54 protein-coding genes and 2 pseudogenes (1 of these 56 only partly in view) are annotated in these 56,556 nt (G+C 54.2%); 36 read left to right on the plus strand and 20 right to left on the minus strand.

The annotated features are described in order from the left end of the window. The first annotated feature begins 251 nt into the window (after nt 1-251). The 4 genes and pseudogenes from ACMV5I_RS11355 to ACMV5I_RS11370 all read left to right on the plus strand — a co-directional run bounded on the left by ACMV5I_RS11355 (nt 252) and on the right by ACMV5I_RS11370 (nt 3,783). Nucleotides 252-1,292, plus strand: coding sequence for an ABC transporter substrate-binding protein (locus tag ACMV5I_RS11355; protein WP_414824387.1), 1,041 nt, complete (start codon nt 252-254; stop codon nt 1,290-1,292). Further along, nucleotides 1,289-2,287, plus strand: a pseudogene (locus ACMV5I_RS11360) (FecCD family ABC transporter permease). The gene ACMV5I_RS11355 and the pseudogene ACMV5I_RS11360 overlap by 4 nt, the downstream one beginning before the upstream one ends. Continuing rightward, nucleotides 2,280-3,059, plus strand: a complete 780-nt coding sequence (locus tag ACMV5I_RS11365; RefSeq protein WP_261461386.1) for an ABC transporter ATP-binding protein — start codon at nt 2,280-2,282, stop codon at nt 3,057-3,059. The pseudogene ACMV5I_RS11360 and the gene ACMV5I_RS11365 overlap by 8 nt, the downstream one beginning before the upstream one ends. Beyond that, a complete protein-coding gene (locus ACMV5I_RS11370) occupies nt 3,052-3,783 on the plus strand; it encodes a substrate-binding domain-containing protein (protein WP_414824388.1) in 732 nt (243 codons plus the stop codon). The genes ACMV5I_RS11365 and ACMV5I_RS11370 overlap by 8 nt, the downstream gene beginning before the upstream one ends. Before the next feature lie 121 nt (nt 3,784-3,904). Here the strand turns inward: ACMV5I_RS11370 and ACMV5I_RS11375 are convergent, their stop codons facing one another. The 5 genes from ACMV5I_RS11375 to ACMV5I_RS11395 all read right to left on the minus strand — a co-directional run bounded on the left by ACMV5I_RS11375 (nt 3,905) and on the right by ACMV5I_RS11395 (nt 8,122). After that, complete coding sequence (locus ACMV5I_RS11375) at nt 3,905-4,210, minus strand: hypothetical protein (protein ID WP_024485358.1); 306 nt, start codon at nt 4,208-4,210, stop codon at nt 3,905-3,907. Next, the gene (locus ACMV5I_RS11380) at nt 4,207-4,842 is read right to left on the minus strand and encodes a division plane positioning ATPase MipZ (RefSeq protein ID WP_024485357.1); all 636 of its coding nucleotides are present in this window, start codon (nt 4,840-4,842) and stop codon (nt 4,207-4,209) included. Before ACMV5I_RS11380 ends, ACMV5I_RS11375 begins: the two co-directional genes overlap by 4 nt. Before the next feature lie 734 nt (nt 4,843-5,576). Further along, nucleotides 5,577-5,918, minus strand: a complete 342-nt coding sequence (yajD, locus tag ACMV5I_RS11385; RefSeq protein ID WP_021180444.1) for an HNH nuclease YajD — start codon at nt 5,916-5,918, stop codon at nt 5,577-5,579. Nucleotides 5,919-5,982: 64 nt separating this feature from the next. After that, complete coding sequence (locus ACMV5I_RS11390) at nt 5,983-6,876, minus strand: LysR family transcriptional regulator (RefSeq protein WP_121606271.1); 894 nt, start codon at nt 6,874-6,876, stop codon at nt 5,983-5,985. A gap of 61 nt (nt 6,877-6,937) precedes the next feature. Further along, nucleotides 6,938-8,122 (minus strand): MFS transporter, encoded by a 1,185-nt coding sequence (locus ACMV5I_RS11395; protein WP_024485354.1) that lies wholly within the window; start codon nt 8,120-8,122, stop codon nt 6,938-6,940. Between the two features lie 550 nt (nt 8,123-8,672). On the opposite strand from ACMV5I_RS11395, the gene ACMV5I_RS11400 reads away from it, so the two are divergent. Both ACMV5I_RS11400 and ACMV5I_RS11405 read left to right on the plus strand, forming a co-directional pair. Further along, nucleotides 8,673-9,950 carry a PTS ascorbate transporter subunit IIC gene (locus ACMV5I_RS11400; protein WP_024485353.1) on the plus strand — a complete coding sequence of 426 codons (1,278 nt, stop codon included), beginning with the start codon at nt 8,673-8,675 and terminating at the stop codon, nt 9,948-9,950. Between the two features lie 301 nt (nt 9,951-10,251). After that, complete coding sequence (locus tag ACMV5I_RS11405; protein ID WP_121606272.1) at nt 10,252-10,845, plus strand: LysE family translocator; 594 nt, start codon at nt 10,252-10,254, stop codon at nt 10,843-10,845. On the opposite strand, the gene ACMV5I_RS11410 is transcribed toward ACMV5I_RS11405, so the two are convergent. Next, nucleotides 10,821-11,636: an AraC family transcriptional regulator gene (locus tag ACMV5I_RS11410; RefSeq protein WP_414824389.1), complete on the minus strand. Its 816-nt coding sequence runs from the start codon at nt 11,634-11,636 to the stop codon at nt 10,821-10,823. The two genes, ACMV5I_RS11405 and ACMV5I_RS11410, sit on opposite strands and share 25 nt — an antisense overlap. A gap of 78 nt (nt 11,637-11,714) precedes the next feature. Here ACMV5I_RS11410 and ACMV5I_RS11415 point away from each other — a divergent pair, with 78 nt between their 5' ends. Then, nucleotides 11,715-12,179, plus strand: a complete 465-nt coding sequence (locus ACMV5I_RS11415; RefSeq protein WP_414824390.1) for a methyltransferase family protein — start codon at nt 11,715-11,717, stop codon at nt 12,177-12,179. A 354-nt stretch (nt 12,180-12,533) separates the two neighbouring features. Here ACMV5I_RS11415 and ACMV5I_RS11420 read toward each other — a convergent pair whose 3' ends face one another. Both ACMV5I_RS11420 and amyA read right to left on the minus strand, forming a co-directional pair. Continuing rightward, nucleotides 12,534-13,385, minus strand: coding sequence for a PA4780 family RIO1-like protein kinase (locus ACMV5I_RS11420; RefSeq protein ID WP_414824391.1), 852 nt, complete (start codon nt 13,383-13,385; stop codon nt 12,534-12,536). Between the two features lie 123 nt (nt 13,386-13,508). Continuing rightward, nucleotides 13,509-14,999: an alpha-amylase gene (gene amyA / locus ACMV5I_RS11425; RefSeq protein WP_414824392.1), complete on the minus strand. Its 1,491-nt coding sequence runs from the start codon at nt 14,997-14,999 to the stop codon at nt 13,509-13,511. Nucleotides 15,000-15,246: 247 nt separating this feature from the next. Between amyA and ACMV5I_RS11430 the strand changes: the two genes are divergently transcribed. Then, a complete protein-coding gene (locus ACMV5I_RS11430; RefSeq protein ID WP_046808110.1) occupies nt 15,247-16,545 on the plus strand; it encodes an SLC13 family permease in 1,299 nt (432 codons plus the stop codon). A 106-nt stretch (nt 16,546-16,651) separates the two neighbouring features. On the opposite strand, the gene bhsA is transcribed toward ACMV5I_RS11430, so the two are convergent. Next, a complete protein-coding gene (gene bhsA, locus ACMV5I_RS11435) occupies nt 16,652-16,909 on the minus strand; it encodes a multiple stress resistance protein BhsA (RefSeq protein WP_024485340.1) in 258 nt (85 codons plus the stop codon). 433 nt (nt 16,910-17,342) lie between these two features. Here bhsA and ACMV5I_RS11440 point away from each other — a divergent pair, with 433 nt between their 5' ends. Next, entirely contained in the window at nt 17,343-17,990 is a 648-nt protein-coding gene (locus ACMV5I_RS11440; RefSeq protein ID WP_202809564.1) for a TetR/AcrR family transcriptional regulator, read from the plus strand. Nucleotides 17,991-18,069: 79 nt separating this feature from the next. On the opposite strand, the gene ACMV5I_RS11445 is transcribed toward ACMV5I_RS11440, so the two are convergent. Continuing rightward, on the minus strand, nt 18,070-18,510 hold the full coding sequence (locus ACMV5I_RS11445; RefSeq protein ID WP_121606276.1) for an acetyltransferase: 441 nt from the start codon (nt 18,508-18,510) through the stop codon (nt 18,070-18,072). A gap of 107 nt (nt 18,511-18,617) precedes the next feature. On the opposite strand from ACMV5I_RS11445, the gene ACMV5I_RS11450 reads away from it, so the two are divergent. The 7 genes from ACMV5I_RS11450 to ACMV5I_RS11480 all read left to right on the plus strand — a co-directional run bounded on the left by ACMV5I_RS11450 (nt 18,618) and on the right by ACMV5I_RS11480 (nt 26,807). Next, a complete protein-coding gene (locus tag ACMV5I_RS11450) occupies nt 18,618-19,502 on the plus strand; it encodes an oxygenase MpaB family protein (protein ID WP_414824393.1) in 885 nt (294 codons plus the stop codon). Nucleotides 19,503-19,628: 126 nt separating this feature from the next. Continuing rightward, nucleotides 19,629-20,732 carry a suppressor of fused domain protein gene (locus tag ACMV5I_RS11455; protein ID WP_414824394.1) on the plus strand — a complete coding sequence of 368 codons (1,104 nt, stop codon included), beginning with the start codon at nt 19,629-19,631 and terminating at the stop codon, nt 20,730-20,732. 159 nt (nt 20,733-20,891) lie between these two features. Beyond that, on the plus strand, nt 20,892-21,650 hold the full coding sequence (locus ACMV5I_RS11460; RefSeq protein WP_121606279.1) for an IclR family transcriptional regulator: 759 nt from the start codon (nt 20,892-20,894) through the stop codon (nt 21,648-21,650). 168 nt (nt 21,651-21,818) lie between these two features. Continuing rightward, nucleotides 21,819-22,712: a dihydrodipicolinate synthase family protein gene (locus tag ACMV5I_RS11465; RefSeq protein WP_414824395.1), complete on the plus strand. Its 894-nt coding sequence runs from the start codon at nt 21,819-21,821 to the stop codon at nt 22,710-22,712. Between the two features lie 17 nt (nt 22,713-22,729). Beyond that, nucleotides 22,730-24,250, plus strand: a complete 1,521-nt coding sequence (locus ACMV5I_RS11470; protein ID WP_414824397.1) for a UxaA family hydrolase — start codon at nt 22,730-22,732, stop codon at nt 24,248-24,250. 96 nt (nt 24,251-24,346) lie between these two features. Next, a complete protein-coding gene (locus ACMV5I_RS11475; protein ID WP_414824398.1) occupies nt 24,347-25,654 on the plus strand; it encodes an MFS transporter in 1,308 nt (435 codons plus the stop codon). Between the two features lie 58 nt (nt 25,655-25,712). Continuing rightward, nucleotides 25,713-26,807, plus strand: coding sequence for a glycerol dehydrogenase (locus ACMV5I_RS11480; RefSeq protein WP_284121022.1), 1,095 nt, complete (start codon nt 25,713-25,715; stop codon nt 26,805-26,807). A gap of 69 nt (nt 26,808-26,876) precedes the next feature. On the opposite strand, the gene ACMV5I_RS11485 is transcribed toward ACMV5I_RS11480, so the two are convergent. Further along, nucleotides 26,877-28,241, minus strand: coding sequence for a polysaccharide lyase family 1 protein (locus ACMV5I_RS11485; protein WP_260512809.1), 1,365 nt, complete (start codon nt 28,239-28,241; stop codon nt 26,877-26,879). A 324-nt stretch (nt 28,242-28,565) separates the two neighbouring features. Between ACMV5I_RS11485 and ACMV5I_RS11490 the strand changes: the two genes are divergently transcribed. Continuing rightward, on the plus strand, nt 28,566-29,093 hold the full coding sequence (locus ACMV5I_RS11490) for a cysteine hydrolase family protein (RefSeq protein WP_414824399.1): 528 nt from the start codon (nt 28,566-28,568) through the stop codon (nt 29,091-29,093). Nucleotides 29,094-29,297: 204 nt separating this feature from the next. After that, a complete protein-coding gene (gene trpS / locus ACMV5I_RS11495; RefSeq protein WP_046808111.1) occupies nt 29,298-30,305 on the plus strand; it encodes a tryptophan--tRNA ligase in 1,008 nt (335 codons plus the stop codon). A 36-nt stretch (nt 30,306-30,341) separates the two neighbouring features. Here the strand turns inward: trpS and ACMV5I_RS11500 are convergent, their stop codons facing one another. Next, nucleotides 30,342-31,700, minus strand: a complete 1,359-nt coding sequence (locus tag ACMV5I_RS11500; protein ID WP_202670803.1) for an MFS transporter — start codon at nt 31,698-31,700, stop codon at nt 30,342-30,344. Nucleotides 31,701-31,910: 210 nt separating this feature from the next. Next, nucleotides 31,911-32,816 (minus strand): GntR family transcriptional regulator, encoded by a 906-nt coding sequence (locus tag ACMV5I_RS11505; RefSeq protein WP_024485333.1) that lies wholly within the window; start codon nt 32,814-32,816, stop codon nt 31,911-31,913. A 149-nt stretch (nt 32,817-32,965) separates the two neighbouring features. Between ACMV5I_RS11505 and ACMV5I_RS11510 the strand changes: the two genes are divergently transcribed. The 8 genes from ACMV5I_RS11510 to ACMV5I_RS11545 all read left to right on the plus strand — a co-directional run bounded on the left by ACMV5I_RS11510 (nt 32,966) and on the right by ACMV5I_RS11545 (nt 41,118). Continuing rightward, nucleotides 32,966-33,991 (plus strand): zinc-binding alcohol dehydrogenase family protein, encoded by a 1,026-nt coding sequence (locus ACMV5I_RS11510; RefSeq protein ID WP_121606287.1) that lies wholly within the window; start codon nt 32,966-32,968, stop codon nt 33,989-33,991. Between the two features lie 70 nt (nt 33,992-34,061). Beyond that, nucleotides 34,062-35,519, plus strand: coding sequence for a tagaturonate reductase (locus ACMV5I_RS11515; RefSeq protein ID WP_414824400.1), 1,458 nt, complete (start codon nt 34,062-34,064; stop codon nt 35,517-35,519). A 146-nt stretch (nt 35,520-35,665) separates the two neighbouring features. Further along, the gene (gene phnC, locus ACMV5I_RS11520; RefSeq protein ID WP_021805168.1) at nt 35,666-36,499 is read left to right on the plus strand and encodes a phosphonate ABC transporter ATP-binding protein; all 834 of its coding nucleotides are present in this window, start codon (nt 35,666-35,668) and stop codon (nt 36,497-36,499) included. A 37-nt stretch (nt 36,500-36,536) separates the two neighbouring features. Continuing rightward, the gene (gene phnD / locus ACMV5I_RS11525) at nt 36,537-37,469 is read left to right on the plus strand and encodes a phosphonate ABC transporter substrate-binding protein (protein WP_261155980.1); all 933 of its coding nucleotides are present in this window, start codon (nt 36,537-36,539) and stop codon (nt 37,467-37,469) included. A 228-nt stretch (nt 37,470-37,697) separates the two neighbouring features. Then, nucleotides 37,698-38,561 carry a phosphonate ABC transporter, permease protein PhnE gene (gene phnE / locus ACMV5I_RS11530; RefSeq protein WP_024486430.1) on the plus strand — a complete coding sequence of 288 codons (864 nt, stop codon included), beginning with the start codon at nt 37,698-37,700 and terminating at the stop codon, nt 38,559-38,561. Further along, entirely contained in the window at nt 38,561-39,448 is an 888-nt protein-coding gene (gene phnE, locus ACMV5I_RS11535) for a phosphonate ABC transporter, permease protein PhnE (RefSeq protein ID WP_414824401.1), read from the plus strand. The genes phnE (ACMV5I_RS11530) and phnE (ACMV5I_RS11535) overlap by 1 nt, the downstream gene beginning before the upstream one ends. A 130-nt stretch (nt 39,449-39,578) precedes the next feature. Further along, a complete protein-coding gene (locus ACMV5I_RS11540) occupies nt 39,579-40,043 on the plus strand; it encodes a DUF1456 family protein (RefSeq protein WP_021180467.1) in 465 nt (154 codons plus the stop codon). A gap of 136 nt (nt 40,044-40,179) precedes the next feature. Continuing rightward, nucleotides 40,180-41,118, plus strand: a complete 939-nt coding sequence (locus ACMV5I_RS11545) for a cation diffusion facilitator family transporter (RefSeq protein ID WP_161711831.1) — start codon at nt 40,180-40,182, stop codon at nt 41,116-41,118. On the opposite strand, the gene ACMV5I_RS11550 is transcribed toward ACMV5I_RS11545, so the two are convergent. Together ACMV5I_RS11550 and sseA are read right to left on the minus strand one after the other, a co-directional pair. Then, entirely contained in the window at nt 41,113-41,625 is a 513-nt protein-coding gene (locus ACMV5I_RS11550; RefSeq protein ID WP_414824402.1) for an N-acetyltransferase family protein, read from the minus strand. The two genes, ACMV5I_RS11545 and ACMV5I_RS11550, sit on opposite strands and share 6 nt — an antisense overlap. A gap of 13 nt (nt 41,626-41,638) precedes the next feature. Next, nucleotides 41,639-42,499 carry a 3-mercaptopyruvate sulfurtransferase gene (gene sseA / locus ACMV5I_RS11555; RefSeq protein WP_414824403.1) on the minus strand — a complete coding sequence of 287 codons (861 nt, stop codon included), beginning with the start codon at nt 42,497-42,499 and terminating at the stop codon, nt 41,639-41,641. A 94-nt stretch (nt 42,500-42,593) separates the two neighbouring features. Between sseA and ACMV5I_RS11560 the strand changes: the two genes are divergently transcribed. Continuing rightward, on the plus strand, nt 42,594-43,016 hold the full coding sequence (locus tag ACMV5I_RS11560; protein WP_174334824.1) for an NUDIX hydrolase: 423 nt from the start codon (nt 42,594-42,596) through the stop codon (nt 43,014-43,016). Here the strand turns inward: ACMV5I_RS11560 and ACMV5I_RS11565 are convergent. Next, a pseudogene (locus ACMV5I_RS11565) lies at nt 42,987-43,499 on the minus strand (DUF523 domain-containing protein). The gene ACMV5I_RS11560 and the pseudogene ACMV5I_RS11565 sit on opposite strands and share 30 nt — an antisense overlap. 256 nt (nt 43,500-43,755) lie before the next feature. On the opposite strand from ACMV5I_RS11565, the gene ACMV5I_RS11570 reads away from it, so the two are divergent. Next, entirely contained in the window at nt 43,756-44,886 is a 1,131-nt protein-coding gene (locus ACMV5I_RS11570; protein ID WP_414824404.1) for a Gfo/Idh/MocA family protein, read from the plus strand. Nucleotides 44,887-45,010: 124 nt separating this feature from the next. Here ACMV5I_RS11570 and ACMV5I_RS11575 read toward each other — a convergent pair whose 3' ends face one another. The 3 genes from ACMV5I_RS11575 to ACMV5I_RS11585 all read right to left on the minus strand — a co-directional run bounded on the left by ACMV5I_RS11575 (nt 45,011) and on the right by ACMV5I_RS11585 (nt 48,159). Then, nucleotides 45,011-46,882: an amidohydrolase gene (locus ACMV5I_RS11575; RefSeq protein WP_414824405.1), complete on the minus strand. Its 1,872-nt coding sequence runs from the start codon at nt 46,880-46,882 to the stop codon at nt 45,011-45,013. 11 nt (nt 46,883-46,893) lie between these two features. Continuing rightward, on the minus strand, nt 46,894-47,439 hold the full coding sequence (locus tag ACMV5I_RS11580) for an antibiotic biosynthesis monooxygenase (protein ID WP_414824406.1): 546 nt from the start codon (nt 47,437-47,439) through the stop codon (nt 46,894-46,896). Between the two features lie 75 nt (nt 47,440-47,514). Continuing rightward, on the minus strand, nt 47,515-48,159 hold the full coding sequence (locus tag ACMV5I_RS11585) for a hydrolase (protein WP_121606297.1): 645 nt from the start codon (nt 48,157-48,159) through the stop codon (nt 47,515-47,517). A gap of 139 nt (nt 48,160-48,298) precedes the next feature. Here ACMV5I_RS11585 and ACMV5I_RS11590 point away from each other — a divergent pair, with 139 nt between their 5' ends. The 7 genes from ACMV5I_RS11590 to ACMV5I_RS11620 all read left to right on the plus strand — a co-directional run bounded on the left by ACMV5I_RS11590 (nt 48,299) and on the right by ACMV5I_RS11620 (nt 55,427). Further along, entirely contained in the window at nt 48,299-49,192 is an 894-nt protein-coding gene (locus ACMV5I_RS11590) for a LysR substrate-binding domain-containing protein (protein ID WP_121606298.1), read from the plus strand. A gap of 162 nt (nt 49,193-49,354) precedes the next feature. Then, entirely contained in the window at nt 49,355-50,386 is a 1,032-nt protein-coding gene (locus ACMV5I_RS11595; protein ID WP_202712391.1) for a fatty acid desaturase, read from the plus strand. Nucleotides 50,387-50,415: 29 nt separating this feature from the next. Further along, complete coding sequence (locus tag ACMV5I_RS11600; protein WP_024486419.1) at nt 50,416-51,345, plus strand: ABC transporter substrate-binding protein; 930 nt, start codon at nt 50,416-50,418, stop codon at nt 51,343-51,345. Between the two features lie 440 nt (nt 51,346-51,785). After that, a complete protein-coding gene (locus ACMV5I_RS11605) occupies nt 51,786-52,940 on the plus strand; it encodes an ABC transporter permease (protein WP_414824442.1) in 1,155 nt (384 codons plus the stop codon). After that, on the plus strand, nt 52,937-53,872 hold the full coding sequence (locus tag ACMV5I_RS11610) for an ABC transporter ATP-binding protein (RefSeq protein ID WP_024485894.1): 936 nt from the start codon (nt 52,937-52,939) through the stop codon (nt 53,870-53,872). The genes ACMV5I_RS11605 and ACMV5I_RS11610 overlap by 4 nt, the downstream gene beginning before the upstream one ends. Further along, nucleotides 53,869-54,639, plus strand: a complete 771-nt coding sequence (locus tag ACMV5I_RS11615) for an ABC transporter permease (RefSeq protein ID WP_414824407.1) — start codon at nt 53,869-53,871, stop codon at nt 54,637-54,639. The genes ACMV5I_RS11610 and ACMV5I_RS11615 overlap by 4 nt, the downstream gene beginning before the upstream one ends. Nucleotides 54,640-54,644: 5 nt before the next feature. Continuing rightward, on the plus strand, nt 54,645-55,427 hold the full coding sequence (locus tag ACMV5I_RS11620; protein WP_414824408.1) for a phosphate/phosphite/phosphonate ABC transporter substrate-binding protein: 783 nt from the start codon (nt 54,645-54,647) through the stop codon (nt 55,425-55,427). Between the two features lie 6 nt (nt 55,428-55,433). Here the strand turns inward: ACMV5I_RS11620 and ACMV5I_RS11625 are convergent, their stop codons facing one another. Continuing rightward, nucleotides 55,434-55,610 carry a hypothetical protein gene (locus tag ACMV5I_RS11625; protein WP_164721870.1) on the minus strand — a complete coding sequence of 59 codons (177 nt, stop codon included), beginning with the start codon at nt 55,608-55,610 and terminating at the stop codon, nt 55,434-55,436. A gap of 231 nt (nt 55,611-55,841) precedes the next feature. On the opposite strand from ACMV5I_RS11625, the gene ACMV5I_RS11630 reads away from it, so the two are divergent. After that, a protein-coding gene (locus tag ACMV5I_RS11630) for an Rpn family recombination-promoting nuclease/putative transposase (RefSeq protein ID WP_414824409.1) crosses the window boundary here: on the plus strand, nt 55,842-56,556 show its 5' portion. It continues 203 nt past the right edge of the window; 715 of the gene's 918 nt are visible here — the first part of the coding sequence; its start codon is at nt 55,842-55,844; its stop codon lies beyond the right edge, outside the window.

Below are 56,556 nucleotides of genomic sequence, written 5' to 3' on the forward strand. Positions count from 1 at the left end.
ACAGCCGGGGCACAATCTCTCCCACGGGCTCATAGGCACTAGGGTTAGGGGGAGCTCACCGGCTATCTCCCGATGATCAGTCGGGGATCTTCTCCGCTAAGGCGGAGAAGATCAAGACATAAGGGTTAGGGTGAGGGGCACATTTCCCCCGTTTATACCTCCTTTCAACGCGTTGTTTGATCCGGCAGATTGTTTCATTGTGGCTATCGCTATATCATTTTGTATATAACGATGGTCCACCGGAAACTCCCATGTTCAAACGCCTATTACTGCTTGCCATTCTCTTCTCATCCGCCGCTTTGGCGGATCGCCAGGTCACCGATCAACTCAACCGCACCGTGACGCTGCCGGACAACATTACCCGAGCCGTGGTGCTACAACATCAGACATTAAACTTGCTGGTACAGCTAGACGCCATGCCGCAGGTGGTTGGCGTGCTCAGCAGTTTGCAGAAACAGCTCGGGCCGAACTATTTACGGCTGGCTCCCAGCCTGGCCAAGATGCCCATGCCGGGCGATCTTACGGCGGTCAATATTGAAAGCCTGCTGGCTCTGCACCCGCAGGTAGTGTTTGTGGCCAACTATGCCCCGGCGGATATGATCGCCCAGATCGAGCAGGCAGGTATTCCGGTGGTGGCAATCTCGCTGCGCCGCGAACCGGCGGCTCAGGCTGGGAAAATCAATCCGGTACTAGAAAATGAAGATCAGGCCTATAACCTCGGCCTGCAGGATGGCATTCGCCTGATTGGCAAGGTGATGGGCCGCGAGGTGCAGGCGGATGCGATGGTGAAAGATGTTTTCCAACAGCGCGCGTTGGTGGCCAAGCGTCTGCAGGATATCCCAGAGGATCAACGGGTGCGGGTCTATATGGCCAGCCCGGATCTCACTACTTACGGTTCGGGTAAATACACCAGCCTGATGATGCAACATGCCGGTGCCGTGAACGTCGCGGCCAAAGACATTCAGGGTTTCAAGCAGGTTTCCATCGAAGACGTGCTGAAGTGGAACCCGGCGGTGATCTTTGTGCAGGAACGTTATCCCGACGTGGTGCAGCAGATCCTCACCTCGCCACAGTGGCAGCCGATCGAGGCGGTGAAACACAAACGGGTTTACCTGATGCCGGAATATGCCAAAGCCTGGGGCTACCCAATGCCGGAAGCATTGGCGCTTGGGGAATTGTGGATGGCAAAAACGCTCTACCCACAGCGTTTCACCGATGTTGATCTGCAACAGCACGTAGACACCTACTACCAACGCTATTACCGCGCCAGTTGCTGCCAGAGCGGCAAATGAAACTGGGGTTGTTGCTCCTGCTCACGGCCTGCTGCGCATTGCTCTCCCTGGGTTTTGGCCGCTATCCGGTTACGGCTGGTCATAGCCTGATGATTTTGTTGGAACCGATTATAGGCCAGCATGCAGATATCACGGAGATCGAACGGCAGGTGATCCTCGGCGTGCGTGTGCCACGCGTGCTGTTGGCGATGGGGGCGGGCTCGGCTTTGGCGCTGTGTGGGGCGGCCTAGCAAGGGGTCTTTCGTAACCCGTTGGTCGATCCACATATTATTGGAGTTTCTTCTGGAGCTGCTTTTGGCGGCACCTTGGCGATCCTGCTTGGCCTGCCGGTATTGATGCTGTTGCTGAGTGCCTTCGTCTTTGGCATGTTGGCGCTGTTGCTGATTTTTGCCATCACCAGCGCCGTTGCCCGGCGCAATATTCTTTCTTTGGTGCTGGCCGGGGTGATCCTCAGCGGCTTCTTTTCTGCCTGCGTCAGCCTGGTGCAGTATCTGGCCGATAGCGAAGAGAAGCTGCCCAGCATCGTGTTCTGGCTGCTAGGCAGCTTTGCGACGGCGGATAGCCATAAGTTGCTGATGTTGTTCCTGCCGCTACTGCTGGCCGGTGGCCTGTTATTGGCACTGCGTTGGCGTATTAACCTGCTTTCTTTGGGAGATGAGGATGCGGCTGCGTTAGGGATTAACGTTGAACGTACTCGCTGGTTGATCCTGACGCTGTGTGCGGTGATTGTGGCGGCACAGGTGGCAGTCAGCGGCAGTATTGGCTGGGTGGGGTTGCTGATCCCGCATCTGGCCCGCCTGCTGGTGGGGCCGGACCATCGGCGTTTATTACCTGCAGCTATGTGCCTTGGGGCGCTATATATGGTGCTGATCGACGATTTGGCGCGCACCTTAAGCAGCAGTGAAATTCCTCTTGGTATTCTCACCGCTCTGATCGGCGCTCCTTTGTTTGCCTTGCTGCTACGGCGTGCGCAGGTAAGGGGCTGGAATGGTTGAAACGCTGCTACAGGTCAGCAACCTGAGCTTTGGCTGGCCAGGACAACCCAAGTTGTTCCAACAGCTTGATTTGCAGTTACAGCGGGGGGAAGTGCTGGCGGTGCTTGGCCCCAACGGGCGTGGCAAAAGCACCTTGATGCAACTCTTGTTGGGCACTTTGCCGTTACAGCAAGGGAGCGTTGTCGCCCATTGCGGATTAGGGTTTGTGCCGCAGTATTTCACGCCGCCCTTTGCCTACAAGGTGCTGGATATTGTGTTGATGGGCCGGGCTCGGCATGTCGGGCTGTTTCGTGCCCCTTCGGCTGAGGATCATCAGTTAGCCAAACAGGCCCTTTATTCGCTGGATATGCTGGCATTTGCCGATCGTGAGTTTGGCAGCCTTTCCGGCGGGCAGCGCCAATTGGTGCTGATAGCCCGGGCGTTGGCAATGGCCTGTGAAGTGCTGATCCTCGATGAGCCAACCTCGGCACTGGATTTGCACCATCAGGACCGGGTGCTGACCCTGATCGACCAACTGGCGCGTGACCGGCAGATGGCGGTGATATTCTCGACTCACCAACCTAATCATGCTCATGCCGTGGCAGACCGCGCACTCTTGCTGGGGGCAGAAGGGCTGCATCAGTTGGGATGTTGCCAACAGGTGCTGACGGCAGACAATCTTTCGCCGTTGTTCCATTTGCCGATTGAACGGGTATCCATTCCCTTTGCTGGCAGCCAGTTGGAAACGTTGGTGCCCATCTTCCACAGCCAGCGGGAGCGCAATCGTGAATAACATGACTCTTTATGCCGCAGGCAGTTTGCGGCTGGCGTTCACTCCGCTGTTGGTGGCGTTTGAGCAGGAGAGCGGTCACCGGGTCGAGGCCTCTTTTGGCCCGGCAGGGATGCTGCGGGAACGGATTGAGCAGAGGGAAAGGCCTCAGGTGTTTGCCTCTGCCAATCTCGAACATCCACAGCGGCTGGTGGCACTCGATTTTGCGCAGGCGGTACAGCCGTTTACCCGCAATCGCCTATGCGCCACGGTGCGTAATATCCCGGAGTTAACCCAACCGGATTTGCTGACGTTGCTGTGTGACCCACAATGGCGTGTCGGCACCTCAACGCCGCTAGCCGATCCTTCCGGTGACTATGCGCAACAGTTGTTCGATCGCCTGGAGCGGTTATTGCCGGGGCAGGGGAGCGCATTGCGAAGCCGGGCAGTGGCGCTGGTGGGGGGGCCAGACTCTGCGCCAATACCAACAGGCCGGTTAGCGGCTGAGTATCTGATTGCAGAAAGTCAGGCGGATATTTTTCTGGGTTATGCCAGCTATGCAGATGCGCTAGCTGTTTGCCCGCAGGTAAAAGTACGAATGTTACCTGCCGCCCTCGACTTCAAAGTGACCTATGGCCTGTGTCTATTGGATGAAGGTTGTACGGTTGCAGAAGAGTTGGTGGCCTTTATTCTGGGTGTTAGAGGGCAGAGGATTTTACAGCGCATGGGCATGCTGGCGTTAGACTAATGCTTTACTATCAACAACATTAAGTTACTAGCTTAATGGTTTATCGGTTTGGTAACTTGTTTGTTAAGCTTGCCAGCTTACTTGTTTGTTAACTTGTTAAGCTGGCAAGTTGTTGAGTTGCTCAGATCTTCTTTAGCAGGGCCAGCAATTGCGCCTCGCTCTTGTCGGCCAACGTGTCGATGGCTAACTTGATCACATCGGAACGGGTGATGCGCACGATGCCGTTACGCGCTGCATGGCCGATCACTTCGTCGATCATCTCCACATGGTTATCCGTCAGGCTGACGGACAGCGCTTTATAAACGCGCTTACGGCCCTGGGGCTTTTCGGCAACTGCGGCAGGAGCAGGAACAATCAATGTATGTGAAGTGGCGCTGTTGATAAATTCATCTTCCGACATGCGGTGGGTTGGCGTACGTTTTTTCACAGGATCACCTCTGTTACCAGGCTTTCGATTTCGTGCTGCGCTTTTTCATTGTGCGCTTCATGCACGGTTAGCGCTTCGCCCCAGGCATCGCGATAAATTTTGCGATCACACAGGCGGTTGTTCACCAACTTCAGTTCCGGGTATTCACTCAGCACTTCGGCCGCTTCGTTGGCTTCGTTAATGAAGATATTGGTTGGGCACAGGTTGAGCACAATGTGGCCTTTTACCTTTTCATTGTATTCCTGGGCGGTGGAGAACATCTCGGACAGGTAGCCGATAGTATCCAGGTCCATCTGCGAAGGGCGCAACGGCGAGATAAACAGATCGGCGGCCAGCAGCCCGGAGCGTAATTCTGCGCTGTCGCGGCCAGCGGTATCGACAATCACATAATCGTAGTGACGGTTCAGTTCCAGCAGGGTTTCTTTAATCTTGCCTGAGGCAGCCACCACCGGGATCTGCGGAAGCCCTTCGACATTTTGACGGTCATTGAACCAGGTCATGATGGATTTCTGGTCGTCGGCATCGACGATAATGGCCGTTTTCTTCTGCTGCAGGATCAGATATCCGGCGATGTTTACCGCCATGGTCGATTTGCCGACGCCGCCTTTCTGCGAACCAATCAAAACAATCATGTAGCCATCTCTCAAGTTGCCAAGCGGATAACTTATCAATTAACTAACTTAATAAGTTAATGCGCTTGCTAGGTTGGTAATTAAATGAGTTAACAAGTGCGTATGACGACAATATGCCCCATCAGCAGCGGCTTGCCAAGTAGTGAAAGTCTTAACTTGTGGGTTTATTTGTTTGGCAACTTACTAACTTGATAAGTTTTTATTGAAGAGGAAGGCAGCCAGGATTGGTGGTAAAGCAGCTCACCGGGCGCAGCATGCGGCGCCCCTACGGCATAGATTGCGGCTCGGTTGAGGTGTGCTCGTGGATTCTGATAGGTGTTGGGTTTGGCTAAGTTAATAGCTTATCAGGTTGTTATCTTACGAGAGGGTTAAAGTCTGAAGGCTGGTAAAACCGCATGTGTAGACATTCTTTCACCGGGGTCACTATGTAGGGGCAGCTGCATGCTGCGCCCCTACGGCATAGATTGCGGCTTGGTTGAGGTGTGTTCGTGGATGCTGATAGGTGTTGGGTTTGGCTAAGTTAATAGCTTATCAGGTTGTTATCTTACGAGAGGGTTAAAGGCTGAAGGCTGGTAAAACCGCATGTGTAGATATTCTTTCACCGGGGTCACTATGTAGGGGCGCTGCATGCTGCGCCCGTCCGGATAATCAATGGTTGGCCAGAGATCGCAGTTCCCCCTCCACCCCCAATTATTGACCCCTACAGGCGCTCCTACTCATGGTGATCTGCGGTCTTATTTTTTCATCATGTTTTTCAGATTGGCGAAGGGGTTATGTGTGGCTAACCCTACGTCTTTCTGTGCATCTTCACCGGCGACCACCGTGGAGCCATACTGATCGGCTTCGGTGTATTTGGAGTGTTCATGATCGTGGCAGTACAGGCACAGCATTTCCCAGTTGCTACCGTCTTCCGGGTTGTTGCTGTGGTCATGATCGATGTGATGCACCGTTAGTTCACGCAGATTGGAGTAAACAAATTCGCGTGAACAGCGCCCGCAGACCCACGGGAAGATTTTCAGTGCTTTTTCGCGGTAACCGGTTTCCAGTCTCGCGTAGTTTTTTGGAATGTATGCCATGTGGGCACCTATTGGATCAGAATAATATTACGCTCAATATTACCACAAACCGCACGCAGACAGGCTAGTGGAATCGTTCTACCGCCCAGTCGATAAAGACCCGCAGTTTGGCACTGAGATGGCGGTTTGAAGGGTAAACTACATACATCTGTTCATCTGGCGGTTGCCAGTTATCCAACAGGCTGATCAGTTCGCCGTTGTCCAGATGCGGCTGTGCCATAAAACGCGGTATTTGAATGATGCCCAAGCCCGCCAATCCCGAGGCAAGATGGGCATTACTTTCATTAACGCTAACCTGGTAGCGGTGCTGGATATCGATGGTTTTGCCCTGATCGACAAATTGCAGCGGCTGAATGCGATCGTTCAGTGCGTGGCGATAGTGCGCCAACGGGTATCCCTGCTCCAGATCGCAAGGGTGCTGCGGAGTGCCGTGGCGGGCTAGGTAGGCTGGCGTTGCGCAGGTCGCCCATTGCAAGGCAAACAACCGCCGGGCGATCAGGCTGGAGTCAGCTAAAGGGCCGCTGCGGATCACGCAGTCTGCGCTGTCGTTGATTAAATCGATGTTGCGATCGCCCACGCCAAGGTCGATCTGGATCTGGGGGTAGCGGGCGATAAACTCAGGTAGTGCAGGTAACAGCACCAACCGTGCGGTGGAGCCTCCGGCATCAATGCGTAACACGCCCTGTGGTGCGGATTGCGATTCGGTCATACAGCCTTCCATCTGCTCCAACTCCGCCAGCCATTTTACCGTGCGGCGGTAATAACATTCGCCCTCTGAAGTGACCGAAACGCTGCGGGTGGTGCGTTGGAACAGCTTGGTTTGCAGGTGGTTTTCCAGGCTCTGGATCAGTTTGGTGACGGTGGCTTTTGGCATACGCAGCGAATCGGCGGCACGAGTAAAGCCGCCGGTTTCCACCACGCGATTAAACACGCGAATAGCTAGCAGATGGTGATCCATAGCGCTCTCAATAATGTGCCCCGGCAATTTTCCGGGGCATGTTTCTCTAGGGGAATAATGATTATGGCTGCTTAACGCTAATCATGCCGCTACGTAATGACCAACCAAACACCAGCATGGCGGAAAGGATCAGGGCCCCACCGAACAGCATTGCGCTGCTGACGCCTTGCCAATCAACCACTTCCCCGCCGAGCAATGCGCCAGAGGCTAGAGCAATCTGGATCACGCTCACCAATAAGGCTTGCCCGGCTTCTGGTGCCTGGGGTACCGCTGCAAACATCCAGTTGGTGGCACAGACTGGCACCGCGCCAAATGCTAGCCCCCAAACCAACACCATCAGGGTGGCACCAGGGATCCCGCTGAGGAAAGGGGAAACAATCAGAATGCTGGCCAGCATGGCGGTGATCAGGATAAAGGTGGCGCGCAGGCTATGTTCCGCCAACCGCTCACCCAGGAAAGTGCCAAGCAGGCCGATAGCGCCATAGGCAAGCAGTTGCAGCGAAATCGCTGAAGGGCTAAGGACAAACACCTGCTGCAACAGTGGGCGCAGGTAGGTATAGGCGGCAAAGTGCCCGACAAACAGCAACACGATGGCGATTAACCCAATACGAGCCATTGGCAGGCGCAGCGGTGATAGTAGATCGCTCGGGGTCACCGGGCGGCTTGCTGGCACCGACGTCAGCAGACGCATTTGTGCCAGCAGCACGATACCCGCTAATACTGAGCTGCCAAAGAAGGCCGCACGCCAGCCGAACAGATCGCCGATCAATGCTCCTGCGGGTACGCCACAGACGGCACCGACCGATATGCCGCTCAGGATCAGCGCGGTCGCCCGGCCTTGGCTAGCAACCGGCACCAGATGGCGACCATAGTTGGCAGCGAAAGACCAGAATCCCCCGACGCAGACGCCCAACAGCACACGGCCAAGCAGCATCATCGGGAAGTTCACCGCCAGCGCGGAAACCAGGTTGGAAATAATCAGCAGCGCGGACAGGCCCAGCATCAGCAACCGCCGATCGAGTCGCCCAGAGAGCAGACTTAGGACCGGTGCGGCCACGGCGGCAACCACGCCGGGGATGGTGACCATCAGGCCAGCTTTACCGGTGCTGACGTCCAGGGAAGGGGCGATGTTGGTGAGTAGCCCGATGGGCAGGAACTCGGTGGTGACCATGACAAAACAGGCGACCGTCAGCGAGAAGATCGCCAGCCACGGTGATGATGCAGGTTTATCTTTATTATTCAACATAGTAGCACTCATCTCAGGTGAATATGCACGTCGTACGACAGCTGTACGAGTGATCGGGATCACAATTTACGCAGTGATGAGCGGTGAATAAATCCATCTGCGGTGGTTACACTGTTTCTACAGGGGAATAATCACTTGGATCACCGGTTGGCGCGGGTTGGCGGGGTGAAGAAGGTAAAAAGACATTTTTGCATAAGCTTATGCCTCAAGTAGCTAAACCGCTGGTCTGCTCGCCAGTTAGACGCATCATGGTCAACGTTTTCACAAGGCGCCTCATCGGGTAAAACTAAAAATGAAAAGGTGTTTTACATAAATAAAACAATGTTTCATTTTTCGTGATTGAGATCTCGAATCAATCACGTACCGGGAGTAAAACAAAATCCAGCATGGTATCAATGTGCCCATCGAAGGCACATTGCTCCCTTCACCTTTCAAGCTAGAGCACCGTAGGCCAGGGCGCGTTTTGCCCTAGCAAACTGCGGCTTGGGATCTATTGGGTAACAAGAAATCTGTCCTTCCTGCATAAATAATGTAAATAATGAGGGATATCGTGGACATATTGCTTAGTTTGGTAAAAACACCATCGGTGATCATTGCGATCGTCGCTTTCCTGGGGCTGATTTTTCAACGAGCACCGATTTCAAGGATTATCACCGGGACATTGCTCTCCTTCATCGGTTTTACCATGATCAAGGTCGGTGGCAGCATTCTGATGAAAGTGCTGACCGCATTTAGTTCGCTGTTTTCTAACGCATTTAACATTGTTGGTGTGGTGCCGAGCAACGAAGCTATTATGGCGGCGACCATTGATAAGCTGGGGGCGACAGCGGCGGTGATCCTGCTGTTCTCGATGGTGCTGAATATTTTGCTAGCGCGTTTTACCCGCTTTAAAAATATCTATCTTTCCCTGCACCTGGTGCTGTTTATGGCCTTTGCGCTGACGGCGGTGCTGGCCGAGCTGGGCTACAGCCATGTTGCTATCGTGACTATCGCTTCAATCTTCATTGGTTGTTATATGGCAATATCACCGTATATATTGAGCAAGTTCAGCCGAGATATTATCGGTTCTAACGATTACGCTATTTCCCATGCGGCGATCTCCTCCTATATTATTGGTTCTTATATGGGGAAATGGTTCGGTAATAAAAAGCACGATACCGAACATGTGGTGATCAGCAACAAGTTTGACTTTATCCGTGAGCCTAACGTCGCTACGCTGCTAACGATGTTAATCCTGCTGGTCATCTCCAGCATCTTCGCCACACAACCGCAGGTTAAGGACGCCATGGCCATGGTTTATGGTGCCGGGGCTGCGGATAAAAACGTACTGATCTTTGTACTCGAACAATCGGCGATTTTCGCTTGCGGCCTGTATATGGCCAAGGCTGGCGTTAACATGTTTACCGCAGAGATCGTGCCGGCGTTCAAAGGGTTTGCCAAAGTGTTTGCCCCAGGTGCAGTGCCTGCGGTGGATGTGATGGTGCTGTTTACCAAGGCGCCCAATGCCACCCTGATCGGCTTCCTGGTCAGTTTCCTGGTGGAACTGGTCTGTATCCTGATTTTCCCGTTTATCGGTTTGCCGATTATTGTACCCGGCATTATGGCCAGCTTTATTACCGGTGGCGCAGCGGCGATATTCGGTAACGCGACCGGTGGGTTCCGTGGGGCTATCATTGCCAGTACCATCAACGGCCTGCTGTTGTGCGTGTTCCCTGCGTTGACGCTGCATCTGTTCGCTGGCCTGGGTGCCAATGGTGTGACCTTTGCCGACCCTGACTTCACCATTTCGTCGCTGCTGATCAACACCGTGTTTGGTTGGTTTAAGTAATATTTCACCGTCAGCGGCGGTCGCTCCTCATCAACTCTGCTCTCTTCACTTAGCCGCCCCTTCGGGGGGGGGCTTCTGTTGACCCTCATAACGTTATTCTTAAGGCGGAAACATTAAGCGCATCGCTTGGAAAAGGCCGTTAAGGTTAAATAGGCGAGTGATTTGTTGTTAAGTTCCCATGCTATGAGTCTGGTTAATGATTGCGATGATTCTAAAAGCGCAGCAGGGTAATTTCCTTCAATACTCCCCCGTGGTAACCCGGCACGCTGGCACCTGTAATTTTCTTCTACAGGTGCTGACTATGACGCTTTACCTTTCTATGGCCGCTTTTGCGTTGGCCTCTTCTATTACCCCTGGTCCGGTAAACATCGTGGCACTTAGCTGTGGAGCTCAGTTTGGCTTTACGACCAGCCTGCGGCATGTGACCGGTGCGACCTTGGGTTTCACGTTATTGCTGGTGTCGGTTGGCTTGGGAATGCATGAAGTGCTTACCTTATGGCCGGGGCTGACCACCGTGATCCTTTGGGCCGGCGTGGCCTTTCTGCTCTATATGGCCTATCAGCTTGCAGCGGATGACGGGAAACTCAGCCAAGGTAATCGGCAACAAACGCCTTCTTATTGGTATGGTGCCTTGTTGCAATTGCTGAACCCTAAGGCTTGGCTGGCTTCTGTTGCCAGTATGGGAGCCTTTGTCGGTGATGGGGAGATGCATCTGCTGTGGCAATTTGCTGCACTCTACTTTGTGATTTGCTACCTGTCGATAGCCTGTTGGGCCTACGCTGGGGCGATGCTTAGCGGCCTGTTGCAGCGGGCGCACAATCTGCGGCGCTTTAACCGTTTGATGGCGCTGCTGCTGGCGTTCAGCGCCTGTTACTTGCTGGCCGAAGGGATCTGATACTGGCCGGGGGTGGCTGCCAGCAACTGCTTGAAGGTGCGCTGAAAGTGCGCCTGATCGGCAAAACCGCTTTCGTTGGCGGCAGCAGCAATGGAGAAGCCCTGTTTCAGTAGCCGCTGGCCGTGCTGCACGCGCTGATTGACCAGGTAGGCATGAGGCGTCATGCCGTAGCGCTTCTTGAAAGCGCGGATCAGATAAGAAGGGGAGAGGGCCGACGCTTGGCAGATCGCCTCCAACGTCAGCGACTGGGTACAATGAGCACGGATAAACGCCGCAGCCATTTCCAATTTAGGGGTCATATCCTGCTGTAAAACCGGAGACTCGCCAAGTAACTGCGGCAGGTTACTGAAGTAATCCACCAGGGCGATCTGCTTTTCCAGATGGCAACAGAGTGGATCGGTCAGTACCCCATACAGCTGATTCAGGCCGCTAAACAGCGCCTTATCCTGGCTGATAATCTGCTTGAATGGCACAAAGCCGCTGCTAGGGTCCTGCTGTAGCGTTGCCAACCAGTGCTGGTCGATATAAAACATGGTATAGGCCCAACGCTGGTCACCAATGGGGTTGCAGCCGTGCGCCTGCTGCGGGTTGATGATCACCACGTCACCGGTTTTAACCTGTAGGTGCTGGTCGCTGTTAACATAGGTGCTGGTGCCAGCGGTGATGGTACCAATACAGAAGAACTCGTGGCTATGCAGCGCATAACAGAGCTTGCGGCCATCTTCGACGTGGCGGGCCTCAACGAACGGCAGGCGTTCATCACGCCAGAACTGTGGGGCATATTGGCTCATCGTCTCTTCTTTGGTGTTGTTACAGGGAGAGCTTGTTATAGCGCAAATAGTATTGCGTGGTCGAGAGGGAGCAGGAAAATGGTAGCGTGGTTGCAGCGGTTGGTTTTGCCGCCGGTGGTGATGGCAGTTTGTGCTGCGGGGATGACGGCAACCCGCTGGCTAGCCGAGGAGGGCTGGCAAGATAACCGGGTTATGCTCTGGACTGCTGGCGCATTAGTGGTGGCTTCCGTGCTAATTATGTTTAGTGCCAGTTATGCTTTTCACCGGGCTGGCACCACGTTGCATCCACAAAAATTTCAGCGGGTCAGCGCGTTGCTGGTTAACGGCGTTTTCCGTTTCAGCCGTAATCCGGTGTATCTGGGGCAGGTCCTGCTGTTGGCGGCTTGGGGACTGTTGCTGGGAGGTATCGGCGTCTGGTTATGGTGGGGGTTATTTTTTGCCTATCTGGATCGCGTGCAGATCCCGTGTGAAGAGACGTTCCTACGAGCCAACTTTGGGCAAGACTACAATGCGTTTTGCATTCGGGTTAGGCGTTGGCTTTGAGTAGTTATTTCAGCCCGCAGTTTGTCTGTGCCCCTCACCCCAACCCTCTCCCACAGGGAGAGGGAGCTGATTCGGCGTTGTCGTCAGGTACCGCGAACCAGCTATTTCACTGCAACAGAGAGCTGATTTAGTGCCGTGATTAGGTAAATTTCTATACTGATAGCGAACTCGAACGGTCCCCTTTCCCATATGGAGAGGGAGCTGGAATGGTGTCCTAATCAGGGGCCGTGATCAATAAAAGAGAGCTGACTCAGTACGGTGGCCAGATAGATTTCTGCAATCAAAATCGAACTCGATCGGTCCCCTCTCCCTGTGGGAGAGGGTTAGGGTGAGGGGTCATTTTGATGCTGAAAATCAATCTTCTTCTTCGTTACGAGCCATCAGTTGCCGCTGGTGCTCATCACTGGCCGCCTGGATCTCCTCCAGCACCGAGTCAACGTCGGCCCGCTTGCTGGTTTCAACAAACTTACCGGTCAACTCCGTCTCCGGCGTCAGGTTGCCTTCCTGGTACAGCGCCCAAATCTCTTTGGCATACTTGCTGCCCAGCAGCTGCGGCGCATACTGGCCGTAGTAGTGAGTCATATTGTTGATATCGCGTTCAAACATGCTTTTGGCATGGTTGTTGGCGGCGGCATCTACCACCTGCGGCAAATCGATAATCACCGGCCCGTCTTTATCCATCAGCACGTTGAACTCTGACAGATCGCCGTGAACCAGCCCAACACAGAGCATGCGCACGGCATAGTTCATCATCAAGGCGTGATCGTTCAACGCCTGTTCCGGCGTTAACGTGACGTCGCTCAGGCGTGGGGCTACCAGACCTTCTTCATCGGTGATCAGCTCCATCAGCAAAACACCGTCTAGGCAGATATCCGGCTGTGGCACACGCACGCCGGCCTTGGCCAGCAGGTATAGCGCGTCCACTTCGGTATTTTGCCAGGCCTCTTCCTGCTGTTGGCAGCCAAATTTGGAGCCTTTACTCATGGCGCGTGCGTCGCGGCTATTGCGCACTTTGCGGCCTTCCTGGTAGTTCACGGCCTGCTTGAAGTTGCGTTTATCGGCTTCTTTGTACACTTTGGCGCAGCGGATCTCTTTACCGCAACGCACGATAAATACGTCGGCTTCTTTGCCACTTTTCAAACGGCGGATGACGTCGTCGATTAAACCATCATCTACCAATGGCTGGAGTCGTTTTGGAATTTTCATGCAGCCTTGTACCCTATTTAGGCTCCGCTGTGAATATTTGCTTATGGTCTTAATGAAAAATCGGACCAAAAAGGCAAAAATGGGTTTTGCCGCCGGGGTGGTACATTGCCTCCCCGGAGGACCTTACTCTGCTTCGGCCATGACCCAGACGCTAACGCTGCCGCCGTTGACCGGGAAGGCGGCGCTACCGTGCTCATCCGTCATGATATCGTCCTCGCGGTTGCCGAGGAAGTCACGCCAGGATTTATGCGCAAAATTTTCGCCCAGCGCGACGGTTTTACTGCTTTCGGCCCCGTTGGTCATCACCACCACGCAACCCGGTTGCTCGGCAGTGCCACTGCGGCTGAAGGCGATGCAGTGGGGATCGTCAAAATAGTCTTGTTGTTCGCCGTTAGCAAAGCGTTGACGCGCCTGGATCAGTTTCTCCAGTTCGGCAATCACCGGCATGTCAATCTGGTATTGCTGGCCGTCATCGCCCTGATCGCTATAACTGGCACCGTACAGATCTGGGTAAAACAGGCAAGGAACGCCTTGTTCACGCAGCAGGATCAGGGCGTAGGCCAGCGGTTTGAACCAGGGTTCGACCGGCGCTTCGAGCGATTGCAACGGCTGAGTGTCATGGTTTGCCACCAGAGTTACCGCATGGGCAGGGTCGACGGCGACCAGCGTATCGGTAAACAGCTGCGACATATCGTAACCATCGCCCTGTTTTGACGCCAGATGGAATTTCAGCTGTAGCGGCACGTCGAACAGCATCACCTTACCATCGACCAATGCTAAATACTGTTGTAATGCCGCCAGATCGTGTGACCAGTATTCGGCCACGATAAACAGATCGCGCTGTGCCGCATCGCGCACGTGATCTGCCCAGTCTTTAAAGAACCAGGCAGGGATATGTTTGGTGGCATCCAACCGGAACCCGTCGCAAGGCAGGATTTCCATCAACCAGCGTGCCCAGTATTTTAGCTCCTCGACGACGGCCTGGTTACGAAACTCCACGTTGGCGCCCATCAAATAGTCAAAGTTGCCGTTTTCGTCGTCAACCTGATCGTTCCAACCCTCATCACCGTAGTCATTGGCAATTTTGAAGATGCCTTTGTCATCCGGTTGCTCGATATAATCGACGCCGCTAAAGCAGGTATAGTCCCAGATAAATTTGGAATAGGCCCCTTGCCGCCCTGGGAAGGTAAAGCGAGTGTAGGCCAGCGCGTCGATGCCAACCTCTGCGATATCGTTACGGTTATCTTCATCAACCTTATAGACGTGCACCTGCTCTTTTTCATCGGCGCCGATCTTGTGGTTGAACACCACGTCATAGATCACTCGGATCTGGTTTTCGCGCAGGCTATTAACGGCCTGCGTCAACGCCTCTTTGTCGCCGTATTTGGTGGCGCGGGTGCCTTTTTGATCAAACTCCCCCAGATCGAACAGATCGTAGCTGTCATACCCCACCGAATAGCCACCAGCAGCCCCTTTATAGGCTGGTGGCAGCCATAGATCGGTTACTCCTAGCTCGGCCAGGGCGGGGGCACGTTCGGTGACCTCCTGCCATAGCTTGCCGCCATCCGGGTAGTACCAATGGAAAAACTGTAACAGCGTGGTCTTTTTCGTCATCAGTCAGTACCCCGGTTCGTCAGTAAACGTGTGCCAAATGCTCGGCCCCTCTAAGCATGGGCCACTTTTGGCAAAAGGGAAAATAGCTGGCGCTAGCCTGCAAGCAGAGTAGCCTCTTGGCGCGGGGAGAGTATGGCCGATTTGGCCGCCGCCCGTGAACTGTGAGCCGTTTCACCGTTCGGGCGTTTCCGTTATGTGAAGATATAACCAGTTGATAACAAAAAACTAACGATGACAGGGAGAAGGGATGATGGATTACCCGATGGGCGTTTCCGCGCTGGTGACTTTGGTGGTGATCGCCTTATGGGCAACGTCGCGTTTGCCGGAGTATCTGGTTGCGCTGCTGTTTTTTGCTGCGGTGATGGTGTTACAGCTAGCGCCGACGGCAGTGGTGTTTTCCGGGTTTGCCTCATCGGCATTCTGGCTGGTATTGAGCGGCTTTGTGCTGGGGACGGCCATTCGTTCTACGGGGCTGGCCGATCGGCTGGCCAACCGTATTCTGCCGCTACTGGCTGGCTCCTGGCCACGATTGGTGGGCGGAGTAGTGGCCATCAGCTATGCGCTGGCCTTTGTCATGCCGTCGAATATGGGGCGTATTACCCTGCTGATGCCGATCATCATGGCGTTAGCCGAACGTGCCGGGTTGGCGGAAGGCTCGCGTGGCCGCTATGGCCTGGCGTTGGCGGTAGGGTTTGGTACCTTCCAACTTTCCGCCAGCATTTTGCCTGCCAACGTACCTAATCTGGTGATGAGCGGGGCGGCAGAAAGCGCCTATGGCATTCACTTCACCTACCTGTCTTATCTGCTGCTGCATGCGCCGATCCTGGGGCTGGCAAAAGGCGCGTTGCTGACGTTATGCATCTGCTGGCTGTTCCGCGCCAAACCGCAGCCGGTGGAAAAAACCTCCGAGCAGAGTGCACTTAGCGTAGCGGAATGGCGGTTGATCGCGCTGTTACTGATCACGGTGCTGTTGTGGATCACCGATAGCTGGCACGGTATTGCTCCCGCCTGGGTAGGGCTGGCTGCCGCCTGCGTTTGCCTGTTGCCGCGTATTGGTTTCCTGACGGGGGAGCAGTTTGCAGCCGGTGTCAACATCCGCACCTGTCTCTATGTGGCGGGGATCCTTGGGTTGACGGCTTTGGTGAGCCACTCCGGGTTGGGGGATTGGTTAGGCAGTGCGTTGCTGAACGTCATACCGCAAACACAGGATCGGCCATTTACCGCTTTTGGCCTGTTGATCGGTATTACGACGCTGTTGAATTTTGTTGTGACGGCCAATGGCGTACCCGCGCTGTTCACGCCGCTGGCGCAGGTTCTGTCAGAGGGGAGTGGCTTGCCGCTAACCACGGTATTGATGACGCAGGTGATTGGCTATGCCACGCCGCTGCTGCCGTATCAGGCATCACCGATTGTGGTGGCAATGGGGATGGGGAAAGTTCCGCCGCGTGAAGGACTGAAACTGTGTCTGCTGCTGGCCCTGTTAACCTTTGGGCTGTTGGTACCGTTGGATTATCTGTGGTTCGGGCTATTGGGCTGGTTTGGCTAACGAGCAAAAGGCGGCACCACGGCCGCCTGATACTGCAAACATTATCCCACCGGCTCAAAACGTAGGGGCGCTGCATGCTGCGCCCTTCCGGCCGACGAGTTTATGATTAGTTATAGATAATCGCGGTGCCGTGCAGTTTGTTGCTGCCGGTGGTTGCGATGATCTGGAAGGATTTGGCACCGGCTGCATCCGCTTTAGCCGCCAGTTTATTTTCCAGCGATGTCAGGTCAGAAGCGCCACTCACGGTGATCACGCCTGATTGTTGCAGATCGGTGGGTTGGCTGCTGACCAACTCTGCGGCGAAGCTACCGAAAGATACAGAAGCTAGTGCGATGGCGGCGACGGTCATTTTCAGGTTTTTCATGATTTGGTTTCCTATCTCTACATGAGCAATAAAAGTGTTGGTGTTATCCCGTTTAATTACTTAACGGTCGATAACTTAATGGTAGGCTCCTGCCTGAACGATTGCAAATGTTTTTTTAGTGGTCGTTAATTAATTCGTGCTATCCCGCTCAAGCCTCGGGCCGATGGGGAAGGGATGTTAAGAGAGGGTTTTAAATTAACTTGTTGTTATTTAATCTATATTCTAATATTTACTCGTATTTGTCGCCACCTTGTAGCAAGACGCAACCCAGATTGAACGCCGTTTTTGCCCGGCAGGGGGCGTCATTGGCCACATTGCTTACCGATCGCTATTTAAAAGTTGCTCGCTTATCATCGGCGGCGTACTATTTTTTGTACCGATCGATAATTTAATGATTGTGCCCGCGTTGGGCCACCGGGAAAGTGAGGGGTCTATGAGTATCAATAATGAAGACGCATGCGCGAAGAAATCACGCGGCAGGCCGAAGCAGTTTGATCGCGATCAGGCCGTTGAGCAGGCGCTTGAGCTGTTCTGGCGCCATGGCTATGATTCCACCTCGTTGGCCGATCTGGTGGAAGCGACCGGGGCTAAAGCGCCTACGCTGTATGCGGAGTTTGGTAACAAAGAGGGGCTGTTTCGCGCCGCGGTTGAGCGCTATCTGAGCCGCTATGTAGAATGTTACAACCGCCTGCTGGCACGAGAGTTACCGATCGCCGACATCGTCGAAGCCTATTTGCGCACCTCGGCAGAGGTGTTCACCGATCCGGAAAACCCTAGCGGTTGTTTTATGGTTTGTGCCAATGCCGCCTTGTCCGACTCTTCAAACGATCTGGCCGAGATGCTGCGCAACAAGCATTTTGCGCAGGAAACCAGCCTGAAAGCCTGCTTTGACCGTAAGGTGCAGCAAGGGGAGTTGCTGGCTCGTACCGATACCGCGTTGTTGGCGAAATACATTATTTGCCTGATTGAAGGGATGTCCGCCCAGGCGCGTGAAGGGGCCAGCCGTGAAGATCTGCTGCGGTTGCTGGATACCACCATGATGGTGTGGCCGCGTTTGAGCCAGGTGGGCAACAAAGTTTGATCGGGGCTGTTGAAAGCCCAACAGGCTGAAAACAAGGGGCGCAGCATGCGGCGCCCCTACGTTCGGACATGTGTGATTGCTAGCCATTAAGCATCATATGCAGTAATGGGAAAGGCTTGCCTTGGCCATCCAGCTCGCTGCGGCCCGTCACCACAAAACCGTAATGCTGATAAAACGCCAATGCCTGCGGATTCTGCTCGTTGACGTCAAGCAGCAGTTCCTGATGCATGGACTCAACCTCGGCCAGCAGGGCCTTGCCAATACCTTCGCCACGCCGATCGGCATCAATAAACAGCATTTCCACTTTGTTGCCATCCAGGCCAATAAAACCACATAGCTGCCCTGCAGCATCTTCGGCCACCCAGACGCTGACCGCCGGGAGATAGTCGTTGAGGATCAGCGGATACAGGCGCGCAATATCCTCTTCGGCCAGGAAGTGATGGGTGGCGCGCACCGAACGCTGCCAGATTTCTACTAGCTGCACGTTATCCGCAGCTACACGCGTTCTTATCGTTATCATCGACATTCTCAATCTATTGTCATTGTTCGTTAAGCTATCCACATAGCGAGTTGAGCAGTCTCAGCCCCTCACTATGATAAACTGCGCCATAGGCCGTGGACAGGGGGATGGAAGTGATACGCGCAGCGATAGAGAAACAGGTGCTCAGCCTGACCGGGCTGGCACTCGGCGGGATTGATTTTGAAAATCCGGCTGGCGATCCGGGGCTGTTTGGCCCGCAGTCGGTCACCTGGCAAGTGCACGGTGACTTCACCTCCATGCTTTGCGGCGGCGTCAGTGCGCTGCTGTTGCAGATGTTGCACCCGTTGGCTTTGGCGGGCGTGTGGGATCATTCCAACTTCCGCGAGGATATGCTGGGCCGCCTGCGTCGTACCAGCCAGTTTATCTCTGTCACCACGTTTGGCCCCAGTGCAGAGGCGCAACGCCTGATCGACAAAGTCAAAGCCATCCATTTACAGGTCAACGGCACCGATAATAACGGCCAGCCTTATGCCGCCAGCGATCCGCATCTGCTCACCTGGGTCCATGTTGCCGAAAGCAGTCGTTTCCTGGCCTCGCACCTGCGTTACCGCAATCCGCATCTGTCCCTTGTTCAACAGGATACCTATTACCGTGAAGCGGCTCTCGTCGCGGAAGCTTTGGGCGCGCGCGATGTTCCAAAATCCTGTGCAGCGGTTGACGATTATCTGCAACAGATGCGCCCGCAGTTGGTTTGCGATGAACGCACGCTGGAAGTGGCGCGCATTCTGCTGGCTGCCCCGGCTCCCAGCGCGCTGGCCCGGCCGTTCGGCGCATTGGTGATGCAGGCAGGGATCGATCTGTTGCCGGACTGGGCGCAGCAACAGTTGGAATTTACCTCTGGAGCGGCCCGGCGGCGGTGCGTGCGTATTGGCGTTGGCGGCGTTGGGCGGGTGCTGCGCGCTTCAGTACGCAATGGCTCCTACCATCGGGCGATGCGGCGCATGAATAAGAGCGCATCAGCGCAATGTTAGGCAGCGCGGCCACTTTTGAGACTATTGCCCGTGATCCCGATTGACGATGCGTTCTACACTGGCCCAGAGAAATATTCTATTTTTAGCGTACAGCCTATTTGTGCGCCAGCAACCCCTTGAGGTGATATGAACGAGTCAAACGTACTTGCTGAAGTGAATAACGAGAATCAAACGCTGGTCGCGGTGGTTCAGCAAGATAGCCGGGCCGCCTATTTTTATATCTACCCAACGGAAGAGTACAGTGAACGTTTTCAGGTACGTGCCTGTTGGCTGCGCAACCTGGCTACGGCTCCGCAGCAGGAAGATCGCGCCGCTATGGAAGCCGGTCTTCCCCCAATGTTGGCGGCCGAGTATTGCCGTAATCTGGAAGGCGAAGCGCCATTGGATCCCGCTGGGCTGATGGTGATCTGGACGGAAAGCGACGACGGGGCCGCCCTGTGGTATCACGGGCAACTGCTAGCAGTGATCCCCGGCTGGAGTTTATACATCGATCACTCGGTCTGCTATTCGGCAAGCTGCATCAAAGAGAATCCATTAGCCTATCCGCTGGGCTCCGCATCCACCAATACGCAATATGCGCTGGCGGAAAATACCCGGCAGTTCTGGCGTAGCTGGCAGCGGGAAGAGGGTAATCCCTGGCCAAAAATGCAGAGCGATTACCAGGCACAGTACGAACAACACTTTGGCCCTTCGGTGAAGTATTACGCTATCGATCAGGGCAAATGGCCGCCGATGGCCATCACCCAGCATGAGCGCGACGGGGTTTACTATTTCCTGACCATGGGGGCCAGCATCCGGCCAATGCCGTGGGTCGAGATTCTGTTCAACGACGATGCCGCCAGGTTCCGCCGGATGGAGATGGCAATCGCCATCGATGGGCAGTATATGACCGAAGAGAATGCGGTGCAGATGGCCAGCGCGTTAGCGGGATTTGCCCATGTGCCTTGGGCGAACATCACCTGGTTTGGCGAAGGGCATACTCTGGCGTCGGCGGTGGCTCCGCTGGGCTATGAAGGCTATGTACTCTCTTCGTCATTTTATCCCTACAGTGAGCACTTGGTATTGCCTAAACAATACGGTGATACGGTGAATATTTTCTGGGCCAGCCCGGTGTTTGCCACCGAACGGGAATTGGCTCAGGCCACGCCCAACGGTGGTCACGATTTGGTAACAAGGCTGCGTGAACAGGGTATCGATCATATCTTCCGCCCGCGTCAGCCATTATGTTAACCGAGTAAACCAGTAAGAAAGTGAGGAGTCAGTGTTTATGCCTCACTTTCTGTACGGGAGGCTAATGCGATATTGGACATTTAATGAATACTTATCCTGCTAAAAACGTTACCATTACCGCTGATCTTTCATGAAGTTCTCTTGCAAACTGACAATCGAATGAAGACGATAACGACACCAGTCCCGGCTCTTGATAAAGCAATTCGCGTCTGTAATTTTTTGGCTGAAAAAGGGAATGCGACCTTCAGCCAAATCTATCTGGGGGTAGATTTGCCCAAAAGCAGTACCTCCACGTTGCTAAATGCAATGGTGGCTCATGGAATGCTGCGCCAGGAACGGGATAAATACTCATTGGGCTTGTTGTTGTTTGAACTGGGCAATAAGGCTATCCAACACTTTGATATCAAAACCGTTGCAACTCCGTTGTTGGCAGAGCTGCGTGACAGCACCAATCTAACCTGCCACCTGGGTGTTCTTGAAGGTGGTGCAGCCATCTACCTGCTTAAAATGGAAAGCCCGCAGGCTGTTGTGGTGCGCAGCTGGGAAGGGAAACGGTTATCTCTATACAGTTCCGGATTGGGAAAGGTGCTATTGGCCTGGCAGGCAGAGCAAGAGATCGACGATTTGTTGCCAGAAAGCGAACCTTTCACTGCCTATACGGAAAAAACCATCACCAGACGAGCCATCTACAAACAACAATTGGCTGAAATTCGTCAGCGTGGCTGGGCTTGTGATGATGAGGAGGATTGCATCGGCGTGCGCTGTATTTCCGCTCCGGTGCGTAATGCTCAGGGGGACGTTATCGCTGCAATCAGCGTTTCTGGGGTGCTTTTCCAACTTCCCGAAGAAAAATGGCAAGAGATTGCCAATCAGGTGCAACATACCTGTTCCCTCCTGAGTACTTTGATCAAAGCCTGAGCCAGGTAATACCCTGGCCTGCCCCCACCTAATCTTGTAGTAATGCGATAAATCAGAGAACGATCACAGTTCACTCTTTGAGCGGATTGACTCAATGCCTCATTTCGCGCATCATTTTCTTTATTCGGAACATGAGTTCCATATATAGAACAAGGTGAGGTAGCAACGGTGAATAGATTCAGAGGTGTATTTCCCCCGGTTCCTACTGTGGTGGATGAAAACGGTAAGCTTGATAGAAAGGGCATGGGGATGCTGCTTGATCATGTCATTGCTGCCGGTGCTCAAGGCGTATTGATCCTCGGTAGTGGAGGCGAGTTTTGCCATCTGTCACATGAAACACGTCTTGAAGTAGCAGAATTCTGTGTTCAATACGTAGAAGGCCGGGTGACGGTGCTGCTGGGTATTGCGGCGTCGGGTACGGCGGAAACTATTGATTATGGCAGGCATGCGGCGGCCATCGGCGCCGATGCGGTATTAGTGGTTAACCCTTATTATGCTCAGTTAAATGAAGAGTATATTTATCAGCACTATCGCACAATTGCAGAAGCGCTCACGTTACCGGTATTTCTGTACAACTTCCCAGCCCTAACCGGACAGGACATTGGTCTCGACGTCATCACACGCCTTGCCAGGGATGTGCCCAATATTGTTGGCATTAAAGATACGATTGATAACATCAGCCACACGCGCGAAATTATCAATCGAGTTCACGCTTTTAGACCAAACTTTATTATCTTTTCTGGTTACGACGAATATATGCTTGATACCTTGATCCTTGGCGGGCATGGCGGTATTCCTGCCACCTTCAATTTTGCTCCTGAAGTGACCGGCGGCATCTATGAGGCCTTCATCAACAAGGATTATGAAAAAGCTTTTGCCTTACAACGTCGTCTTGCCAGGCTTTCATCGCTATATGCCCTGGAGACTCCTTTCTTTGGGGTCATCAAAGAAGCCATTAAAGCCAGTGGTATTGATATCTCAACGGAAGTGGTTGCACCTACCAGGAAACTTTCTGCTGAAAAAATTGAACAGATGAAAGAAATTCTTAGTGCGATTAGGTAACCAAGAGGATAACTGAAATGAGCAATGTCTATCCTGTTATTAAAATTAATCCTAATGATGATGTCGTGATCGCGCGGACACACATTGAGGCTGGCACCCTTCTCCCCACAGAGGGAATTACAGTCCTGAATGAGGTTCCGGAAGGGCATAAAGTTGCTTTGTACGATATTGCAGTGGATGCGCCCGTGAAACGTTACGGCCAGATTATCGGTTTTGCCACACAGCCGATCAGAGCCGGTGAGCATATCCACATGCACAACCTGGGGATGGGGGATTTTACCCGTAATTACGCTTTCGGGGAGGATACCGTAACCCTGCCTAAGCCCGAAAGAATCGATACCTTCATGGGCATCAAACGGCAAGATGGTCGGGTAGCAACCCGTAACTTCATTGGCATTCTGACCACGGTCAACTGTAGTGCCACGGTGGCAAGGGCCATCGAGGATCACTATAAAAAAGTTGGGTTGGACGATTACCCAAACGTGGATGGCATTGTGGCACTGCCACAAAGTTTTGGTTGCGCCATTGGCTTTGATAGTGAAGCCATGATTGTGATGCGTCGGACATTGAGTGGCTACGCCCGCCACGTCAATTTTGCCGGTGTGCTGATCATCGGATTGGGTTGTGAATCAAACCAGATAAAAGATCTCATGCAGGTTGAAGGGCTTGAGGAGGGATCCTCGCTGCATACCTTGACGATTCAGGAAACCGGTGGTACTCAGAAAACCATTAGTAAGGGTATTGTGGTTATCGACGGTATGCTCACGCAGGCCAATAAGGTCAAACGTGAAGCGGTGCCTGTTTCAGAAATCATTCTTGCCCTCGAATGTGGTGGTTCGGATAGTTACTCCGGCATTTCTGCCAATCCGGTATTGGGCTATGCCGCTGACAAAATTGTGCAGCAGGGGGGAACAGCGATTCTGTCTGAGACATCAGAGATTTATGGCGCAGAGCATCTGTTAACCCGGCGGGCGATTTCTGAGAAGGTCGGTAAAAAGCTTATTGCCCGTTTTGATTGGTGGGAAGATTACTGCAAGCGTACCAAGAGTGAAATGAACAATAATCCTTCGGCAGGTAATAAAGCTGGGGGACTGACCACCGTGTTGGAAAAATCGTTGGGCGGTATCGCTAAAGGGGGTACCTCAAACCTGGTTGAAGTGTATGAATATGCCGAGCCCGTTACGGCCAAAGGGTTGGTCTTTATGGATACTCCCGGTTATGACCCAATCGCCGTTACTGGGCAAATAGCCGGCGGGGCAAATCTGCTTTGTTTTACCACCGGTCGCGGGTCGGCTTTTGGCAGCAAACCCACTCCTTGCCTGAAAATGGCCACCAACAACACGTTGTGGAACCGTCAGCGGGAAGATATGGATATGAACTGCGGCGATGTTGTGGAAGGTAAGGAAACCATAGCCGAGGCGGGTGAACGGCTTTATATCATGATCCTTGAAATGGCCTCGGGAAGAAAAACTAAAAGTGAACAGTTCGGTTATGGCAGCCTGGAGTTCGTGCCATGGAATATAGGTTCAATTATGTAATTGTTTTCAATTGTGCCCGATTAAATTTCGGGCTCAATCCCTTTAATTGATAGTGTATCCACTATTCTATGTGTCGCACATAGCCAGGAGAAAATCATGTCTATAATAAAGAGTGAGGTTTCTTATAACGCTTCACCAACCCATGTTAGGTGGAATATATTTTTAATACTATTGCTGTTAGGTGCAATAAATTACATAGATCGAACTTCTCTGGCCATTGCCATGCCATATATCGTTGAGGAGTTTAATATCCAGGATACGATCGTGGTTGGCTTATTACACAGTACTTTCTTTTGGGCCTATGCCTTAATGCAGGTACCCAGCGGAGTATTGGCAGATAAATTCAAAACTCGTACCATTATTGCCTGGGCCACCATTTTATGGGGAGCTTTCCAGGCGATTGCGGCCTTGTGCCATACCACCAGTTTATTGGCATTGTCTCGCGTGGGGCTAGGCCTATCTGAAGCGCCTATTATGCCTGCTGGTGCCAAACTGATGGGGACCTGGCTGACACCGACAGAGCGTGGGCGCGGATCTATGCTGCTGGATGGTGGGGCGGCGTTAGGCACGGCCTTGGGCGCGGTGATTCTGACCTGGTTGATCGCTTTCTTTGGCTCATGGCGCATGGCATTCATTATTGCCGGTATAGGCACCATGCTGGCCGGTGTTCTGGCCTGGTGGTATATCCGAACCTATCCTCATGAACACCCGAAAATCAATCAGGCCGAACTCGAACACATTACAAAAGATAATGAGTTTGCTACTAAAAAAGCTGAAAAATACAAAATCAAGGACGTTATCTCTTATTTGAAACAGCGAAATGTCTTGGCGTTGATCGGTGGGTGGGTTTGTTATAGTACTGTTTTCTATGGTTTAATGACCTGGCTACCCTTATATTTTCAAAAGACCTATGGGTTTGATATCAAGTCGATGGGGGGTGCCATGGCTTTTATCTTCCTGCTTTGTTTTGTAGGCCAACTCACGGGGGGGTATATCATTGACCGCTGGAGAAATTCAGGTGCTGATACCAACAAGGTCATGCACACCATGCTGGGTATTTCAGCGGTCACTGCTGGCGTGGGGATCTTTATCTGTGCCAATATCAATCATCCAGTTGCTGCGGTAGTGTTGTTAGGGATCGCCATGTTCCCTCTTCGCTGGGCAAGTGTTTATTGGTCTATCCCTTCATTGCTCGGGGCACAAAAAGTGGCAGGCACTATTTGTGGCACTATGAATTTTAGCAGTAACTTATTTGCCGCCATTATTCCAATATTAATTGGTTTTATCGTCCAACTCACCGGTAATTATTATATTGCCATGATGTTCTTCGCGGCCGCTGCCATAGGTTACTTGATTTGTTCGTTGCTAATTAATTTCGACAAAAAAATGGAGTTAGAAAGTTAGAATAAATTAATTAGCCTCAATATTTCTCTCTGTTATTTAAAAATCGTAAGGAAGTAATATGATCACGACAGCAGTTTTCCCTGGGCGCTATGTACAGGGGGCTCGAGCTATTTCCTGCCTTCTGGGTGAGGAATTATCCCGTCTGGGGCAACGGGCTCTGGTGTTACAAGATCCCGTTGTCCATCAGAAATTAGGTACTCAGATTAGCCTGGCATTAGAAGGAAAGGTTGAGTTTCTTGTCGAAGTCTTTAACAGCGAATGTTCTGACGAAGAGATTAGCCGTATTTCTGCTTTGGCCGAATCCTATCGGGCTGATGTTATTGTCGGTATTGGCGGTGGAAAAACATTGGATACGGCGAAAGCCACCGGCGCTGCGATGAAAAAGCCTATTGCCATTGTACCCACGTTGGCCTCTACGGATGCCCCATGCAGTTCGTTAGTGGTGATTTATACCCCGGAAGGTCAGTTTAAACGCTATCTGATGATCCCGAGAAATCCCGATTTGGTGCTGGTGGATTCTCAGGTAATCGCTGAAGCGCCAGTACGCTTTTTGGTTTCAGGAATGGGGGATGCACTGGCTACCTGGTTTGAGGCGGAAGATTGCCGGATAAAAGGCGCGGGTAATATGACTACGCGGCCAGGGCCGATGTCTGCTTTTGGCTTGGCGAAATTATGCTACGACACCTTGCTGAAATATGGCGTGCTGGCCAAAAGTGCCTGTGAAAAGAATCAGGTGACGCCAGCACTTGAGCATGTGATTGAGGCTAACACTCTGCTCTCAGGTTTAGGCTTTGAAAGTGGTGGTTTGGCTGCTGCGCACGCTATCCATAACGGTTTGACTGTGTTACCACAGACTCGTGATTATTGGCATGGTGAAAAGGTGGCGTTTGGTACTCTTGCCATGTTGATGCTGACCGATCGGGAACCAGAGATTATTGATAGGGTGTACCGTTTTTGCGAAGAAGTGGGGTTACCGACAACGCTGGCCCAGATCGGCTTGGCTGAGGTAACTGATGAGGAACTGCTGCAGGTAGCTCACGCCAGTTGCCAGCCCGGAGAGACTATGCAAAACGAACCGCATTCGATCACTCCTCAGGGGCTGGTGGCGGCTCTGCGTACTGCCGATGTGTTTGGGCAACGTAGACTCGTCTGACCTACAAGCCGGCAAATCCATCGCCGTGTTGAAATGCTGGCAGGTAGGAAATACCTGCCAGCAGCCTAATCAGGGCAGGGTACTGTCAATGATACCGGCACCAGCCTGGCTGGTGACGATGGCTTTGACTTCACTCACCTCGTCAACATGCAACCGCAGCGTAGGAACCCAACCTACGTTGTCCGTGAGCTGATCTGCCGCGGAAACCGAGGCGTTATACACCGCCAGCAGATCGGTTGGCGTACCGTTGACCAGGTTATCGCTGGTGAAAATGTGCTTGCCTACGTAACGTTTGATGATCTTGCTGGCCGGGATGCCGCTGGCCAGATCGATGGCATTTTTTTCCGCATAGATAGCAGATTCAATCCCCACCCCCCACAGGCTGGTAAAGTCCTGGGCCGCGAGGATCTCGGCGTAGTTGTTAAAGACATCCACTTGGCCAAAGCGGACGCGTGGCGCTCGCTGGCCCGGATTGCGCCAGTGGTTGTGGTGCATCGTGACCTTGAGCTTATCGCGATCGTCGATGCGTGAGTCGGAGGAACCGATTAGGTTTACCTTGTCGTGATCGTCAAAGATATTGTAGGAAGCTGTGACATAGTTGCTGCCATGGGTCACGTCCAACAGGCCATCGTGTACCTGGAATAATCGGCCATAAACCTTCGGTAAGGACTGGCGCGGGTGCTCGCCATCGTCAAGCGTGACATGATCGATCCAGGCGTGCTCGGTGGTCATGATCGACAGATTATCGTACAGGCTATTCCAGTTTCCGGCACTGCCATCGGTTGGGTCCCATTCAGGGAAGCAATCGTAAGCGTCGGAGATCCGCAGGTTACGTACGATTACGTTCGAGACCTCCTTGGCCAGCAGATGAGCACCGATAATATGCGCATCTTTACCGACGCCGATCAGGCTTACGTTAGAGCCAAAACGTTGCTGTATTTGTTGGCTTTGCAGCTTGGTTGCGGCCACCCGTGCGTCTTCCAATGGGCCTGAAGGCGTCACCATCCCCCAAGGGCCTTCGGGATTAAAATGCTCGATAAAATCGGCCATGCTGAAGGCTGAGCCAGTGTCGGAAACGATGACCTGGTTGGCCAAGCTTTCGCAGGTATATACGCCTTCACCCTCATGTTTTTCCATGGCATTGATGGTGCCTTTGACATAGATAATCCGTGGTGTGGTTTCACGCTGGGCGTTGCTCCCTCCGAGCGCTGCGCGTAGTTCCTGCCAGGTGCTGACTTCGAAAACATGGCTACTGTCGGCCGCGCTGCCGCCGGTCACTCCGGGGCCATAAGATCCCCAGCCGTCGCTTTTAGCTAATATTTCACGCCCCAGATCGTTGGCCGTTGCTGGCGTGGAATAGGCTAAATTGGCGCCGAGCATGATCGCCATAGTGCTGGCCAGGGCCGCACGTCGCACAGTAAAGTATTGATGCATAATGACTCCTGTCATAAAACTCTTTAACGTTTCTTCAGCATGCCTGCCAATCTCATTAGCGCTGAAACACGCTTTCTTACCTCCTGTTTCAACGGTAGAAACAACCTCCATGCTGAATAGGAACCTCGTGAGAGGCACATGGCATTACCGCGCTATCGGTAAGCTAAGTTAACTATAGAACTTAATTTCTTTTTTATAAAAATACTGTTTCATTTTGTTTTATGACTCAAGTTTTTGCCGGGAAGTTTTTATCTTTAGGGCATGTCTAAACGCCGTTTTTTGGCTTAGTATCGAGGGTCACTCATTCCACCAACGGGGTTTGCCATGAAGTCAGCGTTGTTAGTTATCGATGTGCAGCAGGGCCTGTTTAATCCCCCGCCGGCAGAGGCCGAGCAGGTGCTTACGCGGATTAATCAACTGAGTGAACGTGCCCGGCAAGCTGGCGCACCGGTGATTTTTATTCAGCATCAGACGGCTCATGAAGAGCTGCCAGCAGGCAGTGCAGCCTGGCAGATCCATTCGAAGCTGCAGGTGCAGGCAGGGGATCATCGGGTTGATAAAACCACGCCGGATTCCTTTTTACGCACCAATCTTGGCAAGCTGCTGAATGCCGAAGGGGTCACACAACTGGTGATCTGCGGCTATTCCACGGAATACTGCGTCGATACCACCACCCGCCGGGCCGCTGGCCTGGGTTACCCGGTGGTGCTGGCGGCAGATGCACATACCAGCCATGACAAACCCCACGCCAGTGGGCTACAGATCCGTACTCACCATAATGCCACCTTGTCGAGTATCGAAAGTTTTGGTGTAGCGATCCGCGCCGTGCCTACAGCCGAAGTGAGTTTCTGAGCCGGATGTCGCTCTTGACGCGGTTCTGAGCGGAGTGTAACGTAGCCGAATGAATATCTTCCCGCAGTTCACATCTTGTTTTAGCTGGTGGCGCCTTTTCTAAGGGCGGCACGGGTATTCATCCCTCATTTTTAATGCCGCCGGTTTTGGCGGCATTTTTATATGCGTTGATCCGGCGGTCTGTATACTTCCAGGAGCAAGGCTATGAGTTACACCATTCTGACTGGCGATCGTGCCACCGGTTCACTGCATTTGGGTCATTACGTCGGTTCACTGCGCCAGCGCGTTGAGCTACAGCATCATCATCAGCAAACGGTGATGGTGGCCGATCTGCAAGGGCTGACCGATAACGGCAGCAATCCGCAAAAAATCAGTGCCAACGTGCTAAACGTGGTGGCCGATTATCTGGCGGTGGGGATCGATCCTGCCAAGACTACGCTGTGCCTGCAATCGGCGCTCCCGGCGCTGGCAGAACTGACGATGTATTACCTCAATCTGGTCACCGTTGCCCGCCTGGAACGTAACCCTACGGTGAAAAGCGAAATCATCGAAAAAGACTTTTCACGCAGCCTGCCTGCCGGATTCCTGATTTACCCGGTCAGCCAGGCGGCGGATATCACCGCTTTTGGGGCGACTCACGTGCCGGTCGGAGAAGATCAGTTGCCGATGCTGGAGCAAACCAACGAAATTGTCCGGCGTTTTAACCGCATCGTCGATCGCGAGGTGTTGGTGGAGTGCCAGCCGTTGCTGAGCCGCGTGGGTCGGCTGCCGGGGCTGGACGGGCAGGGCAAGATGTCGAAATCACGCGGCAATACCATCATGCTGGGGGCCAGCGCTGACGAAGTGCATAAGGCGGTGATGAGCATGTTTACCGATCCCAACCACCTGAACGTCAGCGACCCCGGACAGGTGGAAGGCAATATGGTGTTCACCTATCTGGACGCGTTTTGCGAGGATGCGGCGTTGGTGGCACAGCTGAAGGATCACTATCGTCAGGGCGGGTTAGGTGACGTGAAGATTAAACGGTTGCTGGAAGATTGCCTGCAAACGCTGCTGGAGCCTATCCGCACCCGGCGGGCCGAGTACAGCGCCGATAAGGGCGAGCTAATGCGCATCCTGAGAGAAGGTAGCCAGCGGGCTAATCAGGTGACCCAGGGCACCTTGGCACAGGTCAAATCCGCGCTGGGTCTGGATTTTTTTGCCTTGGATTGAGTATCCCTCTCCGGTTGGAGAGGGAAAGTCTGACGATCAAGCCGCGCTGTCGGTGATCGGGTGTTTGACGATAAACACGTAAGACAGCGCCCCGATCAGGGTAACGCAGGAACAAATGGTCAGTGCCAGGCTGAATGAGTTAGTGGTATCCAGGATCCAGCCGGTGATCACCGGGGCAAACGAAGCGAACACAAAGCTGGCAAAGTTTTGAATGCTGCCCACCGAGGCGGTCATACGGGAAGTGACCGCCACGTGGATCAGCCCCCAGCAGGAGGTACCGGCAAAGTGGATACAGAACAACGCCATACTGATTAACGCCACCGCACTGGTGGTGGTGGTGGCCTGTGCCACGACGGAGGTAAAACCTGCGGAAAGCAGCATACCGGCGACGATACAGATTTTACGGCTCTTGAGCGGAGCCATGCCGCGGCGCACCAGGAAGTCGGTGACAAAGCCGTTTGACAGCATGCCCGCCGCCCCAAACAGGAACGGGATTGCCGCCAACATACCGGTACTTTTCAGATCCAGATGGTAGGTGGTTTGCAGATAGCCCGGCAGCCAGGCCAGATACAGCCAGGCGGTGTAGTTGATGCCGCTAAAGCCGATCATCATCCCCCACATGGTGCGGTTTTTGAACAGCGACCGCCATTCCTTGAAGTTCATCGGCTCACGGCGTGCGCTGACGCTACCGGCGTTGAGATAGCTTTGCTCCTGCTCGCTGAGTTTGATGTCTTCGCGGTTGCGATACAGCATGTACCATGCAATGGACAGGACAATGCCCAGTAAACCAATGGTGATGAACATCCCGCGCCAACCTAATAACAGCATCATGGCGGTGAGGATGGGTGGGCTGATGGCTAACCCGATGGTGGAGGCCGAGTTAAAGATCCCCATCGGCATGCCGCGATCTTTGATGTTGAACCAATCGTTGATGACTTTCACGCCGCAAGGGTTCATTGGCGCTTCGCCGATCCCTAGGCCGATACGCACCCAGATAAACTGGGTAAAGTTGTGGATCATGCCAGACATCGTCTGGAACGCAGACCAGACAAACATCCCCAGACCCAGCATGATACGCGGGCCTTTGCGATCCAGCAGCGGTCCACAGGGTAATTGGGCAATCCCATAGGCCAGCGAAAAGGCGGAAAGTAGCAGGCCGATCTCGGTACCACTCAACCCCATTTCTTCACGAATGGTGGAGTTGGCGACGGACAGCGAACTGCGATCCAGAAAATTAATCACGGCAGCAAAAAATAACAGGATCATTGCCGTATTCTGGATTTTTTTAATTTTTGCAGAGCGCTCCGCTATGCCGCCTTTGGGTATAGGATTAATGCTATCTGAATAACTGTCCGCCGGTTCTTTTCCTGTGCTCACGGTGGTTATCTTTTCCATCACTCGCCTCTATATTCCGTATTAATAATAGTTATTCTTCCGGGGCATGGCCCTGGTTCGGTGTTAACAACGGTATGTCTTTCGGCAGTGAGCCTAGGCGGCGAAAATGTTTCCTGGTGCTTTTTTTAATCGGTTCCGTGCGGCGGTTACGATTTTGCTGTTTTTAATCGGTTTTAAATCCCGTTTCACTCGGTTTTTTATCAATAAAAATCAGCCGGCATCCTGTTTGATGGAACGAATCATCGACTGTTTGGCGGTATCAAGATGGCGGTGCAACTCACGGGCGGCCTCCTGATCGCTGCGGCAGATCAGGGCGCTTAAAATGGCCATATGCTCTTCAATCGCAATAATATTTCTTTGCTTCAGATCGGTTTCATCCCATTGATAGTGGAAGTGAAAAATCACCGAAATGATTTCCAGCGACTGATTGAAAAACGGATTGTTGGCGGCCGACAGGATCAGGGTATGGAAGTCACGATCCAGCTGAGAGAACAATCGATAATTGTCGCTGATGGTGTCGCGCAGCTCGCGATGGCGGTTCAACAACTCCTTGGCCTGCAACCAGCGGCTATCCTGTGCGGGCAGATTGATAAAGCGTGATAGCGCGTGGGTTTCCAGCATTTGACGGAGTTCAAACAGCTGCTCGGCATAGTTCTGATCAAACTTTTTCATGCTCCATTGGCCGCGTCGTACGTTGTCGATAAGGTCAAAGCGGCTGAAGCGTAGCAGGAATTCCCGCACCACTACCGGGCTGACGTTAACCGCGCGAGAAAGCTGCAATTCGGTGAACGAATCCCCCGCGCGCAGCTGCTTTTGGTTAATCATCTGATAGAACGCTTTCTCAAACAGCTTGCCTTGCTCGTCCAGTGAGTGGCTCATGCATTCAAAACCGTCTTCTGCCAGCGGCATGCGCAGGATCACATAATCATCATTGACCTTCTCCAGTACCCCGCGTTGATGCAGGTGCGTGAGCGTATGGCGCACCGTGGTGCGGCTGATGTTATACATTTCTGCCAGCCCCGCCTGGGAAGGCAGCGGTGAGCGGATATGGCCCTTGATGATGCCGTCGATCATCTGATTAACCACGTTCTGGCGGAGGTTTTGTGTTCTGCTCATGAGATCCCTCTGTGGGTTTAGCTGTTTTTTAAGCATTTAAAACCCATTTAAACCGGTTTAATTTGTGCTGACTCACAAATTCTCCACATCAGCTCAATACGCCTGTTCTTTTTGCGGGATAACAGCGCCACATCACAGGAGGAGGGATCATGACCACAATGAATACGCTAGTTTGTCTGGAGCCGACCCGGCTGGTTTACCAACAAAGGCCGGTACCGCAGCCTGCGCAGGACGAAGCGGTACTAAAAATACTGACGGTAGGAATTTGCGGTACCGATATCCACGCCTGGTCTGGTCAGCAACCCTTCTTCAGCTACCCGCGGGTGCTGGGGCATGAAATATGCGGCGAGATTGTCAGCGTCGGTAGCCAGGTTAGTGAATTGCGCGTCGGGCAGCGTGTGGCGGTGATCCCTTATGTTTCCTGTCATCACTGCGGAGCATGCACCAGCGGCAGGCCCAATTGCTGCGAAAATATCTCGGTGATTGGCGTGCATCAAGACGGCGGTTTTAGCGAGTTTTTAAGCGTGCCGGTGAGCAACCTGCTGGCCGTGGATGATGTGGAGCCCCAAGCGGCGGCGCTGATTGAACCATTCTCTATCAGTGCCCACGCCGTACGCCGAGCGGCCATCGAGCAGGGCGATCATCTATTGGTGGTAGGGGCAGGGCCGATTGGCCTGGGAGTTGCGGCTATCGCCAAGGCGGACGGGGCAACCGTGATCGTGGCCGATACCAGCGCAGAGCGCCGAAGTCATGTGGAAAAAATGCTTGGGCTGACCACGTTAGATCCGTCAGACGCCGGTTTTGACGCGGCCTTAAGAGCCCAGTTTTCCGGCATGTTGGCGGCAAAAATTATTGATGCCACCGGCAATCAGCATGCGATGAACCATAGCGTCAACCTGATCCGCCATGGTGGCAGCATTACGTTTGTCGGCCTGTTCAAGGGCGATCTGCAGTTCTCCGATCCTGAATTCCATAAAAAGGAAACCACCATGATGGGGAGCCGCAATGCGACCAAAGAAGACTTTATCAAGGTTGGGCGCTTAATGGCTGCCGGAAAAATAACTGCCGGGATGATGCTTTCCCATCAATTCGAGTTTTCCACGCTGGCAGATATTTATGAAGCGGAAGTAATTAATAATAAACAGCTGATTAAAGGCGTGATTCATTTTAACTAACTTGATTACTCCCCAGGTCTTGCCGAGAGTAATTTACGACCTGGGGGATCACCGGATGCAAGGAGCAATAATGAAACAACTTAATCGTAGCGAATTTCCTGGCGCGCAATATCCCGATCGCATTATCCAATTCGGTGAAGGTAATTTCTTGCGCGCCTTTGTCGATTGGCAAATCGACCTGCTAAACCAGCATACCGGGTTGAATGCTGGCGTGGTGGTGGTACGGCCAATTGACAGCCAGCAGCCGCCTTCGCTTAATACTCAGGATGGCTTGTATACCACCATTATCCGTGGGCTGAATGAGCAGGGGGAAGCGGTTTGCGAGCCGCGACTGATCCGTTCGGTCAACCGGGAAATCAACGTTTACCACCAGTACGACAGCTATCTGGCATTGGCACGGGATCCGGCGATCCGCTTCGTGTTCTCCAACACCACCGAGGCGGGGATCAGTTATTTACCAGAAGATAAGTTCACCGACGCTCCGGCGGCCAGCTTCCCGGCCAAGCTGACGCGGTTGCTGTTTGAGCGTTTCAGTCATTTTGACGGTGCCGCAGACAAGGGCTGGGTGCTGCTGCCGTGTGAGCTGATCGATTACAACGGCGAAGCGCTGAAAGAGTACGTGTGGCGCTATGCACAACATTGGCAGTTACCGCAGGCGTTTACCGATTGGTTGAACGACTGCAACACCTTCTGCTCAACGTTGGTCGATCGTATCGTCACTGGCTACCCACGCGATGAAGTAGATCAGTGGCAACAGCAGTTGGGGTACCAAGATAGCTTCCTCGACACGGCGGAACATTTCTACCTGTTTGTGATCCAGGGCCCGCAGTGGCTGGCGCAAGAGCTGCATCTGGATAAGTTGGATCTGAACGTCCACATCGTCGATGACATCAAACCTTATAAAGAACGCAAGGTAGCCATCCTCAATGGGGCGCATACGGCACTGGTGCCGGTGGCATTCCTGGCCGGTTTGAATACCGTGGGCGAGGCCATGAGCGATGAGCAGATCGGCGGCTATGTGGCGAACACCATTGCCGAAGAGATTATGCCGGTGCTCGATCTGCCGCAGGAAGAATTACGGCCATTTGCCGAAGCGGTACAGAACCGTTTCCGTAACCCGTTTATTCAGCATCAGTTGCTGTCGATTGCGCTGAACGGCATGACCAAATTCCGCACGCGTATTTTGCCGCAGCTACTGGCAGGCCAACAGAAAAATGCCGCGCTGCCGAAACGGCTGACCTTTGCCTTGGCCGCGTTGTTGGCCTTCTATCGTGGAGAACGACAGGCGGGTAGCTATGCATTACAGGATGACGCTCATTGGCTGACGAGGTTCGTAACGTTGTGGGCTGGGGTAGAACATCACGACCTGACGCTCGCGGCGTTGGTAGAAAGCGTGCTGGCCGATGAGGCGCACTGGGGGCAAAATCTCAATGCCGTTCCTGGGCTTACCGCTGCCGTGACCACCGATCTGCAAGCTATTCTTGACCACGGAATGCGTGCGGCATTGAGTGAAATGGAACGCCGATAAAACCTCCACCCACATATTTTAATCCTGCCAATCACGGGAAATGGCGTTGAACGTCATTTTCCGGCCATAAAACCATCATCTGCGTGTCATACAGTTATTCGTTAATAGGTGCCCATAAGATTAGCCACTGAAATCAGAGAAATCATATGGCGCAGGCACTGTTAAAACTGGCACCGACCGACTATCCAGGGCAGCAACCGATCCCGTTACGCAAGGTATTAGCGGTAAAAGGACTGGGTAAGGCTTACCAATCCCAGCAACGCGTCCTCGACGACATCAATTTTGATCTGCACGCCGGGGAGTTTGTGGCGGTAATAGGCCGCTCCGGGGCCGGTAAATCAACCCTGCTGCATACGCTGAACGGCACTATACCTTCCAGCTGTGGCGAGATGCTGCATTTTGAGGACGATGGGGTTGCGCAGGATATCGCGCAACTCTCGGCCCGCCAGATGCGCCAGTGGCGAGCCCGCTGTGGCATGATCTTCCAGGATTTTTGCCTGGTCCCCCGGTTGGATGTGATCACCAACGTGCTGCTTGGCCGCCTCAGCCACACCTCGACGCTGAAATCCTTCTTCAAAGTGTTCGACGATGCTGACCGCGCGCGGGCCATCGAGTTGTTGCAATGGCTGAATATGCTACCGCATGCACTGCAACGTGCCGAGAACCTGTCCGGCGGCCAAATGCAGCGCGTCGCTATCTGCCGCGCGCTGATGCAAAACCCCAAAATTCTGCTGGCCGATGAGCCGGTTGCCTCGCTCGATCCGAAAAACACCCGCCGCATTATGGATGCGCTACAGAAAGTCAGCGAGAACGATATCGCGGTGATGGTGAATCTGCATTCGGTCGAACTGGTGAGGGAATACTGCACCCGGGTGATTGGCATCGCCCAGGGCAAAATCATTTTCGACGGTCACCCGTCGCAGCTTAATGAACGTATTTTGCAGCAACTGTATGGCGAAGAAGCCAATCAGATCCATTAATCACTTGAACGTCACCTTTACACACAGGGCATGCGCAATGAAAAAAGTATTCACACTGACCACCATGATGGCCGGCGTAATGATGGTATTTACTGCAGGTGCAGCGGATGCGCCGAAAGAGTTGAACCTGGGGATCCTGGGTGGGCAGAATGCTACCCAACAGATTGGCGATAACCAGTGTGTGAAAGATTTTCTCGATAAAGAGCTGAACGTAGACACCAAGCTGCGTAACTCTTCCGACTACTCTGGCGTGATCCAGGGCCTGCTCGGGGGCAAGATCGATCTGGTATTGAGCATGTCGCCTTCGTCATTTGCTTCGGTGTATATCAAGGATCCCAAGGCGGTCGATCTGGTGGGGATCGCGGTGGATGATACCGATCAGTCGCGCGGCTATCACTCGGTGGTGGTGGTGAAAGCCGACAGCCCTTACAAAAAGCTGGAAGACCTGAAAGGCAAATCCTTCGGCTTTGCGGATCCGGATTCGACCTCCGGTTTCCTGGTGCCAAACCAGGTGTTCAAGAAGCAGTTTGGCGGCACGCCGGATAACAAATACAACAACTTCTTCTCCAGTGTCACCTTCTCTGGTGGCCATGAGCAGGACGTACTCGGCGTGTTGAACGGCCAGTTTGAAGGCGCGGTCACCTGGGCCTCGATGATTGGCGATTACAACACCGGCTATACCAGCGGAGCCTTCAATCGGATGATCCGTATGGATCATCCGGATTTGATGAAGCAGATCCGCATTATCTGGCAGTCGCCGCTGATCCCTAATGGCCCGATCCTGGTGAGCAACTCGCTGCCTGCGGATTTCAAAGCCAAGGTGGTTACCGCCATCAAGAAGCTGGATACCGACAACCATCAGTGCTTTATCAAGGCGATGGGCGGCAAGCAGCACATTGGCGACGTCACGCTGGCAGAATACCAGACCATTATCGATATGAAGCGTGAGCTGACCAAGGGCGATCGCTAAGGCGGCTTCGTTCCCGGCCCCTCACCCTAACCCTAACCCTCTCCCACAGGGAGAGGGGACCGATAGAGGTCGCTGGTTCTGCTGTGTAATACCTGGTCTTTTTTCCTTACACCCAACTATTCGAAGCGGTACGGCCTATCTACCAGCTCCGGGCCGCTCCCTCTCCCTGTGGGAGAGGGTAGGGGTGAGGGGACAATACTCTCCACTACAAGAAGATGGAAAGCGATTTTGAATACCGACTTTGCACACTACTACCAACGGATCCGCAGTAAGCAGAAGCGTGAAACCCTGCTCTGGTCGCTCGGGCTGGTAGCGCTTTATCTTGGCGCAGGCAATATTGCCGAGTTCAACCTGCATACCGTCTGGGTGTCGATCCCCCATTTCTTTGACTATCTGGCAGAAACCATCCCGGTGCTGCACTGGCCGCTGCTGTTCGCCGACGGTCATACCGAAGGCTCCTTCGCCTATTGGGGCTACCGGTTACATATCCAATTACCGCTGATCTGGGAAACCTTACAACTGGCGCTGGCGGCGACCATTCTTTCCGTGCTGGTGGCAGGCGGGCTGGCCTTTTTGGCGGCCAATAACACCCACAGCCCGGCGACGTTGCGCTTTGCCATCCGCACGCTGGTGGCGTTCCTGCGTACCATGCCGGAGCTGGCCTGGGCGGTGATGTTTGTGATGGCGTTTGGCATCGGTGCCATTCCCGGTTTTATGGCGTTGGCGCTGCACACCATCGGCAGCCTGACCAAGCTGTTCTATGAATCGATCGAAACCGCCTCCAACAAGCCGGTGCGCGGGCTGGCCGCCTGTGGGGCCACGCCGTTACAGCGCATGCGTTTTGGCCTGTGGCCGCAGGTCAAACCGATCTTCCTGTCCTACAGCTTTATGCGACTGGAGATCAACTTCCGCCAGTCGACCATCCTCGGCCTGGTAGGAGCGGGCGGAATTGGTCAGGAACTGATGACCAATATCAAACTCGACCGTTACGATCAGGTCAGCATGACGCTGCTGCTGATTATCGTGGTGGTTTCGCTGCTGGATTACGCCTCCGGTGAATTACGTAAACGCGTTGTCGAGGGGAAAGCCTAATGTCCGTTCAGCCGATCTCTGCCACCAATCTGCAGCAACTCAAGCAGCAGAATCCGGAAATCTTCTCACGCCAAGGGCGCTATCTGCGCACCCTAGGCATGATTACCGTGGCGATTGTGTTGTATTACGTCTTCTTCTTCCTGGTGTTTGGCATTTCCTGGCCGCAGTTTGCCAACGGTTGCCAACAGATTAGCCGCTACTTTATGCGCATGTTTGTCTGGCATGACTTTGCCAACTGGCCGTTTGGCTACTATTTCCAACAGATCTTTATCACTCTGGCGATCGTGTTTGCCGGCACCATTACGGCAACGCTGCTCGCTTTACCGCTGTCGTTTCTTGCCGCGCGCAATGTGATGTTCTCGCCTGTGCTACGGCCAATTGCGACGCTGGTACGCCGCCTGCTGGATATTCTGCGGGGGATTGATATGGCCATCTGGGGCCTGATTTTCGTACGTGCCGTGGGCATGGGGCCGCTGGCGGGGGTGTTGGCCATCGTGATGCAGGATATCGGCCTGCTTGGCAAACTGTATGCCGAAGGCCACGAAGCGGTGGATAAATCCCCCAGCCGTGGGCTGACGGCGGTGGGTGCTAACGGATTGCAAAAACACCGTTATGGCATTTTCACCCAATCCTTTCCGACTTTCCTGGCGCTGAGCCTGTATCAGATTGAGTCCAATACCCGTTCGGCGGCGGTGCTCGGTTTTGTCGGGGCGGGGGGGATCGGCCTGGTCTATGCCGAGAACATGCGGCTGTGGAACTGGGACGTGGTGATGTTTATCACCCTGATCCTGGTGGTGATCGTGATGCTGATGGACAAGATCTCCGCCATCCTGCGTAACAAATATATCGTTGGTGAAGAAATTCCGCTTTACCCGAAAAATCATTAACCTCTGCGGGTAAACCCTGGTTTGCCCGTGGAAATTCCATTGAGAAACCCCCGCCGGATCCCTATACTGCCGCCATGCAAGGTGTGCAGCGCTGCACGCCTCTCCTGATTGACAAGCGAAAGGCTATTCCATGATTAACAATGATGTGCTGCGCAGCGTGCGCTACATGCTGGCTATTAATGACGCGAAGATGGTAGAGATCGTCAAGCTGGACGGTTTTGACGTCGATGTCGCAGCCATGGGGACCTACATGATCAAGGAAGGCGAGCCGGGTTTTGCCAACTGCCCCGACGAAGTGATGGCTCATTTCCTCAATGGCCTGGTGTTCTTCAAGCGTGGCAAAGACGATAAATTCCCGGCACCGGCGGTAGAGCTGCCGATCACCAACAACCTGGTGCTGAAAAAGCTGCGTGTGGCGTTTGAACTGAAAGATGTCGATTTGCACCAGATTTTCACCGCGGTGGAATTCCGTATCTCCAAGCCTGAGCTGAGCGCGCTGTTCCGCAAAGAAGGCACCAAAAACTATCGTCCATGTGGCGATCAGATGCTGCGCTACTTCCTGAAAGGGCTGACCCAGCGCATACGCGGCGCATAATCCTGCGTATCACGACATCAGGCGTCCTCATCGAGGGCGCTTTTTTTTTGTGCCCCCTGCATTTGTCGATCATACTCAGTACGATGCCGCTTGGCGGTAGAACATGTCCGAACTTTCCGACGGAAATAAGGGAATTATGACGACAGCACCCACCACGTTGCCACCGGTGTTAACCAGCACGGCAATAGAACAAAAAATCCTGCGCAGGTCGATCTTCTGCACGCTGTTTATTGCCAGTGCCGGGATCGTGTTTGGGATTGTCTGCGGTTCCATGTCGATCGTGTTTGACGGCATGTTCTCGGCGTTGGATGCAGGCATGTGTTCATTATCCCTGCTGGTGTCCCGCCTGCTGGGGCAACCCCATAGCCGCCGTTTTCAGTATGGGTTCTGGCATGTCGAACCACTGGTGCTGGCATTTAACGGCAGTTTACTGACGTTGCTGTGTCTGTATGCCTTTGTTAACGCCGTCAAAGGTATTGCCGACGGAGGGCGCGAACTCGAGCTGGGCTGGGCGATTGTCTATGCCGTTACCGTCAGCCTTTTCTGCTTTACCCTCTACGTTAAGCAAACCCGGCTGAATAAGCAGGTTAAATCGGAACTGATCGCGCTGGATAACAAAAGCTGGCTGATGTCGGCCTGCATCAGTTCGGCGTTATTGGTGGCTTTTATTCTTTCCTGGCTAATGGAAGGAACCCGTTATGAACACCTCAACGTCTATGCCGACCCTGTCGCGCTGGCGCTGTTGACGCTGGTCTTGATCCCGGTGCCGATCAAAACGGTAAAATCTGCCATTCAGGAAGTGCTGCAGATGACGCCGGACAGCCTGGATGCCAAGGTGGAAGCCATTATGGCGCAGCTGACGCTGGAGTATGGCTTCCTGGATTATTCCAATTACGCCACCCGTGTTGGCCGCGGGCTGTTTATTGAGATCCACATCGTGATCCCGCCAGAGATGGAACACAGCGGCGTCCACAAGCTGGATAAAATCCGTGACCAGATAGCCGACGCCATTGGTGAAGATAGCCCGCACCGCTGGCTGACCATCTCCTTTACCCATAACGCCAAGTGGCTATAGGTTTTCCGCCATCACCCACATGGCCACGGATTGGCTGACGCTGGTATAGCTCTCCTCGCCCACGATCGCCATACCTTGGCGCTGATAAAAGCGTTGGCCAGCCACGTTGCTTTTCAGCACGTCCAGCCACAGGATTGGTTGCTGTCTCTCAATGGCTCGTCGCTGTACTTCGGCATATAGCCGTTCACCATAGCCGCGCCCGGCAAATTGTGGCAGAAAATAAATCTTCTGCAGCTCGGCCCCGAGGGTTGCGGTCGCTGCCTGCAGGCTGTCGAAATTAAGCTTGGCAAAGCCTACCGGCGTCTCCCCCTCATAGGCAAGCAGCCAGCAAGTATCGCGGTCTCGCAATGAGGGCTCCAGCGCTTGTTCGGCAAAATCCTTGGTCAGAAACGCCTGCAACTCCTGCTGGTTTTGCCAAAGTTCAGCAAAGTGAGCGAGGTAGCTGGCAATCCCGATTTCCCGCACGGTCGCTAAATCAGCGGGCAACGCTTGACGGATCGTGAACACGATAGCCTCTTTGTTAGTGGTCAGTTGACTCATCTTGGGCGATCGGCTGCTTGCCGCTCAATGCACCCCATTCGCTCCAGGCACCGTCATAGAGTTTCACCTGCTTGGCCCCCAGTGATTGCAGGCCAAAGGCCAGCACCGCGGCGGTGACGCCAGAACCACAGCTGACGATGGTGGGGGCGTCGATATCGACTCCTTTTTCATCGAAGGTTTTTTTCAGCGCTTCGAGTGATTTGAAACGCCCGTTCTCCAGCAGATCGCCATACGGAATATTGATGCTGCCCGGAATATGGCCACGGTGCAGGCCAGGGCGGGGTTCCGGGGCTTGGGCATAGAAACGTGGTGCGGCACGGGCGTCGAGGATTTGCCGCTGGTCGTTCATCGCCTGTTCCACCTGCTGCATATCCACCACCGCTTCGGCATTAAAGTGCGCGCGGAAGATGGCAGGGGTAGGCTGTGCGGGGCCGGTTTCCAAGGCGTTACCGCGTGATGTCCAACCTTGCAAACCTTCATCGAGCACGAATACATTTTGTGCACCGAAATTACGGAACGTCCACCAACCGCGTGGGGCAGAGAACTGATTGCCTCCATCATAGAAAACAATGGTCTGTTGGTCATTGATGCCCAGTTTACCTACGGCGGCGGCAAAGGCTTCTGCCGTGGGCAGCATATGCGGCAGCGTCGTATTTTTATCCGCGACGTCATCAATATCGAAATACACCGCACCGGGTATATGGCCCCGCTCAAATTCGGCCAACATGTCTTGCTTCGGCACCTGACCGACAGGTGCCATACGCACGTCAACCAGCGTCAGATTTTCATCGTTGATATGTTGCTCAAGCCATTGCGCGGTCACTAAAAAAGCAGAGTTCATGATTATTGTTCGCCTGTCAGGACAAAGAAGGTTTTCACTATACCTCAACGATCTTGCATATTGGTATGCTGCGGTTTGAAAGGGGGCAGGGCAGATGATTGACCAAGACTTTGGCGGGGCGAAAATCGCCTTGCTGTACGGCGGCCAGGTGCTGGTTTACCTGCGCGATGACAACCCGGCAATCCCCTGGCCCGGCTGCTGGGACTTGCCCGGCGGCGGACGTGAAGGGGACGAAACCCCGGTGCAATGTGTGCAACGGGAAACCGAGGAGGAGTTCGGTATTCTATTGTCCGCCCGGCAAATTGTCTGGCAGCAGCGTTACGCCGGGATCAAGCCTGGCTCGCCGCCCACCTGGTTTATGGTAGGTGAAATCACCCTCGCACAAATTGCGGCGATACGCTTTGGTAATGAAGGGCAGTGCTGGCAAATGATGCCTGCGGATGAATTTGTACGGCACCCGCAGGGCATTGCCCATCTGCGTCAGCGGTTAGCGGATCGTCTGGCCCAGCTCGACTAACCGGACACGCTCGATCAACGCGTCGACCTGATGCTCGGAAAATACTTCGATGCCATGTTGGCGTAGCAGCTCAGCGGTGACGCCGCTGCCGGGCTGGGTTTAACCGTTAAATGCACCGTTGTAAATGGTCTGGCTCCCGCAGGAAGGGCTGCGATCGCTCAATAGGGCAAAACGGCAGCCATGCAGGCGAGCGGTATCCAGCGCCAGATGGGCACCCAACAGATACTGGTCGGTAACGTCGTTCCCTTGCGCGTCGATCACTCTGGCCTGGTTGGCTATCACCTCAGCGCCATTAGCAGCGGCCGCAATCTCTGCTGGCGGGCGCGGCGTAGAGAAACCTGCGGCCAATTCGGGGCAGCACACCACCAATCGTCCCTCCTTTTGCCACTGCTGTAAGGTGGTATCGATAACGGTTTTGCTGGAGGCGTTATAACGTACGTTGAAACCGGCCAGGCAGGCACTGAGCAAGATTTTCGGCGGCATGAGGTGTCTTCTGTTGAGGGGGCGAAAGTGCGGCATCAAGGCTCACACGCGCGGCTTTATAATAGCAGCGCGGTTTAGCTTAATACCAGCCGTACCTCCCCACTATTTTGCTAACCCTGTGTTCTTTATCCACCGCGTTTTATGAGGGCAGTCACGGATCCGTGGCAAAGTTGATTATCGGCTTGTTAATGAAATTTAAATTTCATATAAATACATTATGATTTTTATTTTCCAAAAATAGGCAAGGGAGAAAACGATGAAACAGGTGCGCGTTGGATTGATCGGTACCGGCTATATTGGCCGCTGTCATGCTATCGCCTATGCACAGGCTGGCACGGTGTTCCCGCTGAAAGGGGAGTTGGTGTTGGAGATGTTGGCGGAGGTCACACCCGAGCTGGCAGCTCAGCGTGCGGCGGAGTTTGGCTTTGTGCGTTCAACCGGTGACTGGCGCGAACTGGTGGCCGATCCCGCCATAGACGTGGTGGATATCTGTGCCCCGAACTTCCTGCATAAAGAGATGGCCCTGGCGGCAATTGCACAGGGCAAGCATGTTTATTCCGAGAAGCCGCTGGCGCTGAATGCGCAAGACGCCGCCGAGATGGTGCAGGCCGCGCGGGCCAAAGGGGTCAAAACCCTGGTTGGGTTCAACTATATGAAAAACCCAACCAGCCAGTTGGCACGGGAAATCATCGCCAACGGTGAAATTGGCGAGGTGGTGCATTTTTACGGTACGCATAATGAAGATTATCTGGCCGACCCGCGTACGCCGATCGACTGGCACTGCCGCGAAGCCACCGCTGGGTTGGGGGCGTTGGGCGATCTGGCGGCGCATATCGTGAACATGGCGCATTATCTGGTGGGGGATATTGTCGCGGTATCGGGCGATATGCAAACCCTGATCAAACAGCGGCCCGATCCGAACAACCCGGCCAAGATGTGCCAAGTTGAAAACGAAGATCAGGCCAGCGCGCTGGTGCGCTTTGCCAATGGCGCGATGGGCACCATCGAAACCTCACGCATTGCCTGCGGGCGCAAAATGGGTCTGACTTATGTGGTGACCGGCACCAAGGGCACCCTGAGTTTCACTCAGGAACGCATGGCCGAACTGAAACTGTATCGCCATGATGAACCGGCGGAGCGGCAGGGCTTCAAAACCATCATGGTAGGGCCAAAGCATCCGGATTATGCCGCATTCTGCATCAGCGCCGGGCATGGTATCGGCTTTAACGATCAGAAAACGGTGGAGATCCGCGATCTGGTCAATGGCATTGCCGCGGGTGATCGGATGTGGCCTGATTTCGAGGAAGGCTGGAAGGTATCCTGCGTGCTGGATGCGATAGCCGCCTCTGCCGAACAGCGCCGCTGGCTGGATATCAACCGCGATTGACTCTGTGACTTGCATAGGCGGCTAACGAAACTGCAACTGATGCGTTATCTGTAGGGGTGCCGCATGCTGCGCCCGTTTATCTGCATGCTGCCCCTACTTGGCAGCATGCAAGGCCTTTGAACGGTTAAAATGCGAAGCAAGAACAGCCGAATGCGCCCCAGAAAGCATTCTCGTTGGAGATGGGAATGCTGGAACGGCGGGCAATGTCATGCTGGTGAGCATGAACGCCACAAGGGCCGCAACACTGGTGTGCCTGGCTTAATGCACCTACCTTGCTGGTGGTTGCGGGCGGTGCTGAGCGATAATGCCCCGCTACCTTGACCACCGGTGACCATTCAGGCAGTACCGGTAACGGCGGCGGAGAGAACGGCGAGAAACTGCCCGCAGCATAGACGACTTTGCCATCCACCACGGTCATGACCGACTCAATTCCCTTGATCTGCTCCTCTGGTACGCTGAAGTAATCCTGTGACAGTACGGCCATATCCGCCAGTTGTCCCACCTTGATCTGTCCCTTTTTCCCTTGTTCGGTAGAGAACCAGGCACTGCCTTGTGTCCAAAGCATTAATGCTGTTTCACGATCCAGACGAGCCTGATCGTCATACATTGCCATACCGCCGACCGTGCGGCCAGAAACCAGCCAGTACAGCGCTGTCCAAGGGTTGTAACTGGCGACGCGGGTAGCGTCAGTGCCTAATCCAACCGGCAGTTCTGCCGCCAGCATTTTGGCTACCGGTGGAGTCTGTTTGGTGGCTTCGATGCCATAGCGCTCGGCAAAGTATTCCCCTTGAAATGCCATGCGGTGCTGTACGGCAATGCCGCCCCCGAGAGCCTTCACCCGCTCGATATTACGCTCCGAGATGGTTTCTGCATGGTCAAAAATCCAGTGCAGACCGGCAAAGGGGATCTCGCGGTTAACCTTCTCAAACACGTTCAGCATCCGGCTGATAGATTCATCGTAAGTGGCATGTAGACGGAACGGCCAGCGGTGTTCCACCAGATGGCGCACCACGCGTTCCAGCTCATCCTCGGTACCTTCAGGCAAATCCGGGCGAGGTTGCAGGAAGTCTTCGAAGTCGGCCGCCGAGAACACCAACATTTCACCCGCGCCGTTATGGCGGTAAAAGTCCGTTCCCTGGCCGGGTTTGAGCATATCCGTCCACAGCTGGAAGTCTTCCAACTCCTGCTTTGGCCGTTGGGTAAACAGGTTGTAGGCGATACGCAGGGTCAGCTGTTGTTTATCGTGCAGTTCCGCGATGACCTGATAGTCCTCGGGATAGTTCTGGAAACCGCCGCCAGCGTCAATCGCGCTGGTCAGGCCCAGGCGATTGAGTTCGCGCATAAACTGGCGGGTGGAGTTTACCTGTTGTTCCAGCGGCAGCTTCGGCCCCTTGGCTAAGGTTGCGTAGAGGATCATGGCATTGGGCTTGGCGATTAACATCCCGGTTGGGTTGCCATTGCCGTCGCGCTGGATTTCGCCCCCTGGCGGGTTTGGCGTGTCCTTGGTGTAGCCCACCACTTTCAGCGCAGCGCGGTTAAGCAGGGCGCGATCGTACAGATGCAAAATAAATACCGGCGTGTCTGGGGCGGCGGCGTTGATTTCATCCAACGTAGGCATACGGCGCTCGGCGAATTGGAACTCGGTCCAACCGCCGACCACTCTGACCCACTGTGGGCTGGGTGTGCGCAGTGCCTGCTCCTTAAGCATACGTAAGGCGTCGGCCAGTGAAGGCACACCTTCCCAGCGTAGTTCCAGGTTGTAATTCAAACCACCCCGGATCAGGTGCAGGTGTGAATCATTCAGGCCGGGCACCGCCGTATGGCCGTGTAGGTCGATGATCTGGGTTTCCGGCCCGGCGTGTTGCATGACGTCGTTCTCACTACCGACGGCCAGAAACTTACCGTCCTTGATCGCCACGGCCTGAGCGGTGGGATTTTCGCGATCGACAGTATGGAATTTACCGTTGCTGATGATCAATGAAGCGGTGTGACTCATAGCGTTTTCCTTTAATGGCGGATGAGCCATTGATGAAATAGACGGGTAACCAACGGCATCCACAGGAATACCACCAGGGCGACAACGCTGGCATCATTGAGTAAATGTCCAGCCAGTGTGCCGCTCAGTTCCGGCAGCAGCTTGCCCCAAAACCAGGGCACCAGATTGGTTGAAGGGAAAATCACCAGCAGGGTGATTAAAAACTGTTTCCACTTGGCCGGTGGCCGCACGTTGGCGCTGGCAGGTGTGAACCAGAATTCGGCTCCGGGGCGGATCTCAATATGATCGCTACCCAGCAGCAGTGGGGTGACTTCTTCGATATATTTCAGACGCTGCGGCGAGTGGATCCAGCGGTATAAATTGTCCAGATTATCGAAGCGTACCAGCACCGTATAAGCTTGCTGGTTGCCGGAGGGGCGAATGACGTTAACGCCTAGATGGCCGTCAAACTGGGCGGCATCGGGCATGATGCGTTTTAACCAGGCTTCATAGGCTGGTTCCTGGCCGGGAGCCAGATGGTGAGTGATCACCAGCGTAACGTGTTGCTGATGGGACATGGATCCAGCTCCTGAAAAACCCCGGCGTGCGGCCGGGAGGCTAATGCGGTCAGTCAAGGTGAGCCCTGCGCGGTTTTACTTGCCGCTGCGAGCAGGGGCGTGATGCACCAGAGTGTAAGCATAGTCAACGCCCATCCCGTAGGCACCGCTGTGTTCACGTACCAGATCCATCACCGCATCGTAGGTTTCTTTGCGTGCCCAATCGCGTTGGTACTCAAGCAGCACCTGTTGCCAGGTCACCGGAACAGCCCCAGCCTGCACCATGCGATCGATAGCGCGCTCATGGGCATCCACCGAGGTGCCGCCAGAGGTGTCTGTGACCACATAAACCTCATACCCGGCTTCCAGTGCCATCAATGCCGGGAAGGTCAGGCAGACCTCGGTCCACAGGGCGGAGATCACCAGTTTTTTACGGCCGGTGGCCTCCACGGCTTTAACGAATGCCGCATCTTCCCAGGAGTTCATCGAAGTACGTTCAATCGGGGTGAGCTCTGGATGCACCGCCAGCAATTCCGGCCAGATATAGCCGCTGAAACTTTCGCTTTCGACAGAGGTAAGAATAGTGGGAACATTAAAGATGCTGCCGGCTTTGGCCAGCGCTACCACGTTGTTCTTCAGCTGTTGGCGATCGATATTGGCCACACCAAAAGCCATTTGCGGTTGATGATCGATAAAGATGAGTGCGGAATTTTTCGGATCAAGCAGTTGAAACTTCGACATAATATACCTTCCAATTGTATTACCGTGAATAAGACGGATGCGCTGTATCAATGGAATGAATGGTAGGTAGGTGCCGTTTTCAAAGATAGCGTAGAATTTTTACCTTCTTGTTAAGTTTTTTTATCTATGGGAGAAAGGGGTGAGACTAAATCTGGAAGCGCTATTGATCCTGGACGCACTGGATCGTCATGGATCATTTGCTGCAGCGGCAGCCGCGCTGTTTAAAACGCCTTCTGCCCTGAGCTACATGGTGCAGAAACTGGAGAGCGATCTGGCGATCACGCTGCTCGATCGCTCCGGTCACCGGGCAAAATTCACCGCTACCGGCAAGCTGATGCTAGAAAAGGGGCGGATATTGCTGCGTGCTGCGCAAGATCTGGAGCAGCAGGCGCGCTATGTAGAAAGTGGCTGGGAGAGCGATCTCACCCTGGCGGTGGATGCATCGTTCCCTTTTGCCCGGCTGCTACCGCTGATTGATGAGTTTTACCGTAATCACCACCACACCCGGCTGCGTTTCAGCCACGAAGTGCTGGCTGGCTCTTGGGAGGCGCTGATACACGGCTGTGCCGATATTATTATCGGTGCGATTTGTGAGCCGCCTTCGCGCTCGGGCTATGCTTTTAGCCCGCTAGGGCAGTTGGAGTATGTGTTTGCCGTCGCCCCGTACCATCCGTTGGCCGCCCAGCCGGAACCGTTGCAGAAAAGCACCATCCGCCAGCATCGCGCAGTGGTGGTTCATGACTCATCGCGGGTGAATTCACCGCAAAGTCTGCACGTGCTGGATGAGCAGGATCAACTGACGGTATTCAGTTTTGAGGCCAAATTGCAGGCGCAGTTGGCCGGTTTGGGCTGCGGCTATCTGCCTCATTATCTGGCAGAACCTTATCTGAAAACCGGCCAGTTGGTAGCGAAAAGCGTGGAAGCAGAGCGTGATAGCGACACTGCCTATTTCGGTTGGCGAGAAAGTGCTACCGGCTTGGCCAGCCTCTGGTGGCGTGAGCGGTTGCAAGCTTATGCCGTTACGGGGGAATGACGCTGAAGGTTGGCAAGGCAGGCTTATTCTTGCCTGCCAGGATTGTCTTCCATGCACCTAAGGTCATGATGCTGATTTTTAACTTTGCTTTACCACTTTTGTTATTTTGAGCGCCGATCCGCTTCGCTGATACTTAAGAAAATAGCCTCAGCGAGCCGGAAAATGCCCTCAGACAAACCCCATAGCCACTATCTGCACGGCGAACAACGAGCGTGGATCCAACAGCTTAACCGGCAATGGGTCTGGCGGCTGGAACTGCCGACCTGGGGAATTATGCTGCTGGTTTACGGTAGTTGGTTCGGTGTGGTGCATTACTGGCAGCAGCTTGGCCCCTGGCTGGGTACTCCGCTGCTGACTGTGGCGACCACTTGGTACCTCTCGTTGCAGCATGAGCTGATCCACGGCCATCCCACCCGCTGGCCTCGGCTCAACCAACTGTTCGGCCTGCTTCCCCTGGCGGTGTGGTATCCCTATGGGCTGTACCGTGACAGCCATATTCAGCATCATCGCAACGATCATCTGACCCAACCTGCCGCAGATCCGGAAAGTTACTATTTCAGCCGGGCGCAGTGGCAGCGTTTTCCTGTTTTGCTGCCTCTGTTGGCCAAGGTGCGTAACACCCTGATTGGGCGAGTCACGCTTGGCCCGGCATGGGATATTGCCGCCACGCTGGCCAATGCCTTGAAAGCCATACTGGCTGGGGATCTGCGGACTTTGGCGATGTGGCTGGTACAGGGTGCACTGTTGGTGGCTCTGCTTGCCTGGCTGCAAACGCAGGGCATTTCTGTCGCCTTTTATCTGCTGGCGGTGAGCTACCCGGCGCTGGGGTTGACCAAGATCCGTTCGTTTTATGAGCATCGTGCGGTGGACGCTCCGCAGGCACGTTCTATTATTAATGAGGCCTCTTGGCCGTGGCGGCTGCTGTTTCTTAATCTGAACTATCATTTAGTGCATCATGATTTACCCGGTTTGCCTTGGTATGGGCTGCGAAAAGTCTATCTGGCAGAGCAGCAGGCCTACCGGCAACGCAGCCAGGGGTTTGTGGTACAGGGCTATGGCAACTGGTTTGTCGATCATGCCGTGACGCCGATTGCCGTTGAAGTACACCCGTTTGAACAGGAGAGTGTCGGGAAACAGCATGTGATACGCTGGACACATACCGCGCAGGATTTTCCAATCGATCTGGCGAAATAGCCGGAAAGCATCATCAAAGAGGATAAAGCATGGCTATTACCCCATTACGCGCACGTTTTTTGGCATTGGCTTTGACCGTTCTGGCAGGAGCCAGCGGTGTTGCACAGGCGGCCGATACGGTACGCGTGGGTTCTAAAATTGATACCGAAGGCTCGTTGCTTGGCAATATCATTGTGCAGGTGCTGGAAGCCAACGGCATAAAAACCACCAACAAACTGCAGCTAGGCACCACCAAGGTGCTGCGTGGTGCGATCACCTCCGGCGAGATTGATATCTACCCGGAATACACCGGTAACGGTGCCTTCTTCTTCTCCGATGAAAAAGATCCGGCGTGGAAAAACGCTCAGGCCGGGTTCGAGAAGGTCAAAAAGCTCGACTATGACCAGAACAAGATCGTCTGGCTGGATGCCGCCCCGGCAAACAACACCTGGACGATCGCCGTTCGCCAGGACGTGGCACAGGCCAACCATCTGAAAACCCTGGCAGATCTGGCCAAGTGGATCAACGACGGTGGTAAGTTCAAACTGGCGGCATCGGCAGAGTTTATCGAACGCCCGGACGCACTACCGGCCTTCCAGAATGCTTATGGCTTCAAGCTTAATCAGGATCAGTTGTTGTCACTGGCTGGCGGTGACACGGCGGTGACCATCAAGGCGGCGGCGGAACAAACCTCTGGGGTGAATGCGGCAATGGCCTATGGGACCGATGGCCCGGTAGCCGCGCTGGGCCTGCAAACGTTGGAAGACCCACAGGGCGTGCAGCCGATTTACGCCCCGGCTCCGATTATTCGTGAGGCAACGCTGCAGCAGCATGCCAATATCGCCGAACTGCTCAAACCGGTATTCGCTACGTTAGACGGCCCAACCTTGCAGCAGTTGAACGCGCAGATCGCCGTAGAAGGCCAGGATGCCAAACAGGTAGCGGTCAATTACCTGAAACAGAAAGGGTTGATTAAGTAACCTTGATTTGACGACTGAATCTGATATTGCCTCTCATCCCAATGCTCTCCCACAGAGAGAGGATGCTGATACGGAGCATCGATTTAGGGCAGGATTCAATCTTTAAAACGTTTAATCCCTCCCCGCAGGAGATGGAAAGATGCGGCGTTGGGATTAGGTGCTGGAGCCCATTTGTGGCACGTTCAGTCCCCTCTCCCACAGAGAGAGGGAGCTGGTATAGAGCAGCCATTAAGGGCAGGATTCAATCTTTAGAACGTTTAATCCCCTCCCCGCAGGAGATGGAACGGATGCGGCATTGGGATTAGGTGCAGGAGCCCATTTGTGGCACGTTCAGTCCCCTCTCCCTGTGGGAGAGGGTTAGGGTGAGGGGACGTCAGCTTACGCGTAGCTATGCATTCTGCGCTTAACTGGCTGATTAGACCCTGGGAGTGATTTTGATTATTGTCTTGAAAAACCGCGTATTACTGACACTGTTTGTTTTGCTGCTGCTTGCGGCCTTTGGCCTGCCGTTCCTCAGTTATGCCCCTAATCGCCTGCTGTCTGGCAAGAGTATCTCTCTGATTTCACTGTTGCATGGCCCAGCGCTGTGGCTGCTGCTGCCATTACTGGCGTTGGCCGTGCTCAGCCTGTTAACCCCCACGCGCAATCGGGCGCGGCTGACCGCCTGCGTTGCCGCCGTTCTATTGGCGATGATCTTTTGGTTGAGCGGCTATACCGCGCAGCAACTGGCATTGCAGGGCTCGCCGTTGGCGCGGACTTCCTGGAGCAGCGGCTGTGCGTTAATGGCAGCATTGAGCGGCCTGATCGCCGCAGATGCCATGACGCGGATCACCCCCACACACCTGTGGCGCATTCTGGGTAACGCTTTGGTGATGCTACCTGCCGCGCTGCTGTTGTTTACCCATCAGTTGGACCAGCTTTCCCTGATGAAGGAGTACCACAACCGGCAAGAGGTATTTGACGCTGCGTTACTCCAGCATTTGACCATCTTGCTGGCTACCTTGGTACCGGCTCTGCTGATTGGCGTGCCGTTGGGGGTGCTGTGTTTTCGTTCAATCCGCTGGCAGGGCCCGATCTTCTCTACGTTGAATATCATCCAGACCGTACCATCCATTGCGCTGTTCGGCCTGTTGATCGCCCCGTTGGCCGGGCTGGCGGCGGCGCTCCCTTGGTTGGCTAACTTAGGCATCAGCGGTATCGGCATGGCCCCGGCGATTGTGGCATTGGTGCTCTATGCCCTGTTGCCGCTAGTGCGTAGCGTGGTCGCCGGTTTGCAAAGCGTGCCCGCCAGCGTGATTGAGTCCGCCAGCGGCATGGGAATGACGCGCGGGCAGATTTTCTTTGGCGTACAGCTGCCACTGGCATTGCCACTGTTCCTGACCGGCGTGCGGATCCTGGCGGTGCAAACCGTGGGAATGGCGGTGGTGGCCGCGCTGATCGGGGCAGGGGGTTTTGGTGCGATCGTGTTTCAAGGATTACTCAGCAGCGCGCTGGATCTGGTGCTGCTCGGGGTGATCCCGGTGATCGCCATGGCGGTGATCGTCGATTCGCTGTTTAAATTCATAATTTCAATGTTGGAAGTGACTGCCAGATGATTAACTTTGACCGGGTAAGCAAGATTTTTCAGGGGAAACCGGCGGTGGACGATCTCTCGTTGAGCATGGCGGAAGGGGAGTTTACCGTGCTGATCGGCACTTCCGGCTCTGGCAAATCCACCACTTTGAAGATGATCAACCGCCTGATCGAGCATGATAAAGGCAAGATCAGATTTGCCGGTGAGGAGATCCATAAGTTCAAGCCGCAGGATTTGCGCCGCCGAATGGGCTATGCCATCCAGTCGATTGGCCTGTTCCCCCATTGGACGGTGGAAGAGAACATCGCCACGGTGCCGCAGTTGCTGAAGTGGCCACGGGCACGGATCCGCGATCGGGTGACTGAGCTGATGGAGCTGCTGCAACTGGAGCCGGACCTGTTCCGCCGCCGCTATCCACATCAGCTTTCCGGCGGACAGCAGCAGCGGGTTGGGGTGGCACGAGCGCTGGCCGCCGATCCGGAGGTGTTGCTGATGGATGAACCCTTTGGTGCGCTCGATCCGGTTACCCGGGCCTCGTTGCAGGCGGAGATTGCCCGCATTCATCAACTTTCTGGCCGCACCATCGTACTGGTGACGCACGATATCGATGAAGCGCTGGGGCTGGCCGATCGGATCGTGCTGCTCGATCAGGGGCGAGTGGTGCAGCAGGGCACTCCGTTGGAGCTGCTGACCAACCCGGTGAATGATTTTGTGCGTGACTTCTTTGGCCGCAGCGATCGGGGGATCAAGCTGTTGGCGTTGGGCACGGTAGCCGAAAGGGTGCGGCCGGGCGAGGCGGAAGGGGAACCTATCCAGGCCATGATGAGCCTGCGTGAGGCGCTTTCGGTGTTTGTTGCCCGAGGCAGCGAACGTTTGCCGGTGGTTGACGAACAGGGGCAAGCGCTTGGCGTGTTGCATTTCAGCGATTTGATTACACACAAGGCGCTATCATGAATATCACGCGCTGGTGGCGCGATCCGCTGCCGTGGACATTTGCTCTGCTAGTGGCGTTGGTCTTCGGCATGAACCATCTGCACGGCCTGTTTGCCGCTTGGTTCCCACAGTTGGAGCGGCCGGTGTATCAGCAGGACAGCTTCTTCTCGCTGGTTGTTGCGCACTTATCGCTGGTAGCCGTATCGAGCCTGATTGCGGTAATGATTGGCGTAAGCGCTGGCATTGCGGTGACGCGCGCTGCCGGGAGGGAGTTTCGCTCATTGGTGGAAACCGTGGTTGCCGTTGGGCAGACTTTTCCACCGGTCGCGGTATTGGCGGTGGCGGTACCGGTAATGGGCTTTAGTGAACAGCCAGCGATTATTGCGCTGGTGCTGTATGGTTTATTACCGATCCTGCAAGGCACCTTGACCGGGATAGAGTCGGTTCCGGCGGGTACGCGTGAAGTGGCTCAAGGGGTGGGGATGAGCCGCTGGCAAGTTTTGTGGCGCGTTGAGTTGCCGTTGGCGGCCCCGGTGATCGTCGCGGGGATCCGTACTTCGGTGATTATCAATATCGGCACGGCGGCGATAGCCTCGACGGTAGGCACCAAAACGCTGGGAACGCCGATCATTATTGGCCTGAGTGGCTTCAATACGGCGTATGTGATCCAGGGAGCGGTGATAGTGGCGTTGTTGGCGATCATTACCGACATGCTGTTCGAACGCTGGGTAGGCTACCTCACCGCCTGGCGTCAGCAACGGCTGACTGTCTCATCTTCTGCGGGGTAACTTCCATGGCGATAGTCTCTTTACCGATGTACGGCGTTAGCCACCAACAGGTGGAACCGTTCTGGCAGGCGCTACGCGATAAGCTGCAGCAACTGGGTATGGCGGAGGTTCCCCAGACGCTGAGTTGGCCGCAGGATTTGCCGCAACACTGGCAACGGCCGGATCTGCTACTTAGCCAGACTTGTGGTTATCCATTGGTGACGGTGTTACCACAGGTACAGCTGGTGGGCATTTACCATTACCGCGTGGAGGGTTGCAGCGGAGCGAACTACAGCAGTTGGCTGGTGGTGCGTGAGGATGAACCGGCTGACCGTCTGGAAGATTTTCGCGATCGCGTGGTGGCGTATAACAGCCGTGATTCACAGTCGGGGTATAACAGCCTGCGAGCCTTGATTGCACCGTTGGCGCGAGAAGGGCGGTTTTTCCGCCAGGCGATCGCCTCTGGCAGCCACTATCGCTCATTGGAGATGATCCTGGAGGGGCTGGCGGATATTGCGGCTATCGACTGTATTAGCTTTGCCCTGTTGAAACGCGCACGGCCACAGGCCGTTACTGGGCTGAAGATTATTGGCCGTACCGCTGCGGTACCGGGCTTGCCGTTGATCACGGCTGCTGGAACGCCAGACTCACAATTGGCAATCCTGCGCACCGCGGCCAGCGCCATGGTCAACCATACGGCCAGTGAAAGCCTGCTGATCGGCGATTTTAGCCTGGTGTCGCGTGCCGCTTATCAGCGGGTGGCCGAGCTTGAAAGGCTGGCGGCCAACGCTGGCGTCACGGCGTTATAAAGCGGGTTATTTCGCTTGAATAGTGGCCGTTGGGGCGCTATCGGTAGCGGCATCGTTGGTGGTAGTGGTCTCTTCTTGTGGCGTGGTGGAACGGGTGTACATATTCAGCCCGGCCAGGAACACGCCGCTCAGAGAGCCGAAGGCACATAAGGCGATGACGATGAGGAACGCTTTTTTCCGCATAATGATTATTTCGCAGGTTGTCCAGAACAGCGGGAATTATAGCCCCTTCCCCGGGTGAAACAACACTCGTTTAATTGGGGGTATGCGGACTGCACCGATCCTCTGGTCTTTTTGGGCAGGATCAGGTTCGCAACTGAGGTTCAAAGGTTTTGCGAGGCGGATTCAGAACCCATTCGCTCATAATGTGCGCCAATGACAGCCTATGGTAGGTTTTTTATGTTAAGTCCAAGGATGACCGACATGAAAAAAGCCACCTCCACCCCGCATGATGCTATATTTAAGCAGTTTCTCACCCATCCAGACACGGCCCGTGATTTCTTGGAATTACATGTGCCGCCTGCCTTACTGCAGTATTGCGATCTGAACACGCTAAAGCTGGAACCCGGTAGTTTTATCGAGAGCGACTTGCGTGCCCATTACTCTGACGTACTTTACTCGTTGCGAACCGAGAGAGGGGATGGCTATGTGTACGTTTTGATCGAACATCAAAGCTCGCCCGACAAACATATGGCATTTCGTTTAATACGCTATGCCATTGCGGCAATGCAACGCCACCTTGAGGCAGGGTACGACCAGCTTCCTCTGGTTATTCCTATGCTCTTTTATCACGGTCAGGTGACGCCTTATCCCTATTCAATGAGTTGGTTAGAGGAATTCAGTGAGCCTGAACTAGCCAGGCAGCTCTATGCGGGGCATTTTCCGTTGGTTGACGTTACCGTCATTCCGGACGATGAAATCATGCAGCACCGCCGCATGGCCATTCTTGAGCTGTTACAAAAGCACGTACGCCAGCGCGACCTGGTTGAGCTGTTAGAACAACTGGTCACATTGTTGTTGGCCGGATACACTACTAAAGAGCAACTCATATCATTGGTGAACTATATGCTGTTGGTGGGGAAAGCAACCGAGCCGGAGACGTTGATCCGTGAGTTGGCCAGACGCGCGC

This window comes from Serratia sp. T13T92 (assembly GCF_047530105.1).
Classification (GTDB): Bacteria; Pseudomonadota; Gammaproteobacteria; order Enterobacterales; family Enterobacteriaceae; genus Chania; species Chania fonticola.

Excerpts from the sequence above, each read along its gene's own strand:
- ACMV5I_RS11355 (WP_414824387.1), top strand. The coding sequence starts at position 252 with ATGTTCAAACGCCTATTACTGCTTGCCATTCTCTTCTCATCCGCCGCT.
- ACMV5I_RS11365 (WP_261461386.1), top strand. The coding sequence starts at position 2,280 with ATGGTTGAAACGCTGCTACAGGTCAGCAACCTGAGCTTTGGCTGGCCA.
- ACMV5I_RS11380 (WP_024485357.1), bottom strand. The coding sequence starts at position 4,842 with ATGATTGTTTTGATTGGTTCGCAGAAAGGCGGCGTCGGCAAATCGACC.
- yajD (WP_021180444.1), bottom strand. The coding sequence starts at position 5,918 with ATGGCATACATTCCAAAAAACTACGCGAGACTGGAAACCGGTTACCGC.
- ACMV5I_RS11390 (WP_121606271.1), bottom strand. The coding sequence starts at position 6,876 with ATGGATCACCATCTGCTAGCTATTCGCGTGTTTAATCGCGTGGTGGAA.
- ACMV5I_RS11395 (WP_024485354.1), bottom strand. The coding sequence starts at position 8,122 with ATGTTGAATAATAAAGATAAACCTGCATCATCACCGTGGCTGGCGATC.
- ACMV5I_RS11405 (WP_121606272.1), top strand. The coding sequence starts at position 10,252 with ATGACGCTTTACCTTTCTATGGCCGCTTTTGCGTTGGCCTCTTCTATT.
- ACMV5I_RS11410 (WP_414824389.1), bottom strand. The coding sequence starts at position 11,636 with ATGAGCCAATATGCCCCACAGTTCTGGCGTGATGAACGCCTGCCGTTC.
- ACMV5I_RS11415 (WP_414824390.1), top strand. The coding sequence starts at position 11,715 with ATGGTAGCGTGGTTGCAGCGGTTGGTTTTGCCGCCGGTGGTGATGGCA.
- ACMV5I_RS11420 (WP_414824391.1), bottom strand. The coding sequence starts at position 13,385 with ATGAAAATTCCAAAACGACTCCAGCCATTGGTAGATGATGGTTTAATC.
- amyA (WP_414824392.1), bottom strand. The coding sequence starts at position 14,999 with ATGACGAAAAAGACCACGCTGTTACAGTTTTTCCATTGGTACTACCCG.
- ACMV5I_RS11430 (WP_046808110.1), top strand. The coding sequence starts at position 15,247 with ATGATGGATTACCCGATGGGCGTTTCCGCGCTGGTGACTTTGGTGGTG.
- bhsA (WP_024485340.1), bottom strand. The coding sequence starts at position 16,909 with ATGAAAAACCTGAAAATGACCGTCGCCGCCATCGCACTAGCTTCTGTA.
- ACMV5I_RS11440 (WP_202809564.1), top strand. The coding sequence starts at position 17,343 with ATGAGTATCAATAATGAAGACGCATGCGCGAAGAAATCACGCGGCAGG.
- ACMV5I_RS11445 (WP_121606276.1), bottom strand. The coding sequence starts at position 18,510 with ATGATAACGATAAGAACGCGTGTAGCTGCGGATAACGTGCAGCTAGTA.
- ACMV5I_RS11450 (WP_414824393.1), top strand. The coding sequence starts at position 18,618 with ATGGAAGTGATACGCGCAGCGATAGAGAAACAGGTGCTCAGCCTGACC.
- ACMV5I_RS11455 (WP_414824394.1), top strand. The coding sequence starts at position 19,629 with ATGAACGAGTCAAACGTACTTGCTGAAGTGAATAACGAGAATCAAACG.
- ACMV5I_RS11460 (WP_121606279.1), top strand. The coding sequence starts at position 20,892 with ATGAAGACGATAACGACACCAGTCCCGGCTCTTGATAAAGCAATTCGC.
- ACMV5I_RS11470 (WP_414824397.1), top strand. The coding sequence starts at position 22,730 with ATGAGCAATGTCTATCCTGTTATTAAAATTAATCCTAATGATGATGTC.
- ACMV5I_RS11475 (WP_414824398.1), top strand. The coding sequence starts at position 24,347 with ATGTCTATAATAAAGAGTGAGGTTTCTTATAACGCTTCACCAACCCAT.
- ACMV5I_RS11480 (WP_284121022.1), top strand. The coding sequence starts at position 25,713 with ATGATCACGACAGCAGTTTTCCCTGGGCGCTATGTACAGGGGGCTCGA.
- ACMV5I_RS11485 (WP_260512809.1), bottom strand. The coding sequence starts at position 28,241 with ATGCATCAATACTTTACTGTGCGACGTGCGGCCCTGGCCAGCACTATG.
- ACMV5I_RS11490 (WP_414824399.1), top strand. The coding sequence starts at position 28,566 with ATGAAGTCAGCGTTGTTAGTTATCGATGTGCAGCAGGGCCTGTTTAAT.
- trpS (WP_046808111.1), top strand. The coding sequence starts at position 29,298 with ATGAGTTACACCATTCTGACTGGCGATCGTGCCACCGGTTCACTGCAT.
- ACMV5I_RS11500 (WP_202670803.1), bottom strand. The coding sequence starts at position 31,700 with ATGGAAAAGATAACCACCGTGAGCACAGGAAAAGAACCGGCGGACAGT.
- ACMV5I_RS11505 (WP_024485333.1), bottom strand. The coding sequence starts at position 32,816 with ATGAGCAGAACACAAAACCTCCGCCAGAACGTGGTTAATCAGATGATC.
- ACMV5I_RS11510 (WP_121606287.1), top strand. The coding sequence starts at position 32,966 with ATGACCACAATGAATACGCTAGTTTGTCTGGAGCCGACCCGGCTGGTT.
- ACMV5I_RS11515 (WP_414824400.1), top strand. The coding sequence starts at position 34,062 with ATGAAACAACTTAATCGTAGCGAATTTCCTGGCGCGCAATATCCCGAT.
- phnC (WP_021805168.1), top strand. The coding sequence starts at position 35,666 with ATGGCGCAGGCACTGTTAAAACTGGCACCGACCGACTATCCAGGGCAG.
- phnD (WP_261155980.1), top strand. The coding sequence starts at position 36,537 with ATGAAAAAAGTATTCACACTGACCACCATGATGGCCGGCGTAATGATG.
- phnE (WP_414824401.1), top strand. The coding sequence starts at position 38,561 with ATGTCCGTTCAGCCGATCTCTGCCACCAATCTGCAGCAACTCAAGCAG.
- ACMV5I_RS11540 (WP_021180467.1), top strand. The coding sequence starts at position 39,579 with ATGATTAACAATGATGTGCTGCGCAGCGTGCGCTACATGCTGGCTATT.
- ACMV5I_RS11545 (WP_161711831.1), top strand. The coding sequence starts at position 40,180 with ATGACGACAGCACCCACCACGTTGCCACCGGTGTTAACCAGCACGGCA.
- sseA (WP_414824403.1), bottom strand. The coding sequence starts at position 42,499 with ATGAACTCTGCTTTTTTAGTGACCGCGCAATGGCTTGAGCAACATATC.
- ACMV5I_RS11560 (WP_174334824.1), top strand. The coding sequence starts at position 42,594 with ATGATTGACCAAGACTTTGGCGGGGCGAAAATCGCCTTGCTGTACGGC.
- ACMV5I_RS11570 (WP_414824404.1), top strand. The coding sequence starts at position 43,756 with ATGAAACAGGTGCGCGTTGGATTGATCGGTACCGGCTATATTGGCCGC.
- ACMV5I_RS11575 (WP_414824405.1), bottom strand. The coding sequence starts at position 46,882 with ATGAGTCACACCGCTTCATTGATCATCAGCAACGGTAAATTCCATACT.
- ACMV5I_RS11580 (WP_414824406.1), bottom strand. The coding sequence starts at position 47,439 with ATGTCCCATCAGCAACACGTTACGCTGGTGATCACTCACCATCTGGCT.
- ACMV5I_RS11585 (WP_121606297.1), bottom strand. The coding sequence starts at position 48,159 with ATGTCGAAGTTTCAACTGCTTGATCCGAAAAATTCCGCACTCATCTTT.
- ACMV5I_RS11595 (WP_202712391.1), top strand. The coding sequence starts at position 49,355 with ATGCCCTCAGACAAACCCCATAGCCACTATCTGCACGGCGAACAACGA.
- ACMV5I_RS11600 (WP_024486419.1), top strand. The coding sequence starts at position 50,416 with ATGGCTATTACCCCATTACGCGCACGTTTTTTGGCATTGGCTTTGACC.
- ACMV5I_RS11610 (WP_024485894.1), top strand. The coding sequence starts at position 52,937 with ATGATTAACTTTGACCGGGTAAGCAAGATTTTTCAGGGGAAACCGGCG.
- ACMV5I_RS11615 (WP_414824407.1), top strand. The coding sequence starts at position 53,869 with ATGAATATCACGCGCTGGTGGCGCGATCCGCTGCCGTGGACATTTGCT.
- ACMV5I_RS11620 (WP_414824408.1), top strand. The coding sequence starts at position 54,645 with ATGGCGATAGTCTCTTTACCGATGTACGGCGTTAGCCACCAACAGGTG.
- ACMV5I_RS11625 (WP_164721870.1), bottom strand. The coding sequence starts at position 55,610 with ATGCGGAAAAAAGCGTTCCTCATCGTCATCGCCTTATGTGCCTTCGGC.